The organism is Pedobacter sp. BMA, assembly GCF_001027745.1.
Classification (GTDB): Bacteria; Bacteroidota; Bacteroidia; order Sphingobacteriales; family Sphingobacteriaceae; genus Pedobacter.
In genome coordinates, this window is the sequence record NZ_LECU01000005.1 from 230,685 (window position 1) to 287,727 (window position 57,043).

Annotated in this window: 60 protein-coding genes and 1 tRNA gene (2 of these 61 only partly in view); 20 read left to right on the forward strand and 41 right to left on the reverse strand. The window is 40.0% G+C overall.

The window, feature by feature from the left end:
* From AB669_RS10445 to AB669_RS10460, 4 genes are all read left to right on the forward strand, one after another.
* On the forward strand, positions 1-702 hold the 3' portion of the coding sequence (locus tag AB669_RS10445) for an efflux RND transporter periplasmic adaptor subunit (RefSeq protein WP_047799250.1). 396 nt of this gene lie to the left of the window's left edge; only the last 702 of its 1,098 coding nucleotides appear in the window; the start codon falls outside the window, past its left edge; its stop codon occupies positions 700-702.
* A 22-nt stretch (positions 703-724) separates the two neighbouring features.
* A complete protein-coding gene (locus AB669_RS10450; RefSeq protein WP_047799251.1) occupies positions 725-1,645 on the forward strand; it encodes an AraC family transcriptional regulator in 921 nt (306 codons plus the stop codon).
* Positions 1,646-1,776: 131 nt separating this feature from the next.
* The gene (locus AB669_RS10455) at positions 1,777-2,526 is read left to right on the forward strand and encodes a redoxin domain-containing protein (protein ID WP_047799252.1); all 750 of its coding nucleotides are present in this window, start codon (positions 1,777-1,779) and stop codon (positions 2,524-2,526) included.
* A gap of 71 nt (positions 2,527-2,597) precedes the next feature.
* Complete coding sequence (locus tag AB669_RS10460; RefSeq protein ID WP_047799253.1) at positions 2,598-3,458, forward strand: dienelactone hydrolase family protein; 861 nt, start codon at positions 2,598-2,600, stop codon at positions 3,456-3,458.
* A 14-nt stretch (positions 3,459-3,472) separates the two neighbouring features.
* Here the strand turns inward: AB669_RS10460 and AB669_RS10465 are convergent, their stop codons facing one another.
* The 14 genes from AB669_RS10465 to AB669_RS10530 form a co-directional block, all read right to left on the reverse strand.
* Positions 3,473-4,435 carry a hypothetical protein gene (locus AB669_RS10465; protein WP_047799254.1) on the reverse strand — a complete coding sequence of 321 codons (963 nt, stop codon included), beginning with the start codon at positions 4,433-4,435 and terminating at the stop codon, positions 3,473-3,475.
* Positions 4,436-4,437: 2 nt separating this feature from the next.
* Positions 4,438-5,538: a toxic anion resistance protein gene (locus AB669_RS10470; RefSeq protein ID WP_047799255.1), complete on the reverse strand. Its 1,101-nt coding sequence runs from the start codon at positions 5,536-5,538 to the stop codon at positions 4,438-4,440.
* Between the two features lie 18 nt (positions 5,539-5,556).
* Positions 5,557-6,171 carry a TerD family protein gene (locus tag AB669_RS10475; RefSeq protein WP_047799256.1) on the reverse strand — a complete coding sequence of 205 codons (615 nt, stop codon included), beginning with the start codon at positions 6,169-6,171 and terminating at the stop codon, positions 5,557-5,559.
* A gap of 3 nt (positions 6,172-6,174) precedes the next feature.
* Positions 6,175-6,729: a TerD family protein gene (locus tag AB669_RS10480; RefSeq protein ID WP_047799257.1), complete on the reverse strand. Its 555-nt coding sequence runs from the start codon at positions 6,727-6,729 to the stop codon at positions 6,175-6,177.
* Positions 6,730-6,731: 2 nt separating this feature from the next.
* Positions 6,732-7,568, reverse strand: a complete 837-nt coding sequence (locus AB669_RS10485; protein ID WP_047799258.1) for a phosphoribosyltransferase family protein — start codon at positions 7,566-7,568, stop codon at positions 6,732-6,734.
* A complete protein-coding gene (locus tag AB669_RS10490) occupies positions 7,565-8,260 on the reverse strand; it encodes an HAD family hydrolase (RefSeq protein WP_047799259.1) in 696 nt (231 codons plus the stop codon). The genes AB669_RS10485 and AB669_RS10490 overlap by 4 nt, the downstream gene beginning before the upstream one ends.
* A gap of 96 nt (positions 8,261-8,356) precedes the next feature.
* Complete coding sequence (locus AB669_RS10495; RefSeq protein ID WP_047799260.1) at positions 8,357-9,172, reverse strand: DUF475 domain-containing protein; 816 nt, start codon at positions 9,170-9,172, stop codon at positions 8,357-8,359.
* 125 nt (positions 9,173-9,297) lie between these two features.
* Entirely contained in the window at positions 9,298-10,314 is a 1,017-nt protein-coding gene (locus tag AB669_RS10500; RefSeq protein ID WP_047799261.1) for a YCF48-related protein, read from the reverse strand.
* A 6-nt stretch (positions 10,315-10,320) separates the two neighbouring features.
* A complete protein-coding gene (locus AB669_RS10505) occupies positions 10,321-10,752 on the reverse strand; it encodes a DUF2147 domain-containing protein (RefSeq protein ID WP_047799262.1) in 432 nt (143 codons plus the stop codon).
* Between the two features lie 103 nt (positions 10,753-10,855).
* Positions 10,856-11,233: a DoxX family membrane protein gene (locus tag AB669_RS10510; RefSeq protein ID WP_047799263.1), complete on the reverse strand. Its 378-nt coding sequence runs from the start codon at positions 11,231-11,233 to the stop codon at positions 10,856-10,858.
* Between the two features lie 493 nt (positions 11,234-11,726).
* Positions 11,727-11,936: a hypothetical protein gene (locus AB669_RS10515; protein WP_047799264.1), complete on the reverse strand. Its 210-nt coding sequence runs from the start codon at positions 11,934-11,936 to the stop codon at positions 11,727-11,729.
* A 167-nt stretch (positions 11,937-12,103) separates the two neighbouring features.
* Positions 12,104-13,537, reverse strand: a complete 1,434-nt coding sequence (locus AB669_RS10520) for a TolC family protein (RefSeq protein ID WP_047799265.1) — start codon at positions 13,535-13,537, stop codon at positions 12,104-12,106.
* Positions 13,538-13,541: 4 nt separating this feature from the next.
* On the reverse strand, positions 13,542-16,703 hold the full coding sequence (locus tag AB669_RS10525; protein WP_047799266.1) for an efflux RND transporter permease subunit: 3,162 nt from the start codon (positions 16,701-16,703) through the stop codon (positions 13,542-13,544).
* 21 nt (positions 16,704-16,724) lie between these two features.
* The gene (locus AB669_RS10530; RefSeq protein ID WP_047799267.1) at positions 16,725-17,804 is read right to left on the reverse strand and encodes an efflux RND transporter periplasmic adaptor subunit; all 1,080 of its coding nucleotides are present in this window, start codon (positions 17,802-17,804) and stop codon (positions 16,725-16,727) included.
* A gap of 370 nt (positions 17,805-18,174) precedes the next feature.
* Here AB669_RS10530 and AB669_RS10535 point away from each other — a divergent pair, with 370 nt between their 5' ends.
* The 3 genes from AB669_RS10535 to AB669_RS10545 are packed head-to-tail and all read left to right on the forward strand — an operon-like array spanning position 18,175 to position 20,148.
* The gene (locus AB669_RS10535) at positions 18,175-18,747 is read left to right on the forward strand and encodes an outer membrane beta-barrel protein (RefSeq protein ID WP_156166726.1); all 573 of its coding nucleotides are present in this window, start codon (positions 18,175-18,177) and stop codon (positions 18,745-18,747) included.
* Position 18,748: 1 nt separating this feature from the next.
* A complete protein-coding gene (locus AB669_RS10540; protein WP_047799269.1) occupies positions 18,749-19,477 on the forward strand; it encodes an AcvB/VirJ family lysyl-phosphatidylglycerol hydrolase in 729 nt (242 codons plus the stop codon).
* A complete protein-coding gene (locus AB669_RS10545; protein WP_047799270.1) occupies positions 19,474-20,148 on the forward strand; it encodes an AcvB/VirJ family lysyl-phosphatidylglycerol hydrolase in 675 nt (224 codons plus the stop codon). Before AB669_RS10540 ends, AB669_RS10545 begins: the two co-directional genes overlap by 4 nt.
* A 1-nt stretch (position 20,149) precedes the next feature.
* Here the strand turns inward: AB669_RS10545 and AB669_RS10550 are convergent, their stop codons facing one another.
* From AB669_RS10550 to AB669_RS10560, 3 genes are all read right to left on the reverse strand, one after another.
* Complete coding sequence (locus tag AB669_RS10550) at positions 20,150-22,738, reverse strand: phosphatidylglycerol lysyltransferase domain-containing protein (RefSeq protein ID WP_047799271.1); 2,589 nt, start codon at positions 22,736-22,738, stop codon at positions 20,150-20,152.
* Between the two features lie 197 nt (positions 22,739-22,935).
* Entirely contained in the window at positions 22,936-24,189 is a 1,254-nt protein-coding gene (locus AB669_RS10555) for an NAD(P)/FAD-dependent oxidoreductase (RefSeq protein ID WP_047799272.1), read from the reverse strand.
* A 205-nt stretch (positions 24,190-24,394) separates the two neighbouring features.
* Entirely contained in the window at positions 24,395-26,137 is a 1,743-nt protein-coding gene (locus AB669_RS10560; RefSeq protein ID WP_047799273.1) for an ABC transporter ATP-binding protein, read from the reverse strand.
* Positions 26,138-26,358: 221 nt separating this feature from the next.
* On the opposite strand from AB669_RS10560, the gene AB669_RS10565 reads away from it, so the two are divergent.
* Positions 26,359-26,874, forward strand: a complete 516-nt coding sequence (locus AB669_RS10565; RefSeq protein WP_047799274.1) for a cyclophilin-like fold protein — start codon at positions 26,359-26,361, stop codon at positions 26,872-26,874.
* A gap of 10 nt (positions 26,875-26,884) precedes the next feature.
* On the opposite strand, the gene AB669_RS10570 is transcribed toward AB669_RS10565, so the two are convergent.
* Positions 26,885-28,525: a beta-N-acetylhexosaminidase gene (locus tag AB669_RS10570; RefSeq protein ID WP_047799275.1), complete on the reverse strand. Its 1,641-nt coding sequence runs from the start codon at positions 28,523-28,525 to the stop codon at positions 26,885-26,887.
* Between the two features lie 200 nt (positions 28,526-28,725).
* Positions 28,726-29,091 carry a helix-turn-helix domain-containing protein gene (locus AB669_RS10575; protein WP_047799276.1) on the reverse strand — a complete coding sequence of 122 codons (366 nt, stop codon included), beginning with the start codon at positions 29,089-29,091 and terminating at the stop codon, positions 28,726-28,728.
* A gap of 92 nt (positions 29,092-29,183) precedes the next feature.
* On the opposite strand from AB669_RS10575, the gene AB669_RS10580 reads away from it, so the two are divergent.
* Positions 29,184-29,714: an NAD(P)H-dependent oxidoreductase gene (locus AB669_RS10580; RefSeq protein ID WP_047799277.1), complete on the forward strand. Its 531-nt coding sequence runs from the start codon at positions 29,184-29,186 to the stop codon at positions 29,712-29,714.
* Positions 29,715-29,828: 114 nt separating this feature from the next.
* On the forward strand, positions 29,829-30,614 hold the full coding sequence (locus AB669_RS21540) for a hypothetical protein (RefSeq protein WP_053058369.1): 786 nt from the start codon (positions 29,829-29,831) through the stop codon (positions 30,612-30,614).
* Between the two features lie 218 nt (positions 30,615-30,832).
* Here AB669_RS21540 and AB669_RS10590 read toward each other — a convergent pair whose 3' ends face one another.
* From AB669_RS10590 to AB669_RS10600, 3 genes are all read right to left on the reverse strand, one after another.
* A complete protein-coding gene (locus AB669_RS10590; protein WP_047799278.1) occupies positions 30,833-31,147 on the reverse strand; it encodes a hypothetical protein in 315 nt (104 codons plus the stop codon).
* Between the two features lie 131 nt (positions 31,148-31,278).
* Positions 31,279-31,572 (reverse strand): hypothetical protein, encoded by a 294-nt coding sequence (locus tag AB669_RS10595; RefSeq protein WP_231582661.1) that lies wholly within the window; start codon positions 31,570-31,572, stop codon positions 31,279-31,281.
* 251 nt (positions 31,573-31,823) lie between these two features.
* On the reverse strand, positions 31,824-32,291 hold the full coding sequence (locus AB669_RS10600; RefSeq protein ID WP_047799280.1) for a PA2169 family four-helix-bundle protein: 468 nt from the start codon (positions 32,289-32,291) through the stop codon (positions 31,824-31,826).
* Between the two features lie 356 nt (positions 32,292-32,647).
* Between AB669_RS10600 and AB669_RS10605 the strand changes: the two genes are divergently transcribed.
* Positions 32,648-33,355, forward strand: a complete 708-nt coding sequence (locus tag AB669_RS10605; protein WP_047799281.1) for a RibD family protein — start codon at positions 32,648-32,650, stop codon at positions 33,353-33,355.
* 91 nt (positions 33,356-33,446) lie between these two features.
* On the opposite strand, the gene AB669_RS10610 is transcribed toward AB669_RS10605, so the two are convergent.
* Both AB669_RS10610 and AB669_RS10615 read right to left on the reverse strand, forming a co-directional pair.
* Positions 33,447-34,205, reverse strand: coding sequence for an alpha/beta fold hydrolase (locus AB669_RS10610; RefSeq protein ID WP_231582662.1), 759 nt, complete (start codon positions 34,203-34,205; stop codon positions 33,447-33,449).
* Positions 34,206-34,519: 314 nt separating this feature from the next.
* Positions 34,520-34,753 (reverse strand): hypothetical protein, encoded by a 234-nt coding sequence (locus tag AB669_RS10615; protein WP_047799283.1) that lies wholly within the window; start codon positions 34,751-34,753, stop codon positions 34,520-34,522.
* A 114-nt stretch (positions 34,754-34,867) separates the two neighbouring features.
* Here AB669_RS10615 and AB669_RS10620 point away from each other — a divergent pair, with 114 nt between their 5' ends.
* Entirely contained in the window at positions 34,868-35,080 is a 213-nt protein-coding gene (locus tag AB669_RS10620; RefSeq protein WP_047799284.1) for a hypothetical protein, read from the forward strand.
* Between the two features lie 77 nt (positions 35,081-35,157).
* Here AB669_RS10620 and AB669_RS10625 read toward each other — a convergent pair whose 3' ends face one another.
* The 4 genes from AB669_RS10625 to AB669_RS10640 are packed head-to-tail and all read right to left on the reverse strand — an operon-like array spanning position 35,158 to position 38,797.
* A complete protein-coding gene (locus AB669_RS10625; protein ID WP_047799285.1) occupies positions 35,158-36,159 on the reverse strand; it encodes an NADP-dependent oxidoreductase in 1,002 nt (333 codons plus the stop codon).
* An 8-nt stretch (positions 36,160-36,167) separates the two neighbouring features.
* On the reverse strand, positions 36,168-36,935 hold the full coding sequence (locus AB669_RS10630) for an SDR family oxidoreductase (protein WP_047799286.1): 768 nt from the start codon (positions 36,933-36,935) through the stop codon (positions 36,168-36,170).
* A 12-nt stretch (positions 36,936-36,947) separates the two neighbouring features.
* Positions 36,948-37,676, reverse strand: a complete 729-nt coding sequence (locus tag AB669_RS10635; RefSeq protein WP_047799287.1) for an SDR family oxidoreductase — start codon at positions 37,674-37,676, stop codon at positions 36,948-36,950.
* A 26-nt stretch (positions 37,677-37,702) separates the two neighbouring features.
* Positions 37,703-38,797, reverse strand: a complete 1,095-nt coding sequence (locus AB669_RS10640) for an alkene reductase (protein WP_047799288.1) — start codon at positions 38,795-38,797, stop codon at positions 37,703-37,705.
* Between the two features lie 95 nt (positions 38,798-38,892).
* Here AB669_RS10640 and AB669_RS10645 point away from each other — a divergent pair, with 95 nt between their 5' ends.
* The 3 genes from AB669_RS10645 to AB669_RS10650 are packed head-to-tail and all read left to right on the forward strand — an operon-like array spanning position 38,893 to position 40,197.
* Complete coding sequence (locus AB669_RS10645; RefSeq protein WP_047799289.1) at positions 38,893-39,306, forward strand: helix-turn-helix domain-containing protein; 414 nt, start codon at positions 38,893-38,895, stop codon at positions 39,304-39,306.
* 41 nt (positions 39,307-39,347) lie between these two features.
* The gene (locus AB669_RS22160; protein WP_156166728.1) at positions 39,348-39,515 is read left to right on the forward strand and encodes a DUF1905 domain-containing protein; all 168 of its coding nucleotides are present in this window, start codon (positions 39,348-39,350) and stop codon (positions 39,513-39,515) included.
* Between the two features lie 7 nt (positions 39,516-39,522).
* A complete protein-coding gene (locus tag AB669_RS10650) occupies positions 39,523-40,197 on the forward strand; it encodes a DUF429 domain-containing protein (RefSeq protein ID WP_053058370.1) in 675 nt (224 codons plus the stop codon).
* 293 nt (positions 40,198-40,490) lie between these two features.
* Here the strand turns inward: AB669_RS10650 and AB669_RS10655 are convergent.
* The 5 genes from AB669_RS10655 to AB669_RS10675 form a co-directional block, all read right to left on the reverse strand.
* Positions 40,491-40,574: transfer RNA gene (locus tag AB669_RS10655), tRNA-Leu, on the reverse strand.
* A gap of 45 nt (positions 40,575-40,619) precedes the next feature.
* The gene (locus AB669_RS10660) at positions 40,620-41,384 is read right to left on the reverse strand and encodes an MBL fold metallo-hydrolase (protein ID WP_047799290.1); all 765 of its coding nucleotides are present in this window, start codon (positions 41,382-41,384) and stop codon (positions 40,620-40,622) included.
* 48 nt (positions 41,385-41,432) lie between these two features.
* Positions 41,433-41,705 carry a hypothetical protein gene (locus AB669_RS10665; RefSeq protein WP_047799291.1) on the reverse strand — a complete coding sequence of 91 codons (273 nt, stop codon included), beginning with the start codon at positions 41,703-41,705 and terminating at the stop codon, positions 41,433-41,435.
* A gap of 120 nt (positions 41,706-41,825) precedes the next feature.
* Complete coding sequence (locus AB669_RS10670) at positions 41,826-42,476, reverse strand: outer membrane lipoprotein carrier protein LolA (RefSeq protein WP_047799292.1); 651 nt, start codon at positions 42,474-42,476, stop codon at positions 41,826-41,828.
* A gap of 58 nt (positions 42,477-42,534) precedes the next feature.
* Positions 42,535-45,162, reverse strand: coding sequence for a DNA translocase FtsK (locus tag AB669_RS10675; RefSeq protein WP_047799293.1), 2,628 nt, complete (start codon positions 45,160-45,162; stop codon positions 42,535-42,537).
* A gap of 401 nt (positions 45,163-45,563) precedes the next feature.
* Between AB669_RS10675 and AB669_RS10680 the strand changes: the two genes are divergently transcribed.
* Complete coding sequence (locus AB669_RS10680) at positions 45,564-46,217, forward strand: ankyrin repeat domain-containing protein (RefSeq protein ID WP_047799294.1); 654 nt, start codon at positions 45,564-45,566, stop codon at positions 46,215-46,217.
* A gap of 3 nt (positions 46,218-46,220) precedes the next feature.
* Here the strand turns inward: AB669_RS10680 and AB669_RS10685 are convergent, their stop codons facing one another.
* From AB669_RS10685 to pyrF, 5 genes are all read right to left on the reverse strand, one after another.
* Complete coding sequence (locus tag AB669_RS10685; RefSeq protein ID WP_047799560.1) at positions 46,221-46,439, reverse strand: PspC family transcriptional regulator; 219 nt, start codon at positions 46,437-46,439, stop codon at positions 46,221-46,223.
* A gap of 115 nt (positions 46,440-46,554) precedes the next feature.
* Entirely contained in the window at positions 46,555-46,776 is a 222-nt protein-coding gene (locus tag AB669_RS10690) for a hypothetical protein (protein WP_156166729.1), read from the reverse strand.
* 25 nt (positions 46,777-46,801) lie between these two features.
* Entirely contained in the window at positions 46,802-48,085 is a 1,284-nt protein-coding gene (locus AB669_RS10695; protein WP_047799296.1) for a DUF2851 family protein, read from the reverse strand.
* Between the two features lie 96 nt (positions 48,086-48,181).
* On the reverse strand, positions 48,182-49,084 hold the full coding sequence (locus AB669_RS10700; protein ID WP_047799297.1) for a DMT family transporter: 903 nt from the start codon (positions 49,082-49,084) through the stop codon (positions 48,182-48,184).
* Positions 49,085-49,167: 83 nt separating this feature from the next.
* Positions 49,168-49,998, reverse strand: a complete 831-nt coding sequence (pyrF, locus tag AB669_RS10705; RefSeq protein WP_047799298.1) for an orotidine-5'-phosphate decarboxylase — start codon at positions 49,996-49,998, stop codon at positions 49,168-49,170.
* 422 nt (positions 49,999-50,420) lie between these two features.
* Here pyrF and rho point away from each other — a divergent pair, with 422 nt between their 5' ends.
* Together rho and pssA are read left to right on the forward strand one after the other, a co-directional pair.
* Complete coding sequence (gene rho, locus AB669_RS10715; RefSeq protein WP_047799300.1) at positions 50,421-52,124, forward strand: transcription termination factor Rho; 1,704 nt, start codon at positions 50,421-50,423, stop codon at positions 52,122-52,124.
* 77 nt (positions 52,125-52,201) lie between these two features.
* A complete protein-coding gene (pssA, locus tag AB669_RS10720; protein ID WP_047799301.1) occupies positions 52,202-52,891 on the forward strand; it encodes a CDP-diacylglycerol--serine O-phosphatidyltransferase in 690 nt (229 codons plus the stop codon).
* Positions 52,892-52,930: 39 nt separating this feature from the next.
* Here the strand turns inward: pssA and AB669_RS10725 are convergent, their stop codons facing one another.
* Positions 52,931-53,308, reverse strand: coding sequence for an Hpt domain-containing protein (locus AB669_RS10725; protein WP_047799302.1), 378 nt, complete (start codon positions 53,306-53,308; stop codon positions 52,931-52,933).
* A gap of 17 nt (positions 53,309-53,325) precedes the next feature.
* Complete coding sequence (gene folK, locus AB669_RS10730) at positions 53,326-53,832, reverse strand: 2-amino-4-hydroxy-6-hydroxymethyldihydropteridine diphosphokinase (RefSeq protein WP_047799303.1); 507 nt, start codon at positions 53,830-53,832, stop codon at positions 53,326-53,328.
* 38 nt (positions 53,833-53,870) lie between these two features.
* Between folK and sppA the strand changes: the two genes are divergently transcribed.
* Entirely contained in the window at positions 53,871-55,637 is a 1,767-nt protein-coding gene (sppA, locus tag AB669_RS10735; protein WP_047799304.1) for a signal peptide peptidase SppA, read from the forward strand.
* 64 nt (positions 55,638-55,701) lie between these two features.
* Here sppA and AB669_RS10740 read toward each other — a convergent pair whose 3' ends face one another.
* Positions 55,702-56,328, reverse strand: a complete 627-nt coding sequence (locus tag AB669_RS10740; RefSeq protein WP_047799305.1) for a hypothetical protein — start codon at positions 56,326-56,328, stop codon at positions 55,702-55,704.
* An 87-nt stretch (positions 56,329-56,415) separates the two neighbouring features.
* Between AB669_RS10740 and AB669_RS10745 the strand changes: the two genes are divergently transcribed.
* Positions 56,416-57,043, forward strand: the beginning of a protein-coding gene (locus tag AB669_RS10745; RefSeq protein ID WP_047799306.1) for a DNA polymerase/3'-5' exonuclease PolX. Its footprint extends 1,049 nt past the window's final position; only the first 628 of its 1,677 coding nucleotides appear in the window; the start codon lies at positions 56,416-56,418; its stop codon lies beyond the right edge, outside the window.

Here is a 57,043-nt window from a genome sequence, read left to right on the forward strand (position 1 = left end):
AGCAAAACCCCGGGTACCATTTCAACAAATGATTTAGACCAGGCACTTGCCAGGAAAAATGCAGACCTCGCCCAGCTGGATGCCGCAAAAGCGGCCTTCAAAGAGATTGGTGCAATACAAGACTATCTCACCATTAGAGCACCTTTTACCGGTGTGATTTCAGCAAGAAATGTGAATCTTGGTGCCTATGTCGGGCCTACAGGTAAAGGTTCTGATTTACCTATCTTTACGCTTCAGGATCAGAAAAACCTGCGTCTTGCAGTGTCCATACCCGAAATTTATACAGGCTATCTGACTGCCGGTGACGAGATTAACTTTACCGTTAAATCTCTACCGAATCAACAATTCAAAGCGAAGGTAAAAAGACTTTCAGGAGCGTTAGACTTGCGTTTAAGGGCTGAACGCATAGAAATGGATGTTCCAAACCAAAATAAAACACTCCTGCCGGGCATGGTTGCAGAAGTGAATATACCTTTACCCGCTAACGCCAGTACTTTCATTATCCCGAAAAAAGCCTTGCTGGATACCAGCGAAGGATTTTATGTGCTTAAAGTAAGTAATAACAAGACAGTAAAGGTTGCTGTTAAAACAGGCAGGGAAACGGAAGATAAAATAGAGATTTTTGGCGACCTGAAAGAAGGTGAAAAACTTGTTGCAGAACCGAATGAAGAAATGCACGATGGAACGATTGTGAATCCCTAACTTTACGTTCAGGAATAACACCATGATAAATTCAATTGCAAAGAAGGAGACACTTGTTGATTTTTACAATAACCTAAAAATCCGCCTACCTGAAATTCCCATGCCCAGCCTGGGAATGATCAATGATATCGGACACTTTAATGTGTTCAACAGGGCGATCGTTTGCTCCAATCTTCCTTCTGAATTTAGCCGCCGGGATTTCTACAAGATTTCACTCATTATCGGGAATGGCATTTTAAATTATGCCGATGCCACAATCGAAATCAAAGAGCGGGCATTATTGTTTACCAATCCCAATATCCCCTATTCCTGGGAAAGCACTTCCCCTCAGCCTAATGGCTACTTCTGCCTCTTTACCGATAATTTTATTCATAGTAAAAATGAAAGCCTGAAAGATTCTCTCCTGCTGAGGCTGAACAATTGCCCGGTGATTTGCATTGATCAGGAACAAGAGGACTACATTAAACGCATTTTTGCCAGAATGATGGATGAAATGGATGGTGATTATATCCATAAATACGACCTGCTCCGCAACTACGTGCAGTTGATTGTACATGAGGCATTAAAGGTTCAGCCCACAGGAATGGTCCTGAAACAAAACAACGCTTCTGTTCGCATCACCTCCCTGTTTATCGAGCTTTTAGAGCGACAATTTCCTATTGGGTCGACAGAACACTCGCTGGAGCTAAAAACCGCGCAGGATTTTGCCTCTCGTTTATCAGTACATGTAAATCACCTGAACCATGTAGTAAAAGAAGTAACCGGCAAAACAACGTCCGAACACATTACCGGGCGGATTACCGCAGAGGCAGTTGCTTTACTCAAAAATACAGATTGGAACATCTCTCAAATTGCCTATTGTCTGGGTTTTGAATATCCTGCCAATTTCAACCTTTTCTTTAAAAGAAGAATGAATTGCACACCACGAACTTATAGAAACTAAAATAGAACCTTATCCCCGAGTTGGTCCCCCGATGTTAAAGTAACAAAATCAATGCTTTAACCCTCAAAAGCTGCTTAACTTTTCGGTTATTTTAAATTTAATATTAAATTGCAGTTTCAAACCAAATATAAATGAAATACTTTTTCGCCCTGGGCTTAATTTTCGGCTTCATCAGTTTAAATGCGCAAAGTTATACGGCTGTCAGAAATGTTCCTGACGACATCATTAAGCTAAAGCCAACAGTAGCTCAGAGAACTGATACCAATCAATTATATTTTGACGATAATGGGGTAGCGCTGAGTTATACGCAGTTTAATAAACTACTGATCAGCGGCCAGTACGTAGCTAAACCTGCTGACGAAATCACTAACCCCAGAAGAATATCACTTAAAAAACTATCTTCCGAAGCATACGAAAAGCTTAACCATTTTATAAGGGATAATACCAGCATTCAAAATGAGCATATATCTACAGGTAAAAAGCTTGATGTGTCAGTGCTTATCCCCCATTTCAAAGCCGCCAGATCAACCAATCAGGTTCTTGTTCAGATTTACTGGTATGCCGGATGCAAAAGCTGCGATGAATCCCTTACCCAGCTTTCTGCATTCGTAAAAGAACTTGATAACCCTAAAAACCTGTCGTTTGCCATCATCACTACTGATGATATCGCATTGGTAAACAAAAAGCTTGCAAACAATCCAATACCCAATGCCGAAATTATCGGATCGGGAAAAACCATCGCAGATGCCTATGAAATCACCGAATTCCCTGCCTATATTGTCAGCGATAAGAGTCAGATGATTAGATATGCTGTTGCCGGTAGTTCGAGATTGACTATACCCGACCTTAAAACGGCCATCAAAACAGCTTTAAGTGAATAGCTAATCCAAATTACATCTCTTTATCACTGAAATACGTCAAGTTTGGCTATATTGTCTAAAAAACCTGCCTCATGGATCAGAAAATAATTAATCTGTACGACGAGTATACCCACAGCCAGATGGGTAGAAAAGATTTTATGAAAAAACTGGCTACGCTTGCCGGTAGTACGGCTTTAGCGATGACTATTCTCCCGCTATTAGAGAATAATTATGCCGCAGCCAGCTATGTGAATGATAAAATTGAAGTTAGCAACGTTAGCTATTCGGGTGTAGATGGAGAGATAAAAGCAGTACTTGCGAAACCTAAAGGCAAAAAAAGCCTGGGTACCGTTTTGGTTATTCATGAAAACAGAGGACTTAACCCGCACATCATTGACGTCACGAAAAGAGTCGCTGCAGAAGGATTTCTGGCTTTGGGTGTTGATGCCCTTTCGCCTCTGGGCGGTACACCTGCCGATGAGGACAAAGGCCGTGAACTAATTGGTAAACTAGATCCGGATAAAAATCTGCAGAACTATTTAAAAGGGCTTGAATACCTGAGAACCAGAAAAGATGGCAATGGAAAAGTGGGATGTGTAGGATTTTGCTGGGGAGGTGGCATGGCTAATAAACTGGCAGTAAATGATCCTAAACTTCAAGCCGCAGTAGCGTATTACGGTGCACAACCAAATGTAGCTGATGTTCCTAAAATTAAAGCCAGTATCATGTGCCATTATGGAGGTTTGGACGAAAGAATTAATGCTGGAATCCCCGCCTACGAAAAGGCATTAAAAGAAAACAATATCGATTATAAAATTTATATCTATGATGGTGTTAACCATGCCTTTAATAATAACACATCACCAACAAGGTATAATGAAGCGGCTGCAAAACTGGCCTGGGGAAGAACAATTGAACTATTTAAAAAAGAACTGGCTATTTTGACCAGATAGGCGTTGATGATGTTTTAAAAGAGATCTGTTTTGAGCATCTCTTTTAAAATGTTTGACTGAACATCGAAATTGCTCAGGTGATTGAGGAAATTAACATCAGAAATTTTCTGGTAACTGTTTTCCAGTAAATGTGTGATTTCATTTGGAATAGCAGTTTTAAGGATTGCTGCACTACTCTTCAGCTTATCATTTTTGAACTGCAGCTCCTGAACAATACGCTCGCGTTCTGATAAATTAGTGGAAACATCTATTCCCTCAATTACACTCAAATCGCAGAACAGAAAAAGATTACGGGCCGGAAAAAACAAATAATAATTATCCTCATCCAGAAACCTATAAACTTCTATCACCAGTTCACCTGATTTTAAGCCCAGATGAAAAGCTGTCCTGAAATCGTGCTTACAAAGTTTCCCCATCAGCTTTTTTTCAATAATGGCATAACTACTGTTGTAAACTTGTTTAATGCTATAGTCGATCAGGCGGGAAAACTGGTCTGTAGTGAGGTCGAAATAAAAGTCGCTAGCGTATTTAGCGCTGAAGGCATTGATATTGCGTGAAAATGGAAAATCACTGCTTAAATCAGAAAGGACCTGATAGAGCCGCCTCAGAGATTGATTGATTTTTAACGACTGCTGCTGTTTTTCAAGATTGAAGCTTTTCTGGTCATTAAAGGATGTACCCATTTTAGCAATCAGTTCCTCATTTAAGTGGATTTCATCATAAATAAGAGACACATTTTTTTCATTGCTCTTTTTAATTTTTTTGAGCAACGCCGTTACGCTATCGGTAAACTGGAGGTGAAAAAGATCCAGTTTTTCAATTTCGAGATCTTCATTATTGTTAAAAAGCTGGTGAATAACCTGTGTTCTTAAATAAATTTTATAGATAATCTCTTCATCAAAAAACACAGAGAGCAGTTGCAACCTGCTGATCTCTGTGTTTGATTTCTTTAAAATATTTAAGCGATATTCGTCCATATTTAATTACCCACCCGGGTCACATTCTTTTTCAGCTCGCTTTCAAGTGTTTTAAGCTCACCGTCAAGTACCCTGCGGCTTTGTTCTCCCGCTTCATGGATCTTTTTAACCTCGTTCAGCGTTTCTATCAATGAAGAGGTGGTTTGCTTCAAGGTATCCAAAGATACTACCGTTTTCTCATTTTCTTTAGCTACATCAATGCTGTTTTGTTTCAGCATTTCTGCATTCTTTTGTAAGATTGTGTTGGTAGTATCAGAAATTTTCTTCTGCATCTCCACGTTGGCTTTCTGGCGTTGAAGGGCCACCGCAATGGTGAGCTGATTTTTCCATACGGGTATTGTGGTCGAAATAATCGACTGCGCCTTTTCTGCTATCGAAGTATTATTATTTTGCACTACTCTGATTTGAGCCAGTGATTGCAGCATAATAAACCGTACTATTTTCATATCAGCCAGCCGCTTATCCAGCCTGCTCGTAAAATCCCTCAGATCGGCAATTTCGTAATCCTGATAATCTGCTGGCCTTCCTTCCATTTCAGCAAGCTTAACCTGAAGCTCGTTGTATTTCAGCTGTCCGGAAATGATCAGCTCTTCCATTTGATGAATGTAGCTCACATTGCTGTCGAACATCGTTTGTAAAGCTGTATTGTCTTTAATCGAATTCAACCTCCCTGCCTTAATTTTATTGGTGATTTTATCGATATTATTAACCACCACATCGTATTTCTGAAAGAGCTTTTTCACGTCTACAACCAAACCTTTCAGAAAAGGAATCTTCGAAATGAAACTCTTGAAACCACTCTGCTCTAACTCGTTTACATCAATATAGTTAAGCTCAGTAAGTAGTTCGTTGATTAAACCACCCACTTCGCCACTGTTGTAAGTTCTTACAGAAGCAAGGAAATCGTTACTGTACTTCTCCATCGAATTCTGAGCTTCACTTCCATAATTCAGGATCGAGTTCACGTCAGATGGCTCGAGGGATTTAGCGATCTCCCTGTACTTCGCGGTATTTTCAGGACTAATATGTTCAACATTTACATTCCCATCTTTATCCAGTACTACCGGTGTTAAAGATGGTGTTGCATTTGGGTTCGTTTCCATAGTGAATAGGTTTGCGGGCTACAAATAGTTTTGGGTTACTGTTTTTACAGTTTCTTCCAATTTACGGTCTTTGGTTGGTTCTCCGATGGCATTGAATTTCCACTCACCATTTTTTTTGTAGAAAACACCAAGTACCATTGAAACTGATCCTTTGAAGGCAGCTCCATTGGCAATATCATATTTAGCAAAAACTTCATTTACACGTTTCGTAGTCCCTTCATAAATGCGGATAGAAGCAAAAGGAATGGTTCCAAAATCTTGCCCCCTGAAGCTGTTTAAAACAAATGCAACATAGCTTACGCTCGCATCCAGCTGACTAAGATCTATAGTGATGATTTCGTTATCTAGACCATCATCTCCCCCCATATCACCTGTTAAATCATCACCACTGTGTTTTACTGATCCGTTTTTTGATTTGAGGTTACCAAAGTAAATCACTTCTGACAGCTGTTTGTTCTCATTGTAAAGTGCACAACTTGCATCTAAATCTACTGCTTCTTTGGATGAACCGAAGCCAAATAAACCTTTCTTTTCAATAGCGCCCCAGTTAATGCCTACACAAACATTTTGCAGCTTACTACCATTATTTTTTTCAAGACTGATACGCTGTCCTTTTTCGAGATTGATTGCCATAACTTATTGATATTTATTTAAATAATCCTGTAAACCACCTTTCATACCCGATCCTACTGCTTCAAACTTCCATTTGCCCTCACGTTTGTAAATCCGTCCAAATTCAACAGCAGTTTCAATTGAAAAGTCTTCTTCCAATTCGTATTTTAAAATTACTTGGCCAGTAACTGAATCAAAAATACGGATAAACGAATTTCTCACCTGTCCAAAATTTTGCCTTCTTACGTCAGCTTCATGAATGGTTACCACCACACATACTTCGTTTACACGACCATCAATTTTGGTTAAGTCGATTTTAATTTGTTCATCATCACCATCACCATCGCCCGTTAAGTTATCGCCGGTATGTTCCACCGCTCCGTCAGGAGAAACCAGGTTGTTGTAAAAAACAAAATTCTCGTCTGAAACCAGCTTTTTCTGATCGTTTAAGATGAAAACCGAAGCATCTAGATCAAATGCACTTCCTGTAGTTGAATTGTTTGTATCCCAGCCAAGGCCTATGGTGAATTTAGGTGCCTCGATATTTTCTCTTTGCCCCTTCTGTAAGTTAATAGCCATATCTAAATTAATTTATAGTTATTGTTTTTAATGTAGTCTTTTATTGAATGTAAATTATTGGCATAAGCCTCAATGGTGTGGTAGTTGTTTCCCAGCGACAAATCATAAAGCTGATTAATAAAATCACTGCTACGGCGTTCCAGAAAGATTTTAAAACTATTTTCCTGTGTATTCAAAATGTATTTTACAATCCTCGTGTTGAAACAGAAGTGACCACTGTCAATGATTTCCTCCAGATCGAATATTGACTTAATCTGGTGATAATTTAGGAAATTTTCGACGTTCGGATGAATATTCTTATTGATCAGCTCTGCAAAATAAAGCATGTGTATTTCATTAGTCAGATTATATTCATTTGCCATTTTTAAAATCATTTTTTCATGGCTTCCAGTAATTCTGATATCGTCGAGAAACAATAATGTTTTGCCGCTTAAAAAATCCTTATCAATATGGAATGAATCATTACCAATCAGGCTTAAGCGTTGCTCAGCACTTAATTCGCCATAGTCTTCCTTATAGGTAATTGTCCGGTGCACCTTAGCTTCCTGAACGGATTGTGCTCCGTTTTCTACAAGCCAGCGGTTCAACTGAGAAACGAAATAGTTTTTCATGGCAAATGTGGCTGTTGGTATAAAACTGTAAGGGCTGGATATCACAACAATCTGACCACTGATCAGGTTATCGGTTAGATAATACCTGATAAAAGCGTCGGCAAGGTTTCTCCCAAAAGTTCTGGCTACCAGATCATCGCCAAATTTAAACCTGCTGTAATCATCCGGATCAAAGCCAAAATCAGCGGTGTTTTCTATTTTATGTAAGGAAAAGGTATATGGAATCATGAAAGTAGCGTTAAGATAGATTGCTTGTTTGAATTAATGAGCATGCTATTGATGCCGATGTTTTTTGCTCCCAATACATCTGCAACCGGGTTATCGCCCACGTGCATCACGTCTGAGAGTTGCAGATCAGGATGCGTTTTCCTGCAGATACCATTCAGCATCAGCTGAAAAAAGCCGGCGCTGGGTTTCGACATCCTTACCTCATCTGAATATAGCTGGAAATCGATAAATGGTGCAATGCCCAGCTGCTGAATCACCTGACGAAGCGTATGCCCCCTGATGAAGCCCGTATTGCTTAAGATGTTAACCGTACTGCTTCGTGAATCCTGAATTTTTGCTAAAACGGGCAAACAGTTTTCGCAATATACCAGTGGCATAAATTCAAAAAACAAAGCTTCTATATCTGCGTAAATTTGTTCAAGATTAATCTCTGAAAAGGAAAAGTTGTAATCATTAATCATGCTAATCACAATCAGGTGCATTTCGTCAGCATCAACATTCTTGCCCGTTTTTTCGTTCATGGCATTTACCATTAAATCTACCCGACGGACAATTGAGCTGACTTCTTCAATAGTTTTATTTTTGCTGTTAAACTTTTCAAAGAAATACCTCGAACGTTCAAGTTTGAAAGTTGGATTGGATTTGATCAATGTTAGCCAGAGATCAAATGAGTAATGTTTGTAAAAAGCCATTGCACTTATTCCTTATCTGTTTAAAATTCTAATATTGCCAAAATGATTCATTTATAGAAATATAGATTGTAAGTTTTTCGAAAGGTAAGCTAATCTTTAAGATTTATCGAGTACGTCTTCTGCCTGTTCAGCAACATGGGCATCAGTAATATGTTTTTTTGGAAAATTGAACAGCAGAGAAGTTACCACAGGAATAATAAAAATACCAACGGTAAAAATCGAAACGAAGAGATCGGTCTTTTCGCTTTCAAGTACATGAGAAATTTCTGATTCAGGGTTAAAATGGGTAAATACAGACGCAGTAAGCTTGATTCCCAATACACCAATCACGATGAAAGCAACAGTTTCCAAAAAAGTAAACTTCTCCATCAGCTTGACAAATGCCTGTGCCACAAAGCGCATCGCCAGGATTCCGATAAATACGCCTATATAAATCAGGTAAATATTATCAGTGAAAGCTACCGCAGCAAACACATTATCGATAGAAAAGGCTAAGTCCATCACTTCTACAAGGGCTACAGTAGCCCAGAATGTCCCCACCAGGCCAACTGTCGATTTGTATATCCAGCTTTTGCTTTTATCCAGGTCTTCTTCTTCCTCGCTTTTACCACTATTCTTTTTTCTGAAATAATCGAAGGCAAGATAAAGGAGGTACAAACCACCTAACGGTTTTAACCACCAGATTTTAACCAGCCATGCAGCAAGGAACAAACAGATACCCCTGAAAACGTATGCACCGATGATACCATATTTCAATGCTTTATCGCGCTGGCTTTTTGGTAAATCCATCACCATAGTTGCCAATACCGCAGCATTGTCTACCGAGAGCAAACTTTCAATTACAACAAGGTTTAGAATAATCAGTAAACCAGCCTGTATGTCATCACCAAGAACGGTATGTAAAAAATCCATATTGAGCGTATCCTTTTATATTATTAATCATTTAGCTGAGCAAAGAAACAAAATTATTTGAATCCTGAAGCTTTATTTCAATATTTAGAAACAGAAGCGTCAATACTGTTACAGGCTTATTTTTTTTAATTGATAACCAGCTGATACACCGAACCTTTTTCACCAGCCAAAATGATCTGTTTACCTTTCTTCGCCTTCTGCACCGCATTAAAACTTTTATCGGAGATGTGTTTCCAGGTTTGACCGCCATCTGTTGACATGTCTGTTCCGGAAGTGCCTGTTGCCACAAGAGTATTGGCATTAATATAGGTTACCGCAGATCTGAATCCGGCTACCGGGGTTAGTGGTTTCTGCCAGGTTTTCCCTCCATCTGCCGTTAGCAGGATGTTATTTGGATTTTCCTTATCCTTTACATAGTTTCCGCCAACCACAACGCCTTTTTTATCGTTGAAAAAGTCGATCGAAAACGGACCTGTAGTACTCTCTCCCTGCCATATCGGACATTTATAAACCGCCCAGGTTTTGCCATAGTTAGCAGAAAAATAAATATTAGAGACCGTCCCTCCTGTTGAAATCCATACTTTGCCCCCAGGCAGCACTTTAATAGTGGTTCCACTGGCGGCAAAGGCTGCCTCCCCTTTGTTCATAGCAGTTTTAAGGTTCGAAGATATATCCTGCCAGCTAGCTCCCCCATCCGATGTGCCAAGCAGTTGTAGCTGATCCAGGATTGGATCACCAAAGGCAATCCCTTTATTTTTATCCCAAAAACTAAAACCATCCAGAAATATGGCAGAATCGAGATTTTTATAATGTGTTGTCCAGCTAGCTCCCCCATCTGTTGTTTTAAGAATATAGGCAGGCGATCCCGCATTCACAACTATTGCGTTTTGATTGTCGAAAGCTTCAATGTCGCGAAAATCAAGTTTTTCGTAACCCTTGGGTTTCAACCATTCCCATGTTTTTCCACCATCCAGGGTTTTACCAATTGAACCATTGCTTCCGCTTACCCATGATACCTGATCAGAGACGACTGACAATCCGCGCAAACTTGTTTTTGTATTTTCATTCAGTGGCTTGAATGAATACGATTGCGCAGCGCAAAAAAAAGGTGCCATTAAAAGGCACCAAATTACTTTTTTCATATTAACTTATTTAACCCGCCTGAATGTTTCCGAGCGTCCTAATAGTGAAATCCCTACATAGCCTCTCACATTTAAAACATCGGCACCCTTCAAGGTCATATTGCAACTATAGTTTTTTCCACTTTTCGGGTCATATATCGTCCCATCTGTCCATTTACCATCTTCAAATACGAAATTCTTAAGAATTTCTAAATTGAGCAAAGGTCTCTTTTGTAAACTTGCCTCAGGGTTTTTAGCATCCAGTTTCGGCTTACCATTCAAATTAGGTTCTTTCATCCAGGCCAGTTTACCAAAATACTTATCCCCTTTTTTATAAATTTCAATTTGTCCTTCTCCGGTAGGATTTAACCACTTACCAACGATGGCGTCTTTATTTTGTGCCATTGCCGTAAAAGACACCGCTACGAAAAGTAGCATTAAAAATGGAAGCTTTCTCATAATTTTTTATTTTCTAGTTAGTTTTTAAATATAGCAATTTGACTTTTATATCGAAACTCTAAATAAAGGCAAAAAGTATTAGAAAGTTTTAAGAAAGAAAAAATTACTTTGATACCATCGGTAAATATTTTTCACGGTAAGCGTAGAACAGATAAAGGTTAAATAGCAGAATCACTATTCCCATTACCATTTGTTCTGGTGCTAAAATCACATTATATAAGAATATATTCAATGTAATAGGAAAGGCAACAATTGCCCCTAAAGCAGCCGTTCTGTTGATCAGCAGCAGCAAGCCGGCTAAAAGCTCGGTTGCTTTTACAAAAGTAAATAAGTAAGATACACTTAAACCAGACATAAAAGTGGTTTGATCAGCTGACATTTTAGGCATTTCCTTGGGGCCTATATGGAAAAAAAAGGCAATTCCGCCCCATAGAAACAACGCGCCAAGTAGTACGCGGACTACAATAGTTACAATTTTCATAATAAAGTTAATTTAGTAAGTTGGTTATGTTAAATATAAATATTTTTTTTTCAATCACCAATAGTCTATTTCCGCAATAGAACGACCGAAAGTAAGGGAACGAGTTATCCACAATTCGTTTTCGAAATGTTAATAATTAATTTCACAAAGTTTCGTTATGATTAAAAAATAGCTATAACTTAAGGTTATTAAAACGTTAACGAAATATTATATTTATGATAAGAAACCAGATAAAGAAAACTTACTAACCAAACCTACACTAGCGCAATCCCAATTAACCAAACAAACAACCAAAAAAATTAAATTTATGAGCACATTCCTATTAGTTACCGCAGCTTTTTACGTAGTATCATTTTCACTAATGCTTTATTGCTACTTCTCTGCGGAGCAGATTCCAAGTGATGACGAAAAGTTCTAATCTTATAGTATCTGGATTAACCTCTCACCTTTCAAATAATCATTCAGCCATCGCTTAAAGCCACCTGGTACCGCTTTAACGGTCTATCCACCTTAGTAAATTTCCTGCCGAACCCGTATACCAGATCACCGCTGCGATCAGAAAAATCACGATCAGTATCCATAAAATCGGCCAGCCCTCAAACTTATGCTTTGATTTAGGATGATAAGGTTCGTTAAATTTATTATGGTCATTGTCAATCCTGTTTTCCTGTTGATCTGGTTCCGGATTAAGATTATCGCTCATAAAAAATACTCAGTTAGTATTGCAAATTTAATCTATTACGTCCCATTTCAAAATTTTGTTTAAAGAAAAGCTTAAAAAAAAGAAACAAAAGCAAATATAACGAAACCATAAGACACAAAAAAAGACAGCTTTTCAGGGCTGTCTTAATGGGATCTACGAAAAATATATTAATTCCAGCCGCCACCTAAGGCATGGTAAATATTCACCACCGCGTTAAGCTGCTGTTTTTTGGTTTCAATCAGTTCTAGTTTTGATTGTAAAGCATCCCGCTGGGTCATCAATACTTCGAAATAATCTGCCCGCGTTGCTTTGAATAAATCGTTCACAATATCAATTGACTGTGTTAGTGCCACTACCTGCTTTGACTTTAAATCATAGCTTTTTTGCAGATTGTTGATATTCGACAGTTGGTTGGCCACCTCAATATACCCATTGAGAATGGTTTTTTCGTAATTGAATACCGCCTGCAACTGCTTCGAATTTGCGGTCAGGTACTCTGCTTTAATTGCATTTTTGTTTATAATCGGACCAGCCAGATCTCCTGCCAATGAATAAGCTAAAGATTCAGGTGTTCTCAATAAATAAGAAGGATTAAATGCCTGATAGCCTAGAGTAGCTGAAATACCCAATGAAGGGTAAAACTGAGCCTTAGCCACTTTAACATCTAATTTTGCAGCCGCCAGATCATACTCTGCCTGTTTTATATCAGGACGGTTCGCCAGCAATTGCGAAGGAATACCTGCCTGAACCGTTGGCGGAACTAAATCAGTAAAGCCCGAATGATCTCTGGCAATTGGTTGTGGGTAGCGACCGAGCAAAAAATTAATTTTATTCTCGGATTCTGTAATCTGTTGCTGAATATCAAACTCAAGACTTCTGGAACTCATTACTTCTGCCTCAAATTTACGAACTGCCAGTTCAGTAACCCGCATGGCCTGCTTTTGTACTTTCATCAGTTCTAGCGCATTACTTTGTAAAGCAATATTTTGTTTTACAATTTCCAGCTGGTTATCCTGTGCAAGCAACTCGTAATAAGTATTTGCAATTTCAGCAACCAGGTTAGTAATTACAAAATTTCTGCCCTCTACGGTAGCTAAATAACGGGTTAGAGATGCCTTTTTTGCATTGCGCAACTTGTGCCAGATATCAGCTTCCCAGTTTGCTTCCAAACCAAAAGCATAGTCCGGTAAAACCTCAGGAACTTCTTTTCCAGGTGTAATATCGGTTGATGCATCACCAGCACCACTGCTGGTATAGCGGCCAACTTTATCTAAACCTGCTCCAACTCTATAACCAACTGTGGGTAAAAGCTCTCCTTTTCTGGCCTTGATTTCATTCCTGGCGATTTCAATCTCCTGCAAAGTAACGTTCAGCTCCTGATTATTTTTTAAAGCTGTGTCAATCAGACTTACCAGATGTGGATCGGTAAAAAACTGACGCCATTGTACTTTTCCACTGCTCAATGTATCAACTGAAGTGTTGAAACTTCCCGGTACATTTTTATTTTCTGTACGTTGAGCGAAATCAGGCACTTTACATGCGCTGTAAGCAGCGCATATAAAGCCTAAACCAACGATTTTATATATATTTTTATTTAACATGATATTATAAGTCTTCGGTTAAAGGATGTTCTTCTTCAATTTTGATCAACTTACGTTTGTCGGCAATGGTACCAAACACATAGTAAAGTCCGGGGATCAGCACTACACCGAAAATGGTACCGAACAACATCCCGCCTGCCGCAGCCGAACCAATAGTGCGGTTACCAATGGCACCCGGTCCTGTAGCAAATACCAATGGAATCAATCCGGCAATAAAGGCAAACGAAGTCATCAGGATTGGCCTGAACCTTACAATTGCCCCTTCCATGGCTGCCGCCAGAATAGTTTTGCCTTCAGCATGTTTCAAAGCCGCAAACTCTACAATCAGTACCGCGTTTTTCCCCAGTAAACCGATGAGCATCACCATCGATACCTGTGCATAAATGTTATTTTCCAGTCCGAATAACTTCAGGAAGAAGAAAGCTCCGAAAATACCGGCAGGTAATGATATGATTACAGCCAAAGGCAGAATAAAGCTTTCATATTGTGCTGAAAGAACCAGATAAACAAAACCTAAACAAATTAAGAAGATGTAAATCGCTTCATTTCCTCTTGATACCTGATCTTTAGAGATACCAGCCCAATCAATACCATAACCTCTTGGAAGTGTTTTTTCTGCAACGGCTTTAATGGTATTAATCGCTTCGGCACTACTGTATCCAGGTGCGGCAGATCCACTGATCTCAGCTGCATTATACATGTTGTGACGGGTAATTTCCGAAAGTCCGTACACTTTTCTCATTCTCATGAAGGCCGAGTAAGGAACCATTTGGTCTTTATCATTTTTAACATAAAGTTTCATGATATCCTCTGGCAAAGCACGGTATTGAGGTAAAGCCTGTACAATAACCTTATATTGACGACCAAACTTGATGAAGTTGGTTTCGTAGTTACTACCAATCAATGTAGATAAGGTATTGAGCGCGTTATCAGGTGTTACCCCTTTTTGCTGTGCCTTATCATTATCAATATCAAGCATATACTGCGGGAAACTGGCACTGTAAAAGGTAAATACAGACTGTAGTTCTTTTTGCTTATTTAACTCTTTTACAAAATCCTTACTCACCTGCTCCATTTTTGCATAGTCGTTATTTCCGGCTTTATCTAAAAGACGAAGCTCAAAACCTCCTGCTGCACCATAACCAGGAACTGCGGGTGGCTGAAAGAACTCGATGGTCGCCCCGGGAATATCCTTGGCCTTTTCTTCAAGTTCTTCGATAATCTGCTGGGCAGTTTGTTTACGGTCTTTCCAGTCATCAAGGTTAATTAAACAAGTACCTGAGTTGGCACCTGTACCTTCCGTAAGTACCTCATAACCTGCAAGCGCTGAAACGGATCTAACACCTTCAATATGTTCAGATATTTCTTCCAAACGCTCAGAAATCTGATTGGTACGCTCCAACGTAGATCCCGGAGGGGTTTGAATTACGGCATAAATCATTCCCTGATCTTCGTTCGGTATGAAACCTGATGGAACCGTACTGCTCAGGAAATAGGTTCCGGCACAGAAAGCCGCAAGTACTCCAAAGGTTACCAGTCTGCGCGTAACTACCTTGTCGAGAATTTTCTGGTAGCGGCCGGTAAGTTTAAAGAACCAGTTATTAAAGGCATCCAGGCCTTTATCAACAATAGTTTTCTTTTTGGTATGGTGCGGATCGTGTTTCTTCAACATGATTGCACATAATGCCGGTGTTAAGGTAAGCGCTACAATACCTGACAAGATGATGGCTGTAGCCATGGTGATAGAGAACTGGCGGTAAAATATACCGACAGGACCAGCCATAAATGCAACAGGTATAAACACTGATGCCATTAAGAAAGTGATTGCAATAATGGCACCTCCAATCTCACTGATGGCCTGCTGGGTCGCTTTAAGTACCGATAAATGCCGGTCTTTTTCCATCTTGGCGTGCACCGCCTCTATTACTACAATGGCATCATCTACCACAATTCCAATAGCGAGTACAAGTGCAAACAGCGTGATCAGGTTGATCGTGATCCCAAAAAATTGCATAAACATGAACGTACCAATCAGTGATACGGGAACAGCGATAGCCGGAATCAATGTTGAACGCCAGTCGCCAAGAAAGATGAATACAACCAATCCTACCAGAATAAACGCTTCAACCAGTGTGTGGATAACCTTTTCAATTGATGCATCGAGAAATTTAGAAACGTCGTAACTGATTTCATAATCCATACCTTTTGGAAAAGATGCACCCTTGATCTCTTTCATTTTGGCCTTGATATTATCAATTACCTCCTGTGCATTACTTCCATAAGATTGCTTTAAAACAATTGCTGCTGAGGGGCGGCCATTCAGGTGTGAATACAAATCGTACATCGAGCTTCCAAATTCAATATTGGCTACATCTTTCAAGCGGAGCAATTGCCCATCCGGATTGGCACGCAACACGATGTTCTCATATCCTTCTTTCGTGGTAAAACGGCCTGAATATTTTAATACATATTCAAACGATTCTGAACGCTTTCCGGAACTTTCACCTGTTTTACCCGGCGATGCTTCCAAACTCTGATTATTCAAAGCTTCCATTACCTCATCAGCCGAGATTTTATAGGCGAGCATTCTGTCAGGCTTCAGCCAAACGCGCATGGCATACTCCCTGTTACCCAAAATATCAGCAAAACCAACCCCGTCAACGCGTTTAAGCTCAGGCAAAAGGTTAATATCGGCATAATTATAAAGAAAGTTTTCGTTCATGTTTTTATCCTTGCTATACAAGTTGATATACATTAACATGCTCGATTCTTCACGGCTGATTTTGATCCCCTCACGAATAACCAAAGGTGGTAATTTGTTGGTCACTGCGGCTACCCTGTTCTGCACATTAAGCGTAGCCTGGTTCGGGTCGGTTCCGAGGTTGAAGATAACCTGAATGGATGCCTCGCCGTCGTTACCTGCGTCGGAAGCAATATATTTCATCCCTGGTACACCATTTAATGCACGTTCCAGGGGAATCACAACCGACTTAATTAACAGTTCGTTGTTTGCTCCCGGATATTCTGCCGTGATATTAACTTTTGGCGGAGAGATGGAAGGAAATTGTGTAATCGGCAAACCTGTTAAGGCCAGAATACCCAAAAACACAATGACAAGGGATATTACTATAGAGAGAACGGGTCTCTTAATAAATTTACTAAACATGATAAATCTCTTTAGATTAAACTATTCGGCTTTTAATGTCAATTGGCTTATCACTTCTTTAGGGGATACAAATTTGAACTTGATTTTATCGTCATCCTTCACTTTCTGTACACCTTCCAAAAGGATTTTATCGCCTGATGATAGGCCTCCCGACACGATATAAATATCCAGAAGCTCACCCCCAATGGTAATCTCTCTCGATTTAACGGTATTGTTATGGTCAATTACAAACACATAGGTCTTATCCTGCAATTCGTAAGTGGCTTTTTGAGGGATGATTAGCGCCTTTTTCAAAGGAACAACCATTTGAATTTTACCCGTTTCACCATTTCTCAGCAGATTATCCGAATTATTGAAGCGTGCCCTGAATGCGATATTTCCGGTTTCATTATCAAATTCGCTTTCAATTACCTCCACTTTACCTTTTGATTTCAGTAATTCGTTGTTAGCCATGAGCAAGCTTACTTCCTGCTGGCCCTTATTTTTAGATGATTGGTAGTTAAGATATTCTGGTTCTGACACATTGAAATAAGCAAATACCTGACTATTATCAGACAGGCTCGTAAGCAATGCGCCATCATCAACCAGACTTCCTATTTTAATCGGAAGACGATCGATAGTCCCATCAAATGGCGCCTTGATTTCTGTATTGGTCAGGTGGAATCTGGCCAGACTCGCTTCAGCGTTAGCCTGCTGTAATTTAGCTTTCGCCATAGCCAGTTCATTTTTAGAAACTACATTTTTGTCGGTAAGCAGTTTGGTGTTTTCCAATTCAATTTCTGCCGCCTTGGTTTCAGCCTGCGCTTTCAATAACTCAGCCTGTGCCATTTTAGGCATAATTTTAAATAAAACCTGCCCTGCTTTTACATGCTGACCTTCATCAACATAAATGTTTTGCAGGTAACCTTTTTCGAAAGCCCTCACCTCGATATTACGCACGGACTTAATCTGTGACACATACTCTTTGGTAAAAGAGGTGTCGATTGTGAGCGGCGATGTTGCGGTGTAAGTAACTTCTTCTGCTTTTTCTTCTTTCTTTTGAGAACAACCTGTTACGTAAAGCATCGTGAACAGGCTAAGGGAAATGAAAACTCTTTTCATCGTTTGTCTGATAGTTTATCTGATTATTTTACTGATTATGAGATGGCAAGCCGATTTAAAATACCTTTTTTTGCTAATGACCAGGTATATTCAATAAACCATGCTCCATTTCTTAATTTTCTAATACGAAATAACTACAGAATTATGAAGTTATAATGAAGTTGGCTTTCTGCATAGAACCTTTACCTCCCTGAACCATCATTAAGGCTTACTCTGAGGTTTACTATAAAACAATTTCATGTTAGCGAAAAAAAAATAACCGCTATTTGCGGAAATTCTTATTTATAATATATTTGTTACACAAACTATGATAACATTACGCTTAAGATTCGATTCCAGCGAGTGAAAAAACAAACTAAACTATCCCTTAATGAAGCTAAAAAGAACACTCATTTACCTGTTATTAATCTATGCTCCTATGGTTACCTATGCCCAGAAAGAAGCGAACGGTACTGGTAAATTTTCCATATCACCCGCCTTTCAATTGTTAAGATCAACACATGGCAACCTGTTTTATGCTCCTTCTTTAAAAACAAATTATCTGCTTGCAAATGGCTTGGAGCCTGGTTTTGGATTCGAGTATGCTACCACACCACTCCATCACGATAACGGCTATGTCCTGTACAAACTTAAGTTTTTACCTGTTTACGGGAACCTGAAATACAACTTTAAAACAAGCCATCAAATCAAACCTTTTGTAGAATCTTCACTGGGGATATCATTTAACAAATATGATATCGCCGAAGATGCCATGCCTGATATCAAGTCTAAAGTTAAAGAACAGGGATTTTATGTTTACACAGGATTTGGTACCAAGTACAGCATTACTCCTGGGTTAAATACGTTTTTAGCCGTAGGTTTTAAAGGTTATAAAATGAGTACCAATGATTTAGATATTAATCCACATGGGCTATCGTTTATGCTTGGTTTTACATTCCTTTAAAATGAAAACAGCGGGAGTATTATTACTGGTCACTGGAATCATAAGCTTGAGCAGCTGTGCCTTGTTCAAACGTGCCAGGGTACACGAACATAATGCAATTGAAAGCAGAGAATTCAATCTTCCTATATTTTTATATCCTGCTAAAAAACCGCAGACCAGAAAGCTGCTTATTTTTCTTTCGGGCGACGGTGGCTGGATCAAATTTGAAGATGATCTGTCTGTAAAATTTGCTGAAAATAACTTTTTTACCATCGGAATAAATTCCCGTGATTATTTCTGGGATCAGAAAACGCCCGAACAAACTGCACACGACCTGGTCCAGTTGATCCGGAAATATGCCTTAAGATATAAAACTGATCAGATTTACCTGTTGGGCTATTCTTTTGGTGCCGACGTATTGCCGTTTATTTACAATCAACTTCCCTTTCGTGCAAAAAGACATGTCATGGCACTGGAAATGCTCTCCCCCTTTTCAACTACCGACTTTATGGTTCACTTTGGTGATCTGGCAAATATTTCCAGCGATAACTATCCTTATAAAGTCGACCTTGAGGTGAAGAAATTAAAAATACCCGTATTTTGCTTTTATGGCATCGACGAAAATGAAAAAGCCCTGGAAACTATTGTTCAAAAGAACTTCGTAATTGGGAGCCTTTATGGCGATCATCATTATAAGGAGTCAGAATATGATAAAATCATCTCAGTTCTCAATCAAAAATCGCCGCAATGAAGTACAAGTTATCACTTATCACCTTTTTAATGCTAACTGCAACAAACCTTAAGTCGCAAGATATATCAAAATTACCTCTAACGGCTAAAGCAAAATCAACGGCAAAACAGGTCATCTTTTATCTAAGCGGCGATGGTGGCTTGAATAGCTTTTCCGAGAGTTTAACCACTTCATTAAATGATAAAAATTACGCCGTGGTAAGCCTCGACAGCAGAAAGTATTTCTGGGAGCAAAAATCTCCTGAAAAGCTGACACAAGATTTAAGTGCGGCGATAGAATATTACCTGAAAGCATGGGACAAGGATGAATTTGCGATTATTGGTTATTCTTTTGGTGCAGATGCAGCTTTGTTTTTGAGCCATCGCTTATCAAAAGACTTGCAGGTGAAACTGAAAGCCACGATCCTGCTTTCGCCTTCAACCTCTACCGATCTGGTGATTAAACTTACGGATATGATGGGTTTTGGCAATAAGGAAGCCAAATATAAACTGGTTCCTGAAATTAGTAAAATCAATAGCCCGTTATTATTTATTTTCGGCAAAAATGAAGAAAGTGATCTCTATAAATTAATCCCGGAAAAGAAAAACATCACTAAAACACAAATACCCGGATCGCACAAATTTGATAATGACATTAAAAAAGTAGTTGCTACCATTCAAACAGCCCTCTGATCTAGCTTCCTTCAGATATTCTTTTCAGTGCGTTTGGCACCTGAAGCAGATGGTAATGGTGTCCGTAAATAAGGTATTTCTTTTTCCATTCCGGGAAGAATTTCTCTTTATATTTTCTTAAGCCCTTAAACTGGGCAAAGGCTTTGAGATTCTCATAGGCATATTTAATGGTTTTTTGGGTAAGGTCTTCTCCATCAATACCTGATAGAGGCGCTAAGCCCATATTCACATACTGGTAACCCTCTTCTTTTAAAAACAAGAATGTTTTAGCCAGCAACATATCCAACACGCCATTTGGAGCATCTGTCTCTTTACGGATTAAATCGTAAGTTGCTTCTCCGGGAGCATAGTCTGGCACCAGATTCAAAAATGCATATACTTTTTCTTCCTGATCTTCTATAGTTAAGATCGTTTGATTTTTTAAGATTGTTTTATCAAATACACCTTGCGTAAATGCTACCTCTTTTTGATTTAAATCCCTAAGCCAGTTATCAGAAACAGTTTGAAGCTTTTGTAATAACCCCTCCTTCTGCTGTCCTTTATATACGTTAAATACATAACCCTCTCCGCTTAGCCTGTTAATCGCACTTCTGGTGGTCTTCATTTTTCCGCCATCAATGGTAAATTTAGTCAGATCCAAAACAGCCTCTTCCCCTATCGGGATTGATTTTTTACCAAGCGATTTATACATGTCAAGTGATTCTTCAGGCACCCGGTAATAAGCGGCAATAAAACCAGTATCGCGGCAACGCTCCTCAAACTTTTGGATCATGGCGAGCTTCTCCTCAACCGATCCGGCCACAGGATCTTCTAGAACAAGCGCAAAGTGGCGCGTGATCTTAAAACTGATGAATGCAGTTCTGGCTTCGTTGAAATACACAAACTTGTCAGGGTATGTTTTAAAATAGTCGAGTGCGGAAATACCATTGTCCTTCAATAAAGCATCCGCTTCTGTAAAATCCTCAGCAGTGTTGTATGGTTTGGAAAAGTACGGCTTAAGTAAACTGAAGATAATAAACAGCATAACCAACCCACTTGCGCCATAAATAGATTCTTCGAAATGAACGCCGAAAGTAGTAAGGGGATGCAATGCACGGTCGTCAATAAAGAAAATCACTTTCAATACGGCAACTATAGAATCTGTAAATTTAAACTCCACTCCGAAATGCCGTTTCTCCATAAAGTAAAAACCGACAACTCCGTAGGCAAATACGGCAACAATGGCGTAAATAAATACAGCATATGAAATTTTAACAAACCTTGGATGCGGCTTCAGCTGGTAATTCTCCCGGGTATAAAATAATGATGCTCCGGCAACTAAAGCCAGTAGCGCCTCCTCATAGTCTGCTGCTTTTAGTAAATGTCCGAGAATCGAAAACAAGGTCAGCGCCAAAGCTACATACCATGCTCTTTTCGATCCCTGTAACAGGAAAATACTGAGCATAACCAGTATTAGACCGAAAATCAATACCAAAGCATTGCTGGTCACAATCAAATCTTCCGGTATAATATTCTTTACCAGACGTAAACGGGTCGGGATGGATGGCGTAATGGACGAAATAATATTAACTACCCCGAGGATAAGTATAATAAACGCAGGCAATAAACGAAGAACAATGCTATCCTTTTTCATAATGAAGCTAACAATCCCCCCGATTAGTGGAAGCCAGAATTCAAAAAACCTGAACATTAGGGTAATCGTTGCAGCAGCAATGAGTGGAAAACCAAATTGTCCGAGAATAAATGTCAGAGAAACTTCGATGGTTCCTAATCCCCGTAAAAAGGGAGAAGCTATGAGGAGGATCACCATTACAATATACCCCACAATTGCCGCCGGAATACTGGCCTCGAAACCCAGGGCTAGCATGCAGATATACAGGTGCAGTATACCGATAAATTCAATTGCAATGGAAACAAGCAGGGTGAGCCAAAAGTGCTTGCGACTGATTTGTTCTTCAATCATGTCATCAAACACAGTGGATAGTGATGGTCTTAATTTTGAAATGTAACGGTATGCCCAGGTTTTCTGTGATATGGAATAAATCGTGATAAATAGAAATGCGGTTAATACCAGCAGAAACAAGAAGCTGAGTATTTCTGTCTGCCCAAGCTTGGTCGACAATAACGCAACTCCCAGAACCGGAATGGCAACCAGTACCACCGATAAAATACCGCAAAATGCAAAAAGTGTAGAAGAGAGGTGAATTTTTGATTTCGAAATGCCTTTTTCCTCTATTTCCCTGGTAAAAAATATGAGAGATGAAAACCCACCGGCAGGAAGAAAAATGCTGATCAGGTTCCGTTTTAAGAAAAGTTTGATGGAGTTGACCAGTGAAATGTCTACATCCAGTGCTTTAAAACTGTAAACATACATTTGCCCTTGTGCTATGATGTAAACTCCTGTTAGCAGCATACCCAAAACCACATAGGCCGGGACTGCTGTATCCAGTTGTCTGGTGATTTGAACAACCTCTACATGTTGAGACCTGATGAAGAAGACGGCCATGCCCAACATGAATATTGCCAGAAAAAATTGCCAGAAAAACTTGTTGTACACCAGACTAGACAGGAATGATTTCGCTTTATGCATAAAAAAATGGATGCAACAATACCTCTGACAGATATCTGCTGCGTGAGTTTGTAGGATAATTAATTATTAGTTCTGTTACGAAATTAGAAAGATTTCGCAATTATCAAACAGAAATTGTAAAATTTTTATTACACCACAGACACACCACTTCGAAATCATCAAAGCGCCCATTTTTACAGTAAAACCGAATAGAAACTTTAATCTTTCTTATCTGGTCTGATAATCAGCCTTAATGTCGGATCGTTGGTAATAAAGCTCCATAACCAGTTAAAAGCCAGTTTTGCTTTGTTTCTAAATCCGGCTATTGGAATGATATGGATAAACAACCACACTAACCAGGCAAAAAATCCTTTGAAAAAACCTTTAGGTAAATCTACCACAGCTTTGAATTTAGCAATAATCGCCATCGAGCCTTTATCATTATAAGCAAAAGATTTCAAAGGCTTCCCCTGTACTTCATGCATTAGGTTCTCTCCTAATAAATCTCCCTGCTGAATGGCAACTTGCGCCAGTTGAGGGTGCCCATCAGGAAATTTCGGATCGGTAAGCTGGAGACACTGATCACCAATGGCATAAACCCCTTTTAATCCGTTAACCTGATTATTGGCGTTCACCAGAATTCTCCTGCCTTTTCCAACCGACTCTTTTGGGATTCCTTCTACTGACCTTGCAATAACCCCCGATGCCCATATTAGCGTTGCCGCCTCTATTTCCGTACCGTCAGACAAACTCACTTTGGTCCCATCATATCCCTTCACCAGTTTATCCAGCAATATCTCAACACCTAAATTTTTCAAAACTATAATTGCCTCATTCTGACTTTTTTCACTCATGGGTGCGAGCAAAGTTTTTAAACCATCTACCAGGTATATTTTACCCATTTTAAAGCCTGCTTCCGGGTAGTCTTTTGCGAGTACATTTCTTCCCATTTCGGCCATCATACCTGCCAGTTCAACACCTGTAGGTCCTCCGCCGGCAATAACTATATTAGAAAGCCTTCTTTTATCGTCCACATGCTCCGCACGCACGGCTTTTTCAAACTGTAGCAAAATATGATTCCGCATTTCTACGGCATCTTCTATGCTTTTCATTGGGAGTGCATTTTGGCTGATTTCTTCGTTTCCAAAAAAATTAGTTTCCGCTCCCATGGCAAGTACCAGTACATCGTAGTCCAGCACACCATTGTTTGTCGTAATCCTGCGCTCTTCAACCGCAATTGACTCCAGTTTGCCCATAAAAAAACGTATTCCTTTCTCCTGAAATAATTTCCGGAATGGATAGCTGATATTGGATGGCTCTATAAAAGCAGTGGCTACCTGATAAAGCAGTGGCGGAAAGAAATGGTAATTATGCTGATCAACCAGCGTAACCTGATGTTCAGGTGATTTGGAGAGTTTTTTCGCCAGGTTAAGTCCTGCAAAACCTCCTCCTATGATAACAACTTTTTTCATTTTATTTTATATTGATGGATCACTGGGATCAAATGGTGGATGTAAATAAGATCCGGTTTTTAATCAACCCACTAGGGCGCATAAAGTTTGAATCGATCAGCATCTACAGTCGATTAAGACACCTAAATTACTTTCATCATTTCCGCGCAAAGGTACAACAGCGCAACGTTAATAAAAAGTTACATTAACTATAGTTTTAAACTACTTATCTGCGCTCCCCGATTTGTTGCCTCCACATGGAATAATATAATCCCTTCTGATCAAGCAGCGAATCATGTGAACCGACTTCAGAAACCTTCCCCTTTTCCAATACATAGATGGTGTCTGCATGCATAATGGTAGAAAGCCTGTGTGCAATCAAAATCGTCATTTGTTCCCTCTTGTCAGATATTTCCCGAATGGTTTTTGAAATTTCTTCTTCAGTAATAGAATCGAGCGCCGATGTGGCCTCGTCGAAAATCAACAGCCTTGGTTTTCTCAGTAGTGCCCTGGCGATGGAAATACGCTGTTTCTCTCCTCCCGACAGTTTCATGCCATTTTCTCCGAGCACAGTGTCTATACCGTTGGTTGCTTTGGCAATTAAACCAGTTGCAGAAGCTTTATCTAAGGCGTCCCGTATCTCCTGGTCGGTTGCTGCAGGGTTAACAAAGCGCATATTATCTTTGATTGAGCCGGCATAAAGCTGAGTTTCCTGAGTAACAAATCCGATTTGCCGGCGAAGGGGATTGTAGCGAACCTGGCTGGAAGAAATGCCATTGAAAGAAATTTCACCTTCCATAGGCAAATAAAGGCCAACCAATAACTTCACTAACGTTGATTTACCAGATCCCGAGGGACCAACAAAGGCAGCCGTTTGCCCATTACTGATGCTGAAGGATAAATCGTCGATGGCATTGTAAGATGCTGTTTTATGACGAAAGACCACGTTTTTGAACGCCAGTGTTTCAAGGTCTGCCACTTCAACTGAGTTTTCAGGACGTGTCTCTATAGATTTTCGCATCAGCATATCAAAAGTATTCAGCGAAGCATCGGCTTCCCGGTACAGAATGATCATATTACCCAGATCCTGTAGCGGCGTAAATATAGCCGTAGAAATAAACTGCATGGCAATAAGTTCACCTGTACTGAGAATGTTCCGGAATATTAACCACAACAATATAAATAGTACAGATTGCTTTAATAAAATCAATAGTCCACCCTGAAGAAAAGACAAACTACTCACCTTTTTTGCCTTCAGCATTTCCAGATCAAATATCTTTTTAGTTTGTTCATTCAGCCGTCTGATTTCTGCAAAAGTTAAACCAAGGCTTTTCACCAGCTCGATGTTTCGCAGGCTTTCTGTGATAATACCGGCCTGCTTATCGGCCTGACGATTTATGGAGCGTTGAATAAACTTTATTCTTTTCGAAACCAGTCCTGTTAGTGAACCCAGAACCAGTACCCCAATAAAAAAAACCGGAACCAGCAACCAGTTTTTATTAATGCTATACCACAAAAGGAAAGCAATACCAACGAGCGATGAAAACAGAATATTAATGAAAGCATTGATAAACCTTTCTGCATCAGTTTTAACCTTTTGTAATACAGATAATGTCGTTCCGCTTCTGTTTTCTTCAAACTCCTGAAAGGTAAGCCGAAGCGTCTGCTTTAAGCCATCGTTGAATATGCTCATTCCAAAGCTGGCCACGGCCTTGCGGGTAATAAACTCCTGAACCGATTTACATAACCTGGCAACCAGTGCAATCACCAGTGCGATTACTAACCAGTAAACTACTGCTGATATCAGCTCCTTTTGGCTCAGGCCAAGTTTATTTGTTGAGTAATCATCAATAATTTTCCCAAAAATAACGGGATCAAGTAAACTCAGAAGTTGCGATGCTGCAGCCAGTGCCAGCGATGCAACAATCAGCCATTTGTAGGGAATCAGGTATCTGAACAGTATCTTCATGATATGGTATTAATCAACACAAGCTACAACGCCGTGCCCCAAAAATGGTTTCAATAATAAGGATATATTGCAAGGCTCCTGCTAACCATATTCCTGATCGGCAACATTACAACAATAAGTTTTGAATTCGAGCCAAATCTCAGTTAAATAATCCCGACATTTGGAAAACGAGCCCTTTCCTAACCAGGAGGATAAAAACCATTTCAATTTCCTGTATAAATATGAAAGCAATAAGAACCGTACGGTATTTTATGATGAAGAGGCTCAATTTAATTGCTATTCTAATTCTTGTTTTATTGATTGGTATTCCTGCAATATTGATCCAGGGCGAAAACGATGAGGGACCTATCGCCAGCCGCCAGCAGAATATAAGTGGTAAAAAACTAAAAATCAGCAGCGGAGGCCGTAGCGTAGAGGCTGTACTGACTGAAAATGCTACCACCAGAGCATTTATCACCAGATTGCCTATGACGCTTAAAATGAAGGACATCGACCACCGTGAAAAGTATGCCCTGCTAAGCATCAAACTTCCTGTTAAGAGTCCGGTTGAAAAGCAGCATGTTATTGGCGATGTCTCCTATCTGCCTGATGGCCGGATCTCGATCATTTACCATCAGGACAACAAACCGACTAACCTGAAATTCATAAAACTTGCCAGTATCGGCGCCACTGTTAATGCGTTAAGTCTGGAAAGCCTCTCCGAAATCAGCTTTGAACTCATTAAAAACCACGATTAACCGCGCTTTATTAACCTCCTTTTTCTTGCTTTGTTTGAGCTTCATTATTTGGAACAAGCCCTTTTCGCTGTAGGGGAGTAAGCCATTCGGGTGAAGTTTTAGGTCTAAAGGGATTAAAAAAGTAAAGTCCGTCTAGACTGTATAACCTGAAGTGTTTTTTTAATCGATCGCTGAATCCTTCGTAGTTTTTGCCAGCTTGATTTGTCCACGCTGCTTCGGCGAGTGCCGCCATACGTGGAAAAAGCATATAATCCAGTTGTTGGTTTTCTACAAAAGCTTCTGTCCATAAATTGGCTTGCATTCCCCGTATTAAATTACCGGCATTTGGCAAATCTGTTACGGCCGCTCCCGGAAAATTATAAACATTTTGTACCGGAACAAAACTGCCCGACCATTTACGGCCCAGCACTTGAGATGAATCCTGAACAAAATCGAAGTATAGTGGCAAACGTGGGCAAAGTACAACCTTAAACCCTTTTTGCAGTGCCTGTTTTAAAACCTCCGGTTTGTCATGCCTCCACCAGAAAACAGTGGTTTTATCAGTACTTAACTTTCCACTAACAATCTCATCCCATGCCAATACTTCATTGTTCATATTTTTGATACTATCTGCCATTCTTTTCACAAAATAAGCTTCAACCTCTGGCAGGTCTTTAAAATTCTGCTTTTTTATCAGTTGCTGCACAGCCTCATCCTTATTCCAGTGTGCATTACCAAAATGAACTTCATCCGCACCTATATGAATCATCTGTGATGGGAAAAGCACATCGACTTCCTGCAGAATACTTGACAGGTACGCATATGTTTCCTCTTTACCCGGATTAAAAGTGAACTCCGGATATTTGGGTGAGCCACCGCCACTGAATGCCGGATAAGCCCTGTTGGCAGCTGTGGCATGACCAGGCATATCAATTTCCGGGATTACGTCAATATACCGTTCAGCAGCATACCTGACTATTTCTTTTATTTCTTCCTGTGTGTAGTACTGAGCCTTGGCCAAAGAGTCTGTGTGATTGCCAATTCCACCCACCAGGGTTAACTTCGGATAAGCTTTAATTTCAATCCGCCAGCCTGGTTGATCAGTCAAATGCCAGTGAAACTTGTTAAGCTTATAAAAAGCCATCCAGTCTAATAGCTGCTTTACTTTTTCCTTACCGAAAAAATGACGGGATTCATCCAGCATGATTCCACGCCAGGCGTAACGGGGATGATCTTTTATTTGCCAGCCTGAAAGGCTGATGCGACCTTTAACGACATTTTGTTGGCGGATGAGTTGGAGCAGGGAAGAAACACCTGCAAACAAACCCTGAGGGTATGATGCCTTAATTTCGATCTTATTTTCCAAAACCGAAAGCTGATAAGCCTCAGCGGGTTGTTTCACTTTGGGCGTAAGCTTCAAATGAATATAATTTGCGCTACCCTGATTACCTGTACGCAAACTTACGGCACTATATTTCAATATCTCTGCTTGAAGATAGTGGGCTATAGCAGCCGTATTTTCATCGCCGAAAATCTGCGTGTGCTGATCAAGAATAAATGTTGAACCCAGCTGAACGGCTTCAACCGGTTTTGGGATTAGCGGTATTTGAACCTGGGCCTTTGTAAACTGGCTTGCTGTAAGCAGCGCAAAGAATAAAAATAAGTGTTTCATTTAATATGGTATCAATTAATGGTCCTCACTACTAATATCCCTTAGCATTAAACAATGTACTATAGGCCAAAGGAAAATTTTTCCTCCCGTCCCAAGTACCAACATGCCTGCCTGTTTTCCACAAGTCACTGCTTCAGCAATCAAGCTTGCGATTGCTTACCTTTCGTTTCAGAAAAATTTAACTTTAAGGCTACTTGTATCTAAGCCTCCTCCATCGTGGCCTTATGCCGGCTTCCCCAATCCTCCAGCGCTTTAATGATAGGCTTTAATTCATATCCGATCGTCGTCAGTTCATATTCTACTCTTGGGGGTACTTCCGGATAGACTGTCCGGCTGATCATTTTGTTATCTTCCAGCTTGCGTAGTTGCAAACTTAACATTCGTTCAGTGATATTGGGCAAACGCTTTTTCAATTCACTAAATCTCAGTTTTCCTTCCAATAGCCACGAACATATCACCAACGTCCACTGTCCACCTAGTATATTCGAAGCGTAAGCTTCCGGACATTCCTCTGCAAGCGCCTGTTTATTAGCAAAATTGGTCGATGCTGTTTTAATATCTGTCATTACTTACATTTTATATAGTACATTACAACGGGCTGTTAATATACAAAAGCTGGTTAACGGACAGTACTTTTGTATAAAATAATTTTGAAAAAATGCAAACACTAGTCATTGTTACCCATCCAGATATCGAAAATTCACTGGTTAATAAAAGGTGGATTCAGGAGCTCAATAAATTTCCTGATCGATACGCTGTTCACCAGCTTCACGAGGCTTATCCGAATGGAAAGATAGATGTTGTGGCTGAACAAAAGCTCATTGAGCAATATGATAAAATCGTTTTTCAGTTTCCCTATTATTGGTTTAACAGTCCGTGGTTCCTGAAGAAATGGCTTGATGAGGTATTAACCCATGGATGGGCATATGGAAGTAAGAGTGGCTACCCAATATCAGGAAAGAAGGTTACGCTTGCTATATCATTAGGGGTTGATGAAGAGGAGTTGAGCAACACAGGAAAATATAGATACCCTTTAAAAGAACTTACGCGACCATTTGAACTTAGTTTCGAATATGTCAGGGCAGACTATCGCCCGATATTTGCTTACTATGGAATTGAATATAATTCATCGAAAGAAAGCATAGAAAAAAGTGTAAAACTATATATAGAATTCTTAAATGCGCTGTAGATAAGTACTGGCAAACTTTACGATATTTACGGCGGAGCCATTATTTATGTTCACAAGTGGTAACTCAAACTGAAAAGTATGTCCAAGAAATTCACGATCATAATCCTATTTTCAATGCTATTTTCCTTTGCAGGTGCACAGCCTGTTGTACTCCGGTCTACCGGGATCCATAAAGCTTTTCAGCTCTCTATTTACCCCGGCGCCGATGGTAAAGGGGCTTTTGTGCAATATCTTGGCCAACATGGTTTTATACCTTTGAAGTTAAAAAGCAGAGTGGCAAAAGGTGGCGTATCAAAAGTAGTTTACGTTTGGGACGAGGTAATTGATGGGAAGGCGACCGGCAGCTATGGATTGAGTATGGAAGCTGGAAGTTCATCAACAGCATGGTATAAGCGTAATAAGGATAACAAAATTTTTAAGCTTGAGACAGCTACAAATAGGAATATTACTACCACACTGGATAAATACCTGCTTCATGGCACATTGATCTCATTCAGTCATAGCACAAATAAGCCGTTGCTTTTTAGCTATCCAGATGGCAGTTCAAAACTTAAGCAGCTGCCCGACTTTGATCAACCAGATCCGCTTCGCATGGGTACTATAGCCGATTATAATTTTGATGGCTATGATGATGTGGCATTTTCCATTCCCGATGCCGGAATGGGTGTGTACAGAATATTCAGTATTTATCTGTACCATCCTTCGTCGAAAAGGTTTGAGGCCCTGAATGATCCTGATCATCCTAAAGCCAGTTGCGCTGGTCTGTGTGACGTAACCTTAAATCAAAAAAACAAATTATTGTATACCTCCTGCCGCGGCGGTGCAAACTGGTGGAAAGATGTTTACCGGTATTCAGATCATAATACCTTGATATGGTTAAAGTCAGAAAAGTTAAATTAAAAACTTTTAAAATCTGGAACGATTAGGTATAGCGGGTTAAAGTATAGAATTAAACAAAAAAATGACTACAGCTATTTTATTTTTCAGAGTTTAAGTTATACCTTTGATACCGCAAGGGGTGAGAGCCTTGCATCAATCATAAGATTGAGAGCGTTAATTTAGATTAGAGACCGTATCCGGAGGGTACGGTCTTTATTTTTTAATTAACTTTTGCTTATCTATCCCTTTTCCTGACTTACCCCTATTGCATTTGCTTTCCAAAGTATATATCCAAGGCGGCCGCATAGTTCAGCCACATGGTATTCTATATCAGCTGGAACATCATTTACAATGCGGAAGCGAATTTTGAACTTAGGATTATAACTCAGGTAGATTACCAGATCATCAGAAGAAAATCCTCTGCCCGACAATGTCTTTAAATGTACATCCTGTAATTCAGTTGCTGCACGCTTCAAACGGTCGTTCATCACTTTGGCAAGGGCTTTTTCAGGCTTAAAATCAGTTTCGAAGATGGGAAGAACTGTTACTGTCATGCAGCAAAAATATCAGGATATCGGACACTAACAAGTGAATTTCCTTAAGCGATTGGAAATGAGCGAAAATAATTTCAGCAATATAACACCTCCAATCTAAAACTGCGCCCAAATACGCTAATTGAGATTCTCTAGTAATGGGCAGGAACCATCGACTTCCATAAAATATAACCTAGTCTGCCACATCGTTCTGCAACAAAACCTTCAATATTGGCTGGCACGGCCGTTAAAATATGATAGCGGATTTTATATTTTGAATTATAACTGATGTGGATGAGCAGTTCGTCAATGGCAAACCTTTTTTGAGAGAGAAGGACCAGATGAAAATCCTGAAGTTCGGTTGCAGCACGCTTCAGCCGGCTGTTCATGATCTTTGCGAGTGCCTGATCCTGCAAGAAATCTGTCTCTTCTATAGCTTTTACCATAACCTTCATGTAACAAAATTACCATCTTTAATTCCATCTGCAAGCTACTTTTTTTAAGTGGCTGCTAAAGAGAATCAATAGTTTTGCACACCGGTCAAAACATGCAAAATAGACCATTCTCTACCGCTTTTTTTGATTGGTAAAGTGTTCCCCGATTTCCCGGGGATCAGGAATTTTTTCCTGATCCGGTTTATCCCAGTTGGCTATCATGTCTTTACTGTCATAGCTGATGGAGTATGGACGACAGGTTTTTACAAATTGTTAAGGCCTTCGAGGCGCCCGCGGTAGGTTTCAATTTCATTTAACGCTTCGCGGATGGCGGTTCTTTGTTTTTGTAGCAGTTCTATGTGATCGGCATGAATAGCCTGGTCATCGAGTGCGGCGTCGAATTTTTCAATTGCTGCTTTTTCTCCGGTTTCTATGGCGCTTAAAATAGCGATGTCATCCTTGCTGCTTAATGCCTGCTTGATGTCTATCCAGGTGCGGTGTAGTGCGCCCAGTATGCCACCACTCTCATTTTCTGAATGTCCGCCATGCTGGGTAATGTGAGCCGTTAATTCGTTTGCATAGGCCTCGCGCTGTGTGGCAAAACCGGTAAACAGGCTTTTTAGTTCTGGGCTATCTGTGGTTTCAGCGGCAGAATAGTAGCCTTCTTTACCGTCATTTAAAATATTGATTAATCCTTTCAGGTCACTGATGATTTCATTATTATTTTCCATGGTATATCATAAATTTATTTCTTTACTAACCAGGCAAACAGGTAAAAGGTTTGGGAGTTGAGCTTTGAAGTGACGGTTTCGTAGGTCAGCTTTAGTCGCAGGTGCAAATTTCCAGATGAGATATCAGTCTTGTGCCTAAATTAACATCTATTGAACCATTGGCCTTTTAGGTTGTTTTCCAGGGATAAAAGCGATATGATGAGCGATGCAAAAGATAAACAGCCGCAGGAGTGGGAAGAAAACGACGAAAACAAGCCAACTGGGAATTGCAATAAGCAACTTACAGGCCTAAGGTGTGACTTGAGCACCTGTTGAAATATGTAACAGATAAATGATAAAAATAAGATTTAAAAAAGATGAAAAATAAAACACCAAAAGTAATCTGCCTGATGATGACTTCTTTGGATGGAAAGATACTGGGAGAGAAATGGGGCAAAAGCAAACCCGTGGAACTGCTCAAAGAAAGTTTTGAAAAGGTACATGAGCGCATCGGTATCGGCGCATGGATTGTGGGGCGCAAAACCATGGAAAAGGATTTTACAAATTACGCCAGACCGGTGATCCGCAAAACCAAGGAAAGTATCCCCAGGACCGATTTTGTGGCCCGCAAAAACGCTAACACCTTTGCCATTGCCCTGGACGGAAAGGGGAAGCTAGGGTGGATAAAACCGGACATGCAGGGCGATCATGTCATTACGATCCTGACCGAACAGGTCAAAGATGGCTATCTTGCACAGCTACAGAAAATCGGCGTATCTTATATTTTTGCCGGGAAGAAGCAGGTTAACCTGGAGACTGCTCTGGAGAAACTGCGCAGCCTGTTCGACATCAAAAAGCTTATGCTGGAAGGTGGCGGCCACCTCAACGGCAGCTTTTTAAATGAAGGGCTGATCGATGAATTCCATCAGTTGCTCCTGCCCCTTGCCGACGGTAGCACCGAAAATTCTTCGGTATTTGAGATAGACGAAAAAGTAAAGAAAGCCAAATCCACTTTGTTAAAGCTCACTCAGGTCAAAAAGATTGAACATGATGTGCTCTGGATAAAGTATATGAGAAAGAAGTAAAAACCTTTTTGCGCGTTATCAATAACAGGTTGCTTTTAACTTAATAGCAGCGCCGATTGGCGCTGCTATTTAATTTTTAGCATGCGATGTTTTAGCTCCGGGAAATAAAATCTATCAGATCAGCATTTAAACGGTCTTTTGCAGTAATGAAAAGTCCATGCGGTTCCCCTTCATAAACGATATACTCTGCTTCAGGGAGTAACTGGGCCGCTTGTTCACCGGTCGCTTTGATCGGCACGGTCTGGTCTTCATCGCCGTGAATGATGAGGGTTGGTACATTGATCGTTTTCATTTCCCCCCGTAAATCCGTCGAAGAAAAAGCTGCCGCGCAGCCAAGAGTCGATTTCAGCGTTGCCTGCATGGCAATATTCAGATCGGTAGCCAGTCTTTCACTGCTTACCGGTTTATTAAGCAGTCCCTGTCCATAAAACTGTTTGGTAAACGTGCCCAGAAATCCCGGACGATCTGCTATGAGGCCAGCGGCGATCTCATCAATCTTTTCCTGGGGCACTCCGTCCGGATTGTCTGCGGTCTGTAGCATGTATGGCGCAATGGAGCTGATCAGGATGGCTTTGGCAATACCCTTTCCGCCATGACGGCTAAAGTAACGCACCACTTCCCCTCCGCCCATCGAAAATCCGGCCAATACCGCATCTTCCAGCTTTAACTCTTCAATTACCGCTTTGAGATCATCGGCGAGGGTATCATAATCGTAACCATCCAGGGGTTTATCGGATTTACCGAATCCTCTGCGGTCGTAACTGATTACGCGAAAGCCCGCATCAGTCAAGGCAGCAGACTGGTAGTCCCACATCTGGTGATCCAAGGGCCAGCCATGGACGAGAATCACTGGACGGCCTTTTCCAAGGTCCTGGTAATGGATACTGACTTCTTCTCCGCTAGCGGATGCGGTTTTGATAAATTTCATAGGTTTTTATTTTGATGTTAATGTTTCCTTAAAACAAGCGTACTGAGGGAGATGTTCTCTGAAAAAACACTTCTGTTGGTTTTAAGGGACCGCTAAACCAAAAAAGACCTCGCTACTTCGAGGCCTTCCGTGAAATTAATTAATAAAGTAGTTCGATGCAGTTAGATAGACATGTCGCTAAAACTAAAAAGGAAGCACTTTGCAGTGCTTCCCATCCTATCATGACCCGTTATGGATTATGATTTAAGGCTATCAAAGATACCAGCTAAGCTGCCACCAATGTTATTACCTAATGAGAACGAGGTACTGCTGGACTCATCTCCATCCTGTGTAGAATTAGAAAATGATAACAGATTGCCGATATTCAGCGCACCGCCCAAACCACCAGAACTTGCGGAGTCATTGTTACCAAAAATTCCACCACCGTTAATTTCTTTCATTTCGTTTAAATTCAATTCTTGCATTTTCATAATTTCAAGTTTTAAATGTTGCCTACTCTGTTATAGATTTTCAGCTGATTCTGTTTCCGGTTTTTAACCGTCGTTTGATATTATACCAATACTGACTTTTTCAATAAAGCGGATATGCTGGATTCTAAAATTGTTCACGAGGGTGAACTTTCTGATCCGGCCATTGTCGCCAAAGACGGTTATGATGCTTTATTAGCGGGAAAAGACATGGTGGTATCAGGCTTTAAAAATAAGGTTCAAGTAGCTATGGGTAATATTACTCCAGATAGTATCCAGGCGGCGCAAATGGAAAAAGTGCAGGAGCCAGTACAGGAAAAAGAGAAATAGGCTACAGCTAAAATTTATTCCTTTCGTAGAAATACTGGGAAATCTGAGCTGAGCATTTCAGGATAGAAGCTATGGCCTTACTTCACTTTCACTACAACTTTCCCTTTGGCACGTCCACTTTCAACATAGGTTAAAGCTTCGTTGGTTTGCTCAAATGAAAATACCTTGTCTATAATCGGTTGTATGGCACCTGCCTCTATAAGCTCAGTGATTTTATTTAACTGCTCGCCCTCTGCCCTCATAAATAAGAAAGTATAGTTGACATTTTGTTTTTTTGCTTTCCTGCGGATTCTGCTGCTAATAAGTCTAAGAATGATTTTTACAAACCACGGTACTTCTGCTTCTTCTGCAAATTCTGGTGTTGGCGGACCAGAAATGGAAACTGCCTTTCCTTCAGGTTTTAGGATGCGGATTGATTTTTCAAGGGTTTTCGTATCCTGACTGTTCAGTACGGCATCATAGTCTTTTAGTATATCTTCGAAGTCCTGTGTTTTATAATCAATCAACACATCTGCACCAAGTTCCTTAAGCAGGGCAAAACTTTTTTCGCTGGCCGTTGTGGCAACCGTTGCACCCAAGTGTTTTGCCAATTGAATGGCAATGGTACCTACACCACCGGAACCTGCCTGGATGAAAACTTTTTGCCCTTTTCTAAGATTTGCTTTTTCTACCAGCGCCTGCCATGCGGTCAGCCCTACCAATGGAATTGATGCGGCTTCCTCCATCGTCAGGTTTTTGGGTTTAAACGCAACGTCCTTTTCGTCTATGGCAATAAATTCTGCAAATGTACCAATCTGAAAATCGGCAGGTCGTGAATAAACTTCATCGCCGACCTTGAATTTTTTCACATTTTTCCCCACCTTGGTTACCACACCTGCAACATCATGTCCCAACACTAGCGGAAGCCTATAAGGTAAAATCAGTTTAAACTCTCCCGATTTTATCTTAGTGTCCAATAGGTTTAAGCCTGCTGCATGAATCTCTATCAACACATCGTTGTCTTTTACCTGCGGAACTGGCACATCGTTAAGATGTAACGTTTCCTTTTTTCCGTATTTATTAATGGTATATGCTTTCATTCTGATGGTTATGATTTTAATATTGCTTCCGATTTCTTTGGATTGATCAATCCAAAGGTCAATTTCGGGAAAAGTCGGTTCAATGCATAGATCAACTTCGCATCGCCAACACGAATGGTAAATTGGTCTTTTTCCAATCCTCCTATCAGTTCTTTCACCAACGTTTCGGGACTTATTTTTTTATCATCGCGGGTTGCAACCATTTCCGTATCTACCAGTGGCGGCAGCAGTTCGAAAACTTTTAAATTGCTGTTCAAAATTTGTAGATGCCCCCTTAAAGACTTAGTATAGAAGGCCAGTGCAGATTTTGATGCCGAGTAGGTAGCTTCTATCATTGATGGCACAATACTTAAGATGGAAGTGGTATTAATGATGGCCGCTTCCTTTCTTGATTTGAGCATTTCCATAAAAAGATTGTTCAGGCGGATAACACCAAAATAATTGACCTCCATTTCGTAAATAGCACCTTTGAGATGCTTGTCGTTTGCTATACCCAAATTGGTAGGCGGAACACCAACACCGGCATTGTTGTACAGTATATCAATCCCGCCAAGTTCTTTAACTTTGTCAAAAAGGAATTGGGCATCTGCTTCATTACCTGCATCACTTTGTATAGCAATTAAACTGGGATACAGTTTCTTTGCGGCATTTAATTTGTCCTGATTTCTGCCCGTAATGATTACCCTTGCCCCAATTTCCAAAAATTGCTTTGCCGCTTCCAATCCTATACCCGAACCACCACCAGTGATAAGTATTGTTTTTCCTATTAAATCCATTACCTGTTGAAATTAGTGAGGAACATTTTCTGTAACTGGAACAACCAATTCGTGGATTTTCTTTGTGTCGCCAACCGGAATCTCAAATTGATCTTTTTCCAATGCGATGAACAGTTCATCTGCCACTTCCGACGCCGGAATTCCATTCGCTCCACCAATTTCTGCAGAAAACCCGGTATTTACCAAAGGCGGATAAAGCTCATAAATATTTAAATTTTCGTTATCTGAAAATGTATCTCTCAATCCCTGCGTGTAGCTGTGCAGTGCCGCTTTACTTGCCGAGTAGGTTGGCAGATATTTATTTGACCTGAATACAGCGATGGAGGAAACATTTACAATTGCTGCCTCTTCGTGTTTTAAAAGTAAGGGCAAAGTTAAGGCAGTGAAATCAATTACACTGATGTAATTGGTATTCATTTCGTGGTATGCTTTTTCAGCAGCATCATTGTTGGTATCGCTTAAATCATTCATAAAAGCAGCACCAGCATTATTAATGACGATGTTAACCTCTGGATGGTTGGTTCTCAGATCTTCTGCGATCCGAACTCTATCTGCTTTTATAGATAAATCGCCCTGAATTGCTACTGCACTATTTAATTCTTTTAAGGCGTGCTGAAGACGCGCTTCATCACGTCCATTGATGATTATATGATTACCTGCCCCACTTAATTTTTTAGCAATCGCCAAACCAATACCAGCACTTCCGCCGCTGATGAATATTGTATTTCCTGTTGTTTTCATGATTGTTGAGTTTAAGAACTTATATGTTATTTATCCAACGTTGGATAATCGGTGTACCCTTTTTCGCCTGGTGTATAAAAAGTATTCTGGTCAGGTATGTTAAGGGCAGCATTTGTCCTAAATCGGTCTACCAAATCCGGGTTTGCTAAAAATGGCACGCCAAAGGACACCAGGTCCGCATAGCCATTAGCTAATACTTTGGTTGCTGTTTCCTTGTTAAAACCACGGTTGATGATGATGGTGCCCTTGTAAATCTGACGGAAATGTCTGGCTACTTCCTGTACCGCATATGGAATTGCAGATACATCGGTAAAAGGCTCTATCAGGTGCAGGTAGGCCAGTCCGTAGTCATTTAATCTGTTTACGATATAATCATAAAGAGCTATGGTTTCATGATCTACTAAAATGCCCATAATGCCATTTAGCGAAGGATTTAAACGAACACCAACTTTTGTAATGTCAACCGATCGTTTCAGTTCATCCAAAATATCAAACAGGATTCTTGCCCGGTTTTCTACCGAACCACCATATTCATCTGTACGCACGTTAGTGTTTTTGCTGAAAAATTGTTGTAACAGATAACCATTGGCGCCATGCAATTCTACACCATCAAAACCTGCTTCAAAAGCATTAAGAGCAGCTTGCTTAAATGCGTTAATTGTTCTTTTGATATCCTCGATCGTCATGGGCTGGGGTGTTTCTGATACTTTAAAACCTTCAGCAGTAAATACCTGTTGTTCCGGGTTTACGTGGGATGGTGCTAAGGGTTTTTTACCATTGTGGAGGTCTGGATGCGAATAAGCACCAGTGTGCCATAATTGTGCGAATATTCTTCCGCCTTTTTGGTGTACGGCCTCTGTGGTTAGTTTCCAGCCCTTTACCTGTTCATCTGTATAAATTCCGGGTACATTTACCACACCTATAGCCTCTTCATTAACGAAAGTTCCTTCCGTAATGATAAGTCCTGCCGTGGCTCGTTGGGCATAATACTCTGCTATTAATTCTGTAGCTACATTACCTTCGTTATTGGCACGGGAACGTGTCATTGGTGCCATAACCAGACGGTTGCTCAGCATTAGGCCACTTAGGGTATAAGGTTCAAAAATTATTGCTTTTTCCATTGCATCTATAGTTTAATTAAGTAATTTTGCTTGCGTTTTGCAAGTGCAAATATATAAACAACTTTTAATTTGCAAGTGATTTTATAATTTATTTTATGAAGGATATAAAAAAACGGTCTGACTGCCCTATTAGCAGCTCATTGGATATTTGGGGAGACAAATGGTCTTTGCTGATCGTTAGGGACCTGATGTTTGCCAAAGAATGCACGTATGGCGACTTCTTGAAGTCGGATGAAAAAATAGCGACCAATATTTTGGCTTCCAGATTGCTGACCCTCGAAACAAATGGAATAATCACGAAGCATGGCCACCCGGAAAGCAAAGCGAAAGTTTTATACAAGCTAACCCCAAAAGGCGTTGACCTACTTCCCTTGATGATGGAAATCAACTTATGGGCTGATAAATATTTTGCACTTCCAAAAGAAAGAAAAGCAATGCTCGAAGAAGTAAAAAAAGACAAGGAAGGTTTTATCAGAGAAAAAACAATTGCGCTGTTAAATAATAGTTAGAAGATTACTTAAACTCATTGGTTTTTTGAATATAAAAGGGTATGAAAGAACTATTAAAAAACAAAGAACTGACATTAAATTATATCCCAAATCATGGTGCATGGACCTATAACATTGTCATCCCCGATTCGAAGGACATTAAAGGTAAATGGGGAGATATCAAAGTTTCTGGCACAATAGATGGTTACGTATTTAAGAACATGAATTAGGAGCCTTATGATAGATATTGACCGCAATAAAAAATTGCCATTCAGTTTTTCTGATTTTACATCTGGAACATTCCTTAATTCGGTGGGCATTGACCTTACCGGTAGTGAGAAAAAAGCTTCGGGCTGGTGCGCATTACGTGGCGATTTGGCAAGCACCTCAAGATTGTATACCAATGAGGATCTTATCAATCAAACAGTCTCGGCAAATCCGGCCGTTGTTTCAATTGATTCTCCCCTTTCGCTCCCATTTGGTCGATTGTCGGTGTTTGACGACGACCCAGGCAGGGCAGCCTTTGGAATAACCAGAACTTGCGAACGAATGATGTCCAAAAGAGGGATCAGATCTTATCCTCCATTGATCAGGAGTATGCAGCAGCTGACCTTGAGGGGGATTAAGCTGGCCCACATTTTTCGATCCTTGGGCTACACGGTGATAGAAAGCTTTCCTGGTGCTGCACAAGATATTCTGGGCATACCAAGAAAACAGAAAGACTTACCTCAACTAATTAACGGTTTACAGCAATTTGGTTTAAAGGGCAATTTTAGCTCTGAACTGACCAGCCATGATGAGATTGATGCGATAACCGCCGCACTGGTAGGCCATTTCTTCACCGACAATAAGTATGAGGCCATCGGAACCCTGGAGGAAGGTTACCTGATCCTTCCCAAATGTATGTATTGACCTAAATATGTATTTATGGTGTGCAAACGCAAAACTACATCGTAGTTTTATTTCAGGGACGAGGATGCTATTTTATGGCGAAAATATCGGGCATCAGTGATTAACAGGGTGCTTTACAAATTGGTAAAAAGGCTGACTTTATTGTACTGGAAGCCAACCCACTGGGCATATCACGAACATGCGATCTATTGAGTATTTGTGGAAAGAGAAAAGACATTGCTCCTATCTAACATGGCAAAAAACGCCGATTTAACATAAAAAAACCGGACTTTGAAATGTTCAAAGTCCGGTTGTACCCAGAAGCAGATTCGAACTGCCACGCCGTTGCCAGCGCCACCCCCTCAAGATGGTGCGTCTACCAATTTCGCCACCTGGGTTTGTGCTGCAAATATAAATTAATTTTAGATTTTCGGAACAGCGAATTACAATTCTATTTTTAAACCGTCATAAGCCAGTCTGATATTCGCAGGCAACTCCTGCTCTACTTGTTCATGTAGTCCTAAATTATGGCTGATATGCGTAAGGTAAGTTATTTCAGCACCAATCATTTGTGCAAAATTAATAGCTTCACTCAGGGTGAAGTGCGAAATATGGGCTTCCTTCTGCAATGCGTTAATTACAAGGACTTTTGTTCCACGGATTGTTTCCACACTTTCTGGTGTTATGGTTTTTGCATCAGTGATGTATGTAAAATCGCCAATACGATAACCAGTGATTGGCAACAAATGATGCATCACTTCAATAGGTTTTATGGTGTTTTTGCCAATCTTGAATTCCTCACCATTAACCACAGTATGCAGATTAATCTGTGGCAATCCATGGTATTTAGTATCCGCAAATATGTAATAAAATTCCCTTTTTAAAGCATTTTGAACGCGCTCTGTAGCATACACATCAATAACCTTGTGCAAAAGGTAATTAAAGGGACGGATATCATCCAAGCCCGCGATATGATCCTTATGTTCATGAGTGAATAATACAGCATCTAAATCCTTTATCCCTTCACGCAAGAGCTGGTAACGAAAATCAGGGCCGCTATCTACCACTATGGTTTTATCGTCTGTTTCAACTAGAACTGATGTCCGTAACCGGTTATTTTTTTTATCTGTAGAAGTACACACAGCACAATTACATGCAATTACTGGAACTCCCTGCGAGGTACCGGTGCCTAAAAAAGTAATCTTCATCCTAAAAAACGCTCCTCTCTACGCATAAAATTGTTTGTTCTGTGTGCATTAAAATAATTCCGTTTGCTGTAGTGAATGGTAAAACTGACGTTGCTTTTCATCCAAAAGATTTTCGTCAGCGTTGGTTTGTTTAACCAGTGTAACCAGCGCAGCTATTTTGCCTTCAAGGTTAGAAAATTTGTTAACCACAATAACTTTGTTATGCTCCAGCAGGCAAGATCCTGTTTTAAAATTCCCTTTCTCATAACGTACCTTATAACCCATCGCAAAAAGCAACAGTTCGAGTTTTTCTAAAGTATGGTTTGTTAGTGGCAATGACATTGGAACAAACTTAGAGAAATATGAGCAGCATTCATAAAGACAGCGACGAAAAGATATAAAAAAAGGTTCAGGTAACGATACCTGAACCTTTTAATCTCATTCCGAAAAAAGAAAAGAATATTATCTTAAATCGACAACCTCAACACCAGGATATTTTTTGGCATCAAAAGCAAAAGTAGTTTCCGGAACGTTCACGTTAGATGAAAAGGTTTTCACATTATAAGTGTATTTATTTCCGTTTTTATCAAACAAAACTACGTTTGCAATTTGCTTGGCTGTTTTGTCGATACTTAATCTCACTTTAAAGATCGATTTTTTTGCATCTACGGGCGTAAGATCGATCATTTGATATGTTTTGCCACCCACTTTCTCGTCACCAGTGTAGATGTATTTAAAGCCTTTTTCATAAACAGTAAAGATTTTGGCCGGATTAATTGCATCACTATTAGGGTCGATGCTGCTCACCTGAACTTCTTTATCTTTTTTTAGGTAGGTCCACTGGCTTTTACCATCACTAAATAACTCCTGGTTAGTCATTGCAACTTTATATTTGTTGGAATTTGCCTTCACATACAGTGTACCCTGCTGAGTCTCTTTCACTTTGGCTTTCGGATTATCTAAAGTAAAGGTAAAATCAGTCTTTACGATATTGTAGGATTTGTATTTTTTACTTACCTCTGCCAAAATAGCTTTAGCCTTCGCATCGGTTTGAGCATAAGTTGAGGTAGCAAAGGCAACCACAACCATTAATGCCGAAATTAGTTTTTTCATCTTGTGTATTTAATTTTTTGTTGAAATGTTAGAGCAGATTAATTAGTATTAGTTTAATCTAATCTTTGTCATCCATACCGTTCAAGAATTGTTCCAAAGAATATTCATCGGGATATAAAACTTCTCTGGCCTTACTTCCTTCAAAAGGGCCTACAATGCCCGCAGCCTCCAGCTGATCAATAATACGCCCGGCACGGTTATAACCAAGTTTCAGCTTACGTTGTATAAGTGAAGTAGAACCTTGCTGGTGCATTACGATGAGGCGTGCAGCATCTTCAAAAAACTTATCGCGTTCATTAGGATCAAAATCAGCTTTGCTTCCCTCTCCTGCTTCATCGATATATTCTGGAAGCTGATAAGCATCCGCATAACCGCGCTGATTACCGATAAATTCGGAAATCCTGTCTACCTCTGGTGTATCGACAAACGCACACTGTAGCCTGATTAAGTCGCTTCCCGTAGACAAAAGCATATCTCCCCGTCCAATCAGCTGATCCGCACCACCACTATCAAGAATGGTCCGTGAATCAATTTTAGAGAGTACCCTGAAGGCTAACCTTGCAGGGAAGTTGGCTTTGATTGTTCCTGTAATAATATTCACCGAAGGACGCTGGGTAGCCAGAACCAAATGGATACCAATAGCACGTGCCAGCTGTGCCAATCGGGCAATTGGCGCCTCCACCTCTTTGCCGGCAGTCATCATCAGATCCGCAAACTCATCTACCACCAGTACAATAAAAGGTAAAAACCTGTGACCGTTGTTCGGATTAAGTTTACGCTTGATGAATTTATCATTGTACTCCTTTAAATTCCTTACCTGAGCATCTTTTAATAAATCATACCGTTGATCCATTTCAATACACAAAGAGTTCAAAGTATTGACAACTTTTTTGGTATCGGTAATAATTGCATCAGCTTCTCCTGGTAGTTTAGCCAGAAAATGGCGCTCTATTCTGTTGAACAGGGTTAACTCCACTTTTTTCGGATCTACCAGTACAAACTTTAACTGGGCGGGGTGCTTTTTAAACAGTAACGATACCAGAATAGAGTTGATACCAACCGATTTACCCTGGCCTGTAGCACCTGCTACCAGTAAGTGGGGCATTTTGGCCAAATCGGCAATGAAAACCTCATTGCTGATAGTTTTACCCAAGGCAATCGGTAAATCCATCGTATTGCTGGTCCATTTTTCTGTATTTAAAATACTGCGCATTGGCACCATTTCCGGATGCTGATTAGGCACCTCAATACCTATAGTACCTTTTCCTGGCATTGGCGCAATAATACGAATCCCCAAAGCCGCCAGAGAAAGCGCAATATCGTCTTCCAGGTTTTTGATTTTCGAAATCCTTACCCCCGGAGCAGGAATGATTTCGTATAGTGTAACCGTAGGACCAATGGTTGCTTTAATCTTATCGATTTCGATATTGTAGTGATTAAGCGTTTCTACAATTTTATTCTTATTGGCCTCCAGTTCCTCTGCATTTACAGAAATTTTATTGGTACCGTAATTTTCAAGTAAATCAATTGTAGGATATTTATAACCGGATAAATCCAGTTTTTCATCGTAATTACCAAACTGTTCAACCAGATCATCAGATTTTTTCTCTTCTTCGGTTTTCTCGATCGTAAAATCAGGTTCCCGCTCTTCTTCTATTGCAGGCTCAACAGTCAGTGGCATCGAAGCCGCTGCGGCAGCTGCAACTGGTATGGATGCCGGAGGAGTGGGTAAAGGTAAATTAGTAGCCAACGGAGATAGAACCACAGGAGCAATGACGTCATCCTCAGGTTCTTCTCGATCTTCGAATCTGCCAGGCTTGAGCACCACGTTTTGTTGTTTACGATCGTTATTTAAATTGGGCTTATCCCTAACCGGAAATTCTATAGATTCGGAAGGTTCTTCCACTTCCTTATTACGCGCAAATTTCTCCCTCACTTCATTTACGTAATCCGGCGTATCATTATCAAGATAAACTTCTTTTTCCTTACGCTCTGGTAGCTTGAAGTCGATATTATAGGCAATGATAAGGATGGTTAAACCTGCAAACGCGATTAAGCCAGCAACGCCTGCAGCACCTACCTGTGCAGCTAATAATCTATTGCTCCAAAAGCCAAACTCTCCTTCAACATAATGCGGCGATTCTGACCAGAAGCTATGGGCAAATCCTAATGTTAATGAAATAAATAATAAAAAGAAAAAGCTATATCCTAGTGTTTTTGATATGGAAAGAATTTTAACTTTAAAAAGAAGGCGGTAGCCAATAATAAAAAATGCCAGCACAAATAAGAAAGAGGCAATTCCAAACCACTCGTAAATAAACTGGTGAGACAACAGCGCTCCAAATTTCCCTAACCAGTTTTGAACAACAGGAATAATTACCCCAGAATTTTTTAATTCTTCCGCGGTTTTGAAAAGATTACCCCAGCCCCCGTTGGCATCAATAACATAACTTTGATCATCCTGCCACGTGAACAAATAAGAGGTAAAGGCAATTAAAAAATAAAGAGAAAGGATAACAAAAAATAAACCCACTATTTTTACTGCACGCCCATCCTGCAAGTCAAAATTTGGCAGGAATTCCCTTTTCTCTTTAGGCTGGCGACTAGAAGACGACCTCCCGGATGCATTTTCGGCACCTTTTTCTTTGAACGTATTGGTTTTAAACTGGTTTCCCCTTATCGCCATTTTCTGTACTGAAATTAATATTTAACAAATATAAAAGATATAGTTTTATTAGTACCATAAATAATATATTCCACGGATATTAAACCTTAATGAAGAAAATCAGTCTATTTAGGTACAACACACAAGTTGTACGTTTTGTCAAATGAAACGGATTTTGTTTTAGGTTTATCCCGTTTTATCCTGCGAGAGGATAAAACGGGATTCTTGTTTAAACAGGGTCACTGATTCATTGATGATGATTACTTGCCAATTATTAATCCATCCGAAAATGGCATTTATACCAAACACCTCAAATCCTACGTTTAATTTTTCACCCCGAACATCTCAATTATTTACGTTTTTCTTCGCTTTGTTAATTTTTTATTAATTTAAATCTTTCATTTGAAGAAAAAACTTGATATATGAGTATAACCCAACTCGAAGAGTACATTGAAACAGGTAATTTACAAGCAGTAAAAGCAATCTTGGTTCAAAACCCGCGGTTAGCCAATACAAATACATCACACAACATATCACCGTTGCTTTTAGCGTGTTATTATAAGAAACAGGCTATTGCTGACGTGATTGCCGAATTTACTGATGATTTAACATTATTTGAAGCTTGTGCAGTTGGCAAATTTGATGCTGCTACCCTGCTCATATTTCAGAAACCAGATAGCCTGAATGAATTTTCGGAAGATGGTTTTACTCCTCTTGGGTTGGCTTGTTACTTTGGTCACGAAGACCTTGCGAGGTTTCTGGTACTAAAGGGCGCCGACGTAAACCTGGCCTCAAAAAATGGCTTTAATGTGTTCCCTATTCACTCAGCTGTAGCAGCAAACAACATCAATATTACTAAGATGTTATTAGATGCGGGCGCCTACCCTAATGTTTGCCAGAAGGCGGGCCTTGCTCCGCTACACAGCGCCGCGCAACTCGGAAATATCGAGCTGATTATACTACTGCTCGAGCATGGTGCAGAAGTTGGCCTGCGCATGGAAGGTGGAAAATTACCTGCAGATCTGGCAGCAGAAAAAGGCTATAATGAAATCGCAGAAATTTTGCGGGAAGATTAAATGTTACTCCCAGATCCTCGACCTCATCCGCTTCATATAAGTCCTGATATCCAGCACAACTGCGGCGAGAAAATAAAATAATATAGGAAAACCTACTGCCAAAAATGACGAATAGATAAAAAAGAGGCGAACTTTTGCGGTACTCATATTTAACTTATTAGCCAAATACGTAGATACGCCAAAGCTCTGTTGCTCAAAATAAGTTATAATTCTCTGAAACATTTTAAGCTTATTAAATTTCACTAAAAAACAAAACTATCGGAAGCAAAATAACTGGTTATTTATAATAACTAATTTAGCAATATTATTTGAGTAAAACGTGCAAAGAGATAAGAAATTATTCTAAAATCAATTTTTCAAAATCTTGCCTGTCCTCATGTTTAATGAACAAAATCTGTTGCTCTTCTAAACCTGTGTATTTCCTCTTCAGTTCATTTTTGAACTTCTCAATGTCTACACCTGCGTTCAGAATTACAGTCAATGCATCTGCATTTCCTCGTACTTCGATAATTTTATCAGGGTAATGTTCTTTAAGTTCGTGTGGGAATTCCATATTCATCAAACCGATTAGAGGTTAGAAAGTTTTACGCTTGCTTCAATATTTTAATACCAATCCCGCAAGACATGCATTTCTTGTTGTCGCAAAAGTATTTTTTAAGCTGCAAAATTCCCTGAGAAGCAAATGCGTGTTCAATTTTAACACCTGCTTCTGCAAATTTATCGGTAATTGCATTGTGTTCGGCCGGGAGACTTTCCAGGAGTATTATTGCCCTGGCAACATAGCGATCCGTTCCGGTGTGCTTACCATAAGCGAATAAAAACAACGCAACTGTATTCAACAACAGATTGTCGACTGAGGCTTTACCAATCTGTATCCCTACCCGTGCTGTTTCTTTCCTGAAATGATAGTGCGTAAGCCAATATTCATTTACAGGCAACAACTCAAATAAGGCACGAAGTTCAGTCACGTCCTCCATCTCCATCACTTTCGAAAAAAGATGGTTTGCTTTAATAATCAGTGCTGCGAACTGAGCGAGGCGAAGGGAGGGAAAATTTTGCGGACGCATCCTTAAAAATTTCCACATGGAAACTTCAATAGGCTTTATACCGTATTTGTTTTGCAAAAAACGAAATTCACATTTCAAACGCTTAGGATATTCGTCCTCATAATCATTCTCCAAAAATCCAGATGTACCAAAAACCAGTGCCTCAATCTGCATTGGGCTATTTTTATGTTTACCTAAAATTTGTTGCGGCAGTGCTTTTGCAAAAAGCTCGAAAGGAACTGCGTTTACTTTGAAGCCAAAATTACGGGCTAAAAACCTGTAAAATGTTTCATCCCAGTTTCCGTTCAATGCCGCCACAGTTTCCATTACAGCGGCTGTTTTGTTCTCAAAGCGCTCGATTAAGGTACGCGACAAAAACGAATTGATCACCAGTTGATCTACATTTTTGATCTGTGCAATGCAAGGAAAATCAGTAAGGTTTAGAAAAAGACTTTCATATCTTGAAATAAGCGAAGCATCGATCAGGTGTTTTAATTCCAGAACAGGCAAAACTGTACCGTCCATCCGTTTGATCACAACGTCATTCTCGTACACCACATGAAGAATGACATTCTCATAGGCAAAATCGCTTTGATGGTTGTGCTTTAGCCAATCTGACGATTTGATATGAATTTCAACATTCCCGGCCCAAAGCGTATTGCCAATCTGAACCTTAGCATGGCCAAAATCAGGACCTGCATTTCGGTTCAACAAACCCTGGTAAATGATGTTCAGCGACTCTCCGGCACATGTTTGTAAATCCCGGTTGTTGAACGACCTGAACTGCCATACATAATGAAGAAAGTCTTCCGTAAAATCCATTACTGAAGATAAAAATTATTCCCATTAGTTTTAAAAAAAATCTACTACCAGCTTGGAATAGTGGTTGAAGAAAGGGCAATCAACGATATATCTGATTTATGCGATTTGAGGTTTCTTTTTATAATTGGTGATAAAAACACCTGCAATAATCAAAACCGTTGCTACAATTAAATCCATATCAACGTGTTCATCGAGGATGAGCCAACCCAAAAATATAGCAATAACCGTATTGAAGTAAGTCAGAATTGACACTTCTGATGCCGATACCTTTTTCAATGCATAATGATAACAGAAATAGCCCAGAACTGAACCAAAAATGGCGAGGTAAACTGCAGCAAAAATGCTTGATGTTTTCCAGGATGACACATCGGCATTTCCGGAAAAGATTAACGCAAGTCCAAACTGCACAATTGCAGAAAATACAAACTGATAGAACAGATTTAAAAATATGTATTGAGGCTTTCCGCTGTGTTTTTTTGAATAAATGGTACCAATGGTCCACCCTGAAACTGCCACAACCAAAGATAAAATACCATTGCGGTAATTAGGCTCTAACAGATCGTTGATACCGTCCCTGAATATAAAAACTATCCCAAGAAAGCCAATGAATACGCCGATAAACCCTTTCAAACTTGATTTTTGAATTCCAAGGAATACACACCCTAAAAATACCATCAAGGGTGAGGTGGCATTGATTAGCGATGTTAAACCGCTTGGAATGGTTTTCTCTGCTACCGTGGTCATGCCGTTGGCAACAACAACCATTAGCAGCGACAGTAAAACCTGTCTTTTAAAGGCCGGCCACCCGATCCATTTTAATTCTTTTTGCTTAATCAAAATAATCAGAATGATTATTGAAGCAATGGTTTGGCGTATGGCGGTAACATACCATGCTGGAATGCTTTCAACGGCCACCCGAATGCCCAGGTAAGTTGTTCCCCAAATCAGCGCAACGCCGGTTAAGGCAAGTATAAGTTTTAGGTCTATTTTGGGTTTCATATTCGGGAGGATTAAAACCAGCTTAGCTGACAAGGTATCACATCCTAAAGAGCCCGCCCTTTAAGATAAGATTTGCATAAAATTTATAAAAGTCCTGCCGCTGACAATATCGTTTCCATTTCTTTCTGCAGCTTCAATGCCTCTTCTCTTGCCTTTTCTGCAAAGTCTTCACCTTTACCCGCATAAATAATGCCTCTGGAGGAATTGATCAATAATCCGCATTGGGCATTAAGTCCGTATTTACAAACCTCCTGCAAGTCGCCCCCCTGTGCACCTACGCCAGGTACAAGCAAAAAATGATCAGGGGCAAGTTTACGCACATCAGCGAAAGCCGCCCCGCGGGTGGCGCCTACCACGTACATCATTTGCTCATTGGTAGCCCACTGTTGTGATGTTTTTAACACCTTTTCAAAAAGTTTGTCACCTTCTATTTCCTGTAACTGGAAGTCAGCGTGGCCTGTGTTGGAAGTAAGCGCTAAAAGAATTACCCATTTATCATTAAAAGTTAAAAATGGAGTGACCGAATCGCTGCCCATGTACGGCGCAACGGTTACTGAATCGAAGCTCATTTCAGATGATTTTTCGTTGAAAAAAGTTTCAGCATACATGGCCGAAGTGTTTCCAATATCTCCACGCTTGGCATCGGCAATAGAAAAGGTATCTTGTGGAATATATTTCCAGGTTTCAATCAATGTTTCCCAACCCTTTTTCCCGTAACACTCATAAAATGCAGTGTTTGGTTTATACGCCACACACAAATCTTTTGTTGCATCAATAATTTGTTTATTGAATTCCAAAATCGGATTTTCGTACTTCAACAGGTGCTGAGGGATTTTATCAAGCGATGAATCTAGTCCAACACATAAAAAAGAACGTTTTTTTTGAATCTGCTCGAAAAGTTGTTGTTTGGTCATATAACGGCTTATTTGCTGCAAATATGAGGTTTTTAAAGTTTTTTGAACGAGTAAATTATCCTCACTTGAATTATTTTTATAAACAATTTAAACTTTTTCTTGCGGATTACGTTTCAAATACATACAATTGCAACATAATTTCTCAACCGTTTATCTGAATATCCCAGAAAAATTTTATCAAGACTTGTTTTTTGTTACCATTTTTTAAAACGATTTTATCGTTTTCATTCAGCATGTAAACAATTATGAAACCATTTTGAGTATACGAATTAACAAACTCAGCTCGTTTTATAATCCTAAAGATTTTATAGACAACGAAACCGCAGAGCCTACGCCAACACAAATATTTTAGGTCTATGCATTTATGGCAGGAAATATCCGCCATAGCAAATGAAAAATTTCTTGAAACATATATATTTAGAATGTTTAGCAAAACAGAATTAAATGATAAGCTTACTCCAGAGTTACGCGAGCTAGCAAAAAACTATGGCATCGAGGGTGCCGACTCCCTAAGAAAAATAGACCTTGTTGAAGTACTTTTGCACCAGCAGGAAATTATAAGTGCTGCCAGTGCCGGAGCAGGTGCCGATCCCTATTCGGATGCTACGCCAACTGAAACGGAAGCAGCACCAATAGCAAAAACAAAATCTGTTAAAGCCGACAAAACCCAGAAAGTTGCCGCCGCTGCTACAGACGAAAAGCCTGTAAAAAAACGAGCCAGACTTACTAAAAGCGATTCGCCTGCCCCAGTGGAAAGAAAAAGCGACTCGATTACATTGTTCGACGAGCCACACCGCCAGCCGGAACGGGTTGTTGAACAGGAAGAAGTAAGCAGCAAACCAATTTCAGCACTGATCGAGGAATCGGCAGAAGTTTTGCCTCCCGCTCCGAAACAAAAACCTGAGCAAAAAGAAAAACAGGAAAAAGCGCCCCGTGAGGATAACCGCCAGCAAAAACAACCCGGAGGTGGCAATCATCATAAAACTGAAAACAGCTACTCTAACCTTGATTTTGACAATGTAATCACCAACGAAGGTGTTTTAGAAATCATGCCCGATGGATATGGTTTCCTTCGCTCGGCAGATTATAACTACCTGACCTCCCCGGATGATATTTACGTATCTCAATCTCAGATTAAACTTTTTGGTTTAAAAACAGGTGATACTGTAAAAGGAAGTATCCGTCCTCCGAAAGAAGGTGAAAAATATTTCCCACTGGTTCGTGTTGAAACAATCAATGGCAGAATCCCTGCAGAAGTTCGCGACCGTGTTCCTTTTGATTACCTGACACCACTTTTCCCAACTGAAAAATTAAACCTGTTTACGGATAACAGTAACTACTCAACCCGTATCATGGATTTGTTTACACCAATTGGTAAAGGACAACGTGGTCTGATTGTAGCACAACCTAAAACGGGTAAAACCAACCTGCTTAAAGAAGTTGCCAATGCAATCGCTAAAAACCATCCTGAGGTTTATTTGATTATTCTGTTAATTGATGAGCGTCCGGAAGAGGTTACTGATATGGCCCGTAGTGTAAGAGCAGAGGTAATTGCCTCTACTTTCGATGAGCCGGCAGAACGTCACGTTAAAATTGCCAACATTGTGCTGGAGAAATCTAAGCGTTTAGTGGAAAGCGGACATGATGTGGTTATCCTGCTGGATTCAATTACCCGTTTAGCAAGGGCTTACAATACTACTGCTCCTGCATCAGGTAAGATATTATCTGGTGGTGTGGATGCGAATGCATTACATAAACCGAAACGCTTCTTCGGAGCGGCACGTAACATTGAAAATGGTGGCTCGTTAACCATATTGGCAACAGCATTAACCGACACCGGTTCTAAAATGGATGAGGTAATTTTCGAAGAATTTAAAGGTACAGGTAACATGGAGTTACAATTAGACCGTAAATTATCGAACAAACGTATCTTCCCTGCTATTGACATTACTGCTTCGAGCACACGCCGTGACGACTTATTATTGGATAGAGATATTTTACAACGTGTTTGGATCTTACGCAATCACCTTGCGGATATGAACAGTCAGGAAGCCATGGAATTCGTACAAGCTCAAATAAAAGGTACAAAGAGCAACGAAGAATTCTTAATTTCGATGAACAGTTAATATTATGTAGAATGGAAGATGGGGAATAGAAAGTTTTTCTTCCTGTCCCCATCTTCCATATTCGATCTTCCGTTTTTATGAAAAAGCATCTTCCTAACGCAATTACCTGTGCAAACCTGTTTTCTGGTTGCATCGGAATCGTTCTTGCATTTAAAGGTGAACTACAAGCCGCAGCCTATTTTGTAATCCTTTCGGGGATTTTTGATTTTTTCGACGGAATGGTAGCCCGCCTGCTGAACGTAAAATCGGCAATAGGAAAAGATCTCGACTCCCTTGCCGATATGGTAAGTTTCGGTTTTTTGCCAGGGGTACTGATGTTCCAGCTACTGAAGGCAAGTGATTATTCATCCCCATATCTACCCTACCTCGGATTTGTGATAACCGTTTTTTCAGCTTTAAGATTAGCCAAGTTTAATAACGATACCAGGCAATTGGAAGACTTCATCGGTTTGAATACGCCTATGAATACTTTATTTATCAGCTCATTGTCGTTCATTGCAGATGATTATCCACAGATTGTCAGTTCTTCGTTATTACTCCTCGCCATCACGGCCATAACAAGCTTTTTGCTGATCAGTGAGATCAGGATTTTCTCCTTAAAATTTTCAAACCTGAGCTGGGAGAAAAATAAAATTAAATTTATCTTTTTAATCCTATCGGCCATTTTAATTGCTGTGCTAAAATTTGTGGCTGTGCCTTTTATTCTGGTAATCTACATTTGCTTTTCATTTTTACATTTCAGAGGAAGCAAAATACCTGCTGAATAGTAAAGGAAACTCACGACAAAAGATCTCTGTAAAACAATTTTAAAGCATTTTCGACTGCATTTCGGTTTTCGCCACCTCAAGCTGGATGTAAATCCCGTTCAGCAATTCTTTAAGCCGCTCAACATCTGCAGGAATCTGTTCTATGGCAAGCTGGTGTCGTGCATTGTCTTCAATGGCACTCACAAAATCCTTTACATCATTTCTTCCGATATAGCTAAATGTGGGCTTAATTTTATGGGCGCCATTACTCACCTTAACCCAGTTACCAACCAGCAAGGCTTGTTCAAGCTCCGCCAAATAAATGGGAGTTTGCTCCATAAATGTGTCGAAAACTTCAATCATAAAAGCTGGATTGTGACCAACCATTTCTGTGAGATATGATAAATCTAAGGGATGATTATCATAGTTATCCTGCATATTACAAATCTAATCAATTACAATTTGTTAACGTCTAACTGATCAGATATATTTTCGCTAATATCCAAAATAGTTTTTCCCAATACCGGATGGACAATATCTGGTGCAATTTCCGCAAGGGGCATCATCACAAACTTACGGCTCTGCATATGAGGGTGCGGAACCTGGAGTTTATCAGCAATATCAATAACTTCGTTTCCAAATAAAATCAGATCGATATCAATTAGCCTTTCGCCCCACTTATCCTTTCTCACCCGTCCCAAAACCTGTTCTATTTCCAAAGCTTTCTCTAAAACCTGAATGGCACTGAGCCGTGTTTTAACTGCCACAGCCTGATTAAGAAAAGAGGGCTGATCGGTTTTGCCCCAGGCAGCGGTTTCGTAACGGGAAGAAATCACCTCAATTTCCCCGATACCTTTTCCGATTAAATCTATCGCCTGGTCCAGATTTTCTTCTCTATTACCTAAATTTCCTCCCAGTAACAAATAAGCAATTGTGGACTCTAAATCCGTATTAAGCATCATGTATTTTTATATCTTTACTGCACAAAATTAACATTTAAATGAAAGATTTCTTCAAGTATCTATTTGCGTCCATGCTGGGTTTTTTCCTGTCTACGGTAATTATTTTCATTATCATTTTCGTAATCATTGTTGGAGCAATTTCTTCGATCGACAACGACAAAACCACAACGGTTTCAAACAACTCGGTACTGTTTTTAAACCTTGACCAGGCCGTGACTGAACGTACACCCAAAAACCCTTTTGGCAACCTGCCAATTGTTGGTGGCGATGAGAAAGAAGGAATTGGTTTGAATGATTTGTTGAAAGCCATTAAAAGGGCAAAAACAGATGATAACATCAAATGTATTTACCTGAATGTAAGCAGTCCGAATGCAGGCTTTGCCACCATGCGCGAAGTGCGAAATGCACTTATAGATTTCAAAAAATCGCACAAAAAAATTATCGCTTATAGCGAAGTATATACTCAGGGTGCTTATTATTTAGCTTCTGCTGCAGATAAAATTTACTTAAACCCGGAAGGTGCTTTAGAATTTAAAGGTTTTAGTTCTGAACTTACGTTCTTTAAAGGCACGCTGGAAAAGGTGGGTGTTGAAATGCAGGTGATTCGTGTGGGAAATTACAAAAGCGCTGTAGAGCCCTTTATTTTAGACAAAATGAGCGATTATAACCGTAAACAGGTAACCGCTTATGTGGGTGGATTATACAATACCTTCTTAACGGATATCGCACAGAGCAGAAGCATAGAAAAAGATAGCTTAAATAAAATTGCTGATGATTATAGGGTACAGCAGCCTCAGGATGCAGTAAATTTCAAAATGATCGACGCATTGAAATATAAAGACCAGATTATAGAAGAACTGAAAGGATTATCCGGAACAACAAGGGGTGAGAATATCCGTTCGGTTTCAATCAATGATTATGCAAAGAACAATACCGATACAGGTTCGGGGAAAGATAAAGTGGCCGTAATCTATGCCAATGGCGAAATTAACGGAGGTGAAGGGAACGACAACCAGATCGGTTCTGAACGCATTTCCAGAGCCATCAGAAAAGCGCGTTTAGATGAAGATATTAAAGCCGTTGTGCTTCGCGTGAATTCACCAGGTGGTAGTGCGCTTGCATCAGACGTGATCTGGAGAGAAATTGTATTGACCAGGAAAGAAAAACCGGTTATTGCATCCTTTGGTGATGTTGCCGCATCAGGCGGGTATTACATTGGCTGCGCAGCTGACAGTATCTTTGTTCAACCGAATACCATTACGGGTTCCATTGGGGTATTTGGCATTATTCCAAATTTCCAGAACCTGATGACCAATAAACTTGGAATTACTTTCGACGGTGTGAAGACTGGTAAATACGCAGATATTATGGCCACCAACCGCCCAATGACAGCAGGCGAAAGGTTCATTATTCAAAACCAGCTAAACCGGGTTTATGATGGATTCATCACCAGGGTAGCAAACGGAAGAAAGAAAACCAAAGCCTATATCGATAGCATTGGAGGCGGACACGTTTGGATTGGCACTGACGCTGTTCAAATTGGTCTGGCAGACAGAATCGGAAGCTTTAATGATGCAATTAAATCAGCCGCTAAAAAAGCAAAACTTAAGGAATATAAAGTAGCTGAATATCCTGATGTAGTTGATCCTTTGAAATCATTAATGGATGAAGGTACAGACCGTATTAAAACCTTCTACACCAAACAGGAACTAGGAGATAATTATATGCTCTATCAACAAATGAAGAAAGTGATGGCCAGCTCAGGGATTCAGGCAAGAATGCCATTTGAAGCCATAATTAAATAATTTGAGATGAAAGATGTGAGATGATGCCATACAGGCGTACAATCTCACATCTTCCAATTGAACCCTATTCCACTCTCTTCCATTCGGGGTGTAGTGTGAGATAGGTTGCGTTCACAGACTGATTCATTGGATGAACGGTTAAGCCAATGCTCTTTCCTTTCAAAAACTCAAAACCAATTCCATCCTGTTTGGCATCATAAACGGTCACTGTGTCATTATTCTGATTTAAATAAACCGATAGTTTTTCCATTCCCGGAAACTTCAGCTTTGTATCAGCCTCCGATTGACCGGTAGTAAATCCATCCTGGGTTTTAAACTTTCCCGATGTGATCCGCACCTGCTTTACATCTTTGATTCGCATGGTGGTATCTTTATAAGAAGAGTACACAGCAATTTCGTCTCTCATACCCCCGGTAGAATCGTTGCTGTACCAGATGCCCCAGGCCTTACCCATAGCAGCATCGCCCGCATCCGGTTTACCTAAAATCTTACCAACGCTTTCCACATCTTCCCCCAAAGAAATCTCACCCACGGAGCGCCCCGGAACTATTAAAAACCTTTCGTCAACTATTTTGCCCGGACCCGATTCAATGCTGGCAATCGAATCCTGTTTATGCTCAGCATTTTTACCAGACTGACAGGCAGTAAAAATCGCGCATACACTCAGCAGGAAAGTTTTTACCAATTTCATAATTGTAGAACAACACTTTAGCAAATTCTGTTTGAAAAAATAGTACGCAAGAATATTTTAGCGCTTTATTTTATAATTTTACAGCTTATGGAAAATAAAACCATCGCCCGTACGCTGCGCTTGTTGTCTCAACTAATGGAGTTGCACGAAGAGAATCCTTTTAAAATAAAATCGATTGCAAATGCCTATTTCAAGGTAGATAAACTACCTTTCCAATTGAAAGATAAAGCCATTGATGAGATCGATAAAATTGATGGAATCGGGAAAAGCCTTGCTGCAAAAATTACAGAGCTGCTACAAACGGGCGAACTTCAGGAACTGAAAGATATTGTTCAGCAAACACCGGAAGGCATTATCGAAATGCTGGGAATAAAAGGAATCGGTCCGAAAAAAATACTTATTATATGGCGCACACTCTCCATTGAAAGCATTGGAGAACTCTATTATGCCTGTAACGAAAACCGTTTAATTGAGGCAAAAGGTTTTGGTTTAAAAACCCAGGAGGAGATTAAAAAGGCGATAGAATTTAAACTTGCAGCCAATGGCAGATTTCTTTATGCACAGGTTGAGCGTTTTGCCAACTCATTATTTGCCGACTTATCTGAATGGTTATTAACATACGATGCCCAATATGCACTTGGCTTTGCCGGCCAGTACCGCCGTGCCTGCGAAATTATCGACGAACTGGAATTTGTAATCGGGACTGACCAGCTTT

What these genes read in the sequence shown, in the direction of transcription:
- AB669_RS10450 (WP_047799251.1), top strand. Translation starts at nt 725, where the DNA reads ATGATAAATTCAATTGCAAAGAAGGAGACACTTGTTGATTTTTACAAT.
- AB669_RS10455 (WP_047799252.1), top strand. Translation starts at nt 1,777, where the DNA reads ATGAAATACTTTTTCGCCCTGGGCTTAATTTTCGGCTTCATCAGTTTA.
- AB669_RS10460 (WP_047799253.1), top strand. Translation starts at nt 2,598, where the DNA reads ATGGATCAGAAAATAATTAATCTGTACGACGAGTATACCCACAGCCAG.
- AB669_RS10465 (WP_047799254.1), bottom strand. Translation starts at nt 4,435, where the DNA reads ATGGACGAATATCGCTTAAATATTTTAAAGAAATCAAACACAGAGATC.
- AB669_RS10470 (WP_047799255.1), bottom strand. Translation starts at nt 5,538, where the DNA reads ATGGAAACGAACCCAAATGCAACACCATCTTTAACACCGGTAGTACTG.
- AB669_RS10475 (WP_047799256.1), bottom strand. Translation starts at nt 6,171, where the DNA reads ATGGCAATCAATCTCGAAAAAGGACAGCGTATCAGTCTTGAAAAAAAT.
- AB669_RS10480 (WP_047799257.1), bottom strand. Translation starts at nt 6,729, where the DNA reads ATGGCTATTAACTTACAGAAGGGGCAAAGAGAAAATATCGAGGCACCT.
- AB669_RS10485 (WP_047799258.1), bottom strand. Translation starts at nt 7,568, where the DNA reads ATGATTCCATATACCTTTTCCTTACATAAAATAGAAAACACCGCTGAT.
- AB669_RS10490 (WP_047799259.1), bottom strand. Translation starts at nt 8,260, where the DNA reads ATGGCTTTTTACAAACATTACTCATTTGATCTCTGGCTAACATTGATC.
- AB669_RS10495 (WP_047799260.1), bottom strand. Translation starts at nt 9,172, where the DNA reads ATGGATTTTTTACATACCGTTCTTGGTGATGACATACAGGCTGGTTTA.
- AB669_RS10500 (WP_047799261.1), bottom strand. Translation starts at nt 10,314, where the DNA reads ATGAAAAAAGTAATTTGGTGCCTTTTAATGGCACCTTTTTTTTGCGCT.
- AB669_RS10505 (WP_047799262.1), bottom strand. Translation starts at nt 10,752, where the DNA reads ATGAGAAAGCTTCCATTTTTAATGCTACTTTTCGTAGCGGTGTCTTTT.
- AB669_RS10510 (WP_047799263.1), bottom strand. Translation starts at nt 11,233, where the DNA reads ATGAAAATTGTAACTATTGTAGTCCGCGTACTACTTGGCGCGTTGTTT.
- AB669_RS10515 (WP_047799264.1), bottom strand. Translation starts at nt 11,936, where the DNA reads ATGAGCGATAATCTTAATCCGGAACCAGATCAACAGGAAAACAGGATT.
- AB669_RS10520 (WP_047799265.1), bottom strand. Translation starts at nt 13,537, where the DNA reads ATGTTAAATAAAAATATATATAAAATCGTTGGTTTAGGCTTTATATGC.
- AB669_RS10525 (WP_047799266.1), bottom strand. Translation starts at nt 16,703, where the DNA reads ATGTTTAGTAAATTTATTAAGAGACCCGTTCTCTCTATAGTAATATCC.
- AB669_RS10530 (WP_047799267.1), bottom strand. Translation starts at nt 17,804, where the DNA reads ATGAAAAGAGTTTTCATTTCCCTTAGCCTGTTCACGATGCTTTACGTA.
- AB669_RS10535 (WP_156166726.1), top strand. Translation starts at nt 18,175, where the DNA reads ATGAAGCTAAAAAGAACACTCATTTACCTGTTATTAATCTATGCTCCT.
- AB669_RS10540 (WP_047799269.1), top strand. Translation starts at nt 18,749, where the DNA reads ATGAAAACAGCGGGAGTATTATTACTGGTCACTGGAATCATAAGCTTG.
- AB669_RS10545 (WP_047799270.1), top strand. Translation starts at nt 19,474, where the DNA reads ATGAAGTACAAGTTATCACTTATCACCTTTTTAATGCTAACTGCAACA.
- AB669_RS10550 (WP_047799271.1), bottom strand. Translation starts at nt 22,738, where the DNA reads ATGCATAAAGCGAAATCATTCCTGTCTAGTCTGGTGTACAACAAGTTT.
- AB669_RS10555 (WP_047799272.1), bottom strand. Translation starts at nt 24,189, where the DNA reads ATGAAAAAAGTTGTTATCATAGGAGGAGGTTTTGCAGGACTTAACCTG.
- AB669_RS10560 (WP_047799273.1), bottom strand. Translation starts at nt 26,137, where the DNA reads ATGAAGATACTGTTCAGATACCTGATTCCCTACAAATGGCTGATTGTT.
- AB669_RS10565 (WP_047799274.1), top strand. Translation starts at nt 26,359, where the DNA reads ATGAAAGCAATAAGAACCGTACGGTATTTTATGATGAAGAGGCTCAAT.
- AB669_RS10570 (WP_047799275.1), bottom strand. Translation starts at nt 28,525, where the DNA reads ATGAAACACTTATTTTTATTCTTTGCGCTGCTTACAGCAAGCCAGTTT.
- AB669_RS10575 (WP_047799276.1), bottom strand. Translation starts at nt 29,091, where the DNA reads ATGACAGATATTAAAACAGCATCGACCAATTTTGCTAATAAACAGGCG.
- AB669_RS10580 (WP_047799277.1), top strand. Translation starts at nt 29,184, where the DNA reads ATGCAAACACTAGTCATTGTTACCCATCCAGATATCGAAAATTCACTG.
- AB669_RS21540 (WP_053058369.1), top strand. Translation starts at nt 29,829, where the DNA reads ATGCTATTTTCCTTTGCAGGTGCACAGCCTGTTGTACTCCGGTCTACC.
- AB669_RS10590 (WP_047799278.1), bottom strand. Translation starts at nt 31,147, where the DNA reads ATGACAGTAACAGTTCTTCCCATCTTCGAAACTGATTTTAAGCCTGAA.
- AB669_RS10595 (WP_231582661.1), bottom strand. Translation starts at nt 31,572, where the DNA reads ATGGTAAAAGCTATAGAAGAGACAGATTTCTTGCAGGATCAGGCACTC.
- AB669_RS10600 (WP_047799280.1), bottom strand. Translation starts at nt 32,291, where the DNA reads ATGGAAAATAATAATGAAATCATCAGTGACCTGAAAGGATTAATCAAT.
- AB669_RS10605 (WP_047799281.1), top strand. Translation starts at nt 32,648, where the DNA reads ATGAAAAATAAAACACCAAAAGTAATCTGCCTGATGATGACTTCTTTG.
- AB669_RS10615 (WP_047799283.1), bottom strand. Translation starts at nt 34,753, where the DNA reads ATGAAAATGCAAGAATTGAATTTAAACGAAATGAAAGAAATTAACGGT.
- AB669_RS10620 (WP_047799284.1), top strand. Translation starts at nt 34,868, where the DNA reads ATGCTGGATTCTAAAATTGTTCACGAGGGTGAACTTTCTGATCCGGCC.
- AB669_RS10625 (WP_047799285.1), bottom strand. Translation starts at nt 36,159, where the DNA reads ATGAAAGCATATACCATTAATAAATACGGAAAAAAGGAAACGTTACAT.
- AB669_RS10630 (WP_047799286.1), bottom strand. Translation starts at nt 36,935, where the DNA reads ATGGATTTAATAGGAAAAACAATACTTATCACTGGTGGTGGTTCGGGT.
- AB669_RS10635 (WP_047799287.1), bottom strand. Translation starts at nt 37,676, where the DNA reads ATGAAAACAACAGGAAATACAATATTCATCAGCGGCGGAAGTGCTGGT.
- AB669_RS10640 (WP_047799288.1), bottom strand. Translation starts at nt 38,797, where the DNA reads ATGGAAAAAGCAATAATTTTTGAACCTTATACCCTAAGTGGCCTAATG.
- AB669_RS10645 (WP_047799289.1), top strand. Translation starts at nt 38,893, where the DNA reads ATGAAGGATATAAAAAAACGGTCTGACTGCCCTATTAGCAGCTCATTG.
- AB669_RS22160 (WP_156166728.1), top strand. Translation starts at nt 39,348, where the DNA reads ATGAAAGAACTATTAAAAAACAAAGAACTGACATTAAATTATATCCCA.
- AB669_RS10650 (WP_053058370.1), top strand. Translation starts at nt 39,523, where the DNA reads ATGATAGATATTGACCGCAATAAAAAATTGCCATTCAGTTTTTCTGAT.
- AB669_RS10660 (WP_047799290.1), bottom strand. Translation starts at nt 41,384, where the DNA reads ATGAAGATTACTTTTTTAGGCACCGGTACCTCGCAGGGAGTTCCAGTA.
- AB669_RS10665 (WP_047799291.1), bottom strand. Translation starts at nt 41,705, where the DNA reads ATGTCATTGCCACTAACAAACCATACTTTAGAAAAACTCGAACTGTTG.
- AB669_RS10670 (WP_047799292.1), bottom strand. Translation starts at nt 42,476, where the DNA reads ATGAAAAAACTAATTTCGGCATTAATGGTTGTGGTTGCCTTTGCTACC.
- AB669_RS10675 (WP_047799293.1), bottom strand. Translation starts at nt 45,162, where the DNA reads ATGGCGATAAGGGGAAACCAGTTTAAAACCAATACGTTCAAAGAAAAA.
- AB669_RS10680 (WP_047799294.1), top strand. Translation starts at nt 45,564, where the DNA reads ATGAGTATAACCCAACTCGAAGAGTACATTGAAACAGGTAATTTACAA.
- AB669_RS10685 (WP_047799560.1), bottom strand. Translation starts at nt 46,439, where the DNA reads ATGTTTCAGAGAATTATAACTTATTTTGAGCAACAGAGCTTTGGCGTA.
- AB669_RS10690 (WP_156166729.1), bottom strand. Translation starts at nt 46,776, where the DNA reads ATGAATATGGAATTCCCACACGAACTTAAAGAACATTACCCTGATAAA.
- AB669_RS10695 (WP_047799296.1), bottom strand. Translation starts at nt 48,085, where the DNA reads ATGGATTTTACGGAAGACTTTCTTCATTATGTATGGCAGTTCAGGTCG.
- AB669_RS10700 (WP_047799297.1), bottom strand. Translation starts at nt 49,084, where the DNA reads ATGAAACCCAAAATAGACCTAAAACTTATACTTGCCTTAACCGGCGTT.
- pyrF (WP_047799298.1), bottom strand. Translation starts at nt 49,998, where the DNA reads ATGACCAAACAACAACTTTTCGAGCAGATTCAAAAAAAACGTTCTTTT.
- rho (WP_047799300.1), top strand. Translation starts at nt 50,421, where the DNA reads ATGTTTAGCAAAACAGAATTAAATGATAAGCTTACTCCAGAGTTACGC.
- pssA (WP_047799301.1), top strand. Translation starts at nt 52,202, where the DNA reads ATGAAAAAGCATCTTCCTAACGCAATTACCTGTGCAAACCTGTTTTCT.
- AB669_RS10725 (WP_047799302.1), bottom strand. Translation starts at nt 53,308, where the DNA reads ATGCAGGATAACTATGATAATCATCCCTTAGATTTATCATATCTCACA.
- folK (WP_047799303.1), bottom strand. Translation starts at nt 53,832, where the DNA reads ATGATGCTTAATACGGATTTAGAGTCCACAATTGCTTATTTGTTACTG.
- sppA (WP_047799304.1), top strand. Translation starts at nt 53,871, where the DNA reads ATGAAAGATTTCTTCAAGTATCTATTTGCGTCCATGCTGGGTTTTTTC.
- AB669_RS10740 (WP_047799305.1), bottom strand. Translation starts at nt 56,328, where the DNA reads ATGAAATTGGTAAAAACTTTCCTGCTGAGTGTATGCGCGATTTTTACT.